General features: G+C 31.4%; 26 protein-coding genes and 1 pseudogene. 6 read left to right on the top strand and 21 right to left on the bottom strand.

Annotated elements, in window-relative coordinates; genetic code table 4:
• From T384_RS0103980 to T384_RS0103945, 8 genes are all read right to left on the bottom strand, one after another.
• The coding region (locus tag T384_RS0103980) for a type I restriction-modification system subunit M (protein ID WP_027119939.1) at positions 1 to 978 on the bottom strand (978 nt) is incomplete at its 3' end.
• A 120-nt stretch (positions 979 to 1098) separates the two neighbouring features.
• Positions 1099 to 1521, bottom strand: coding sequence for a hypothetical protein (locus tag T384_RS0103975; RefSeq protein WP_027119938.1), 423 nt, complete (start codon positions 1519 to 1521; stop codon positions 1099 to 1101).
• 5 nt (positions 1522 to 1526) lie between these two features.
• Positions 1527 to 1823 (bottom strand): hypothetical protein, encoded by a 297-nt coding sequence (locus tag T384_RS0103970; RefSeq protein WP_027119937.1) that lies wholly within the window; start codon positions 1821 to 1823, stop codon positions 1527 to 1529.
• A complete protein-coding gene (locus T384_RS0103965) occupies positions 1823 to 2671 on the bottom strand; it encodes a hypothetical protein (RefSeq protein WP_027119936.1) in 849 nt (282 codons plus the stop codon). The genes T384_RS0103970 and T384_RS0103965 overlap by 1 nt, the downstream gene beginning before the upstream one ends.
• Positions 2671 to 3363: a phosphate signaling complex protein PhoU gene (phoU, locus tag T384_RS0103960; protein ID WP_027119935.1), complete on the bottom strand. Its 693-nt coding sequence runs from the start codon at positions 3361 to 3363 to the stop codon at positions 2671 to 2673. Before phoU ends, T384_RS0103965 begins: the two co-directional genes overlap by 1 nt.
• 2 nt (positions 3364 to 3365) lie before the next feature.
• A complete protein-coding gene (gene pstB / locus T384_RS07610; RefSeq protein WP_027119934.1) occupies positions 3366 to 4379 on the bottom strand; it encodes a phosphate ABC transporter ATP-binding protein PstB in 1014 nt (337 codons plus the stop codon).
• Positions 4380 to 4668: 289 nt separating this feature from the next.
• Positions 4669 to 6687: a phosphate ABC transporter permease PstA gene (pstA, locus tag T384_RS06480; protein ID WP_052663522.1), complete on the bottom strand. Its 2019-nt coding sequence runs from the start codon at positions 6685 to 6687 to the stop codon at positions 4669 to 4671.
• A gap of 5 nt (positions 6688 to 6692) precedes the next feature.
• Entirely contained in the window at positions 6693 to 7847 is a 1155-nt protein-coding gene (locus T384_RS0103945) for a PstS family phosphate ABC transporter substrate-binding protein (protein WP_027119933.1), read from the bottom strand.
• A 629-nt stretch (positions 7848 to 8476) separates the two neighbouring features.
• On the opposite strand from T384_RS0103945, the gene T384_RS06475 reads away from it, so the two are divergent.
• From T384_RS06475 to T384_RS0103920, 3 genes are all read left to right on the top strand, one after another.
• Positions 8477 to 8944 carry an AAA family ATPase gene (locus T384_RS06475; RefSeq protein ID WP_027119932.1) on the top strand — a complete coding sequence of 156 codons (468 nt, stop codon included), beginning with the start codon at positions 8477 to 8479 and terminating at the stop codon, positions 8942 to 8944.
• A 184-nt stretch (positions 8945 to 9128) separates the two neighbouring features.
• Positions 9129 to 9350 carry a DUF4143 domain-containing protein gene (locus T384_RS07650; RefSeq protein WP_027119931.1) on the top strand — a complete coding sequence of 74 codons (222 nt, stop codon included), beginning with the start codon at positions 9129 to 9131 and terminating at the stop codon, positions 9348 to 9350.
• Between the two features lie 614 nt (positions 9351 to 9964).
• Positions 9965 to 12241, top strand: a complete 2277-nt coding sequence (locus tag T384_RS0103920) for a hypothetical protein (protein ID WP_156933131.1) — start codon at positions 9965 to 9967, stop codon at positions 12239 to 12241.
• Positions 12242 to 12375: 134 nt separating this feature from the next.
• On the opposite strand, the gene T384_RS06470 is transcribed toward T384_RS0103920, so the two are convergent.
• From T384_RS06470 to T384_RS0103875, 7 genes are all read right to left on the bottom strand, one after another.
• Positions 12376 to 16194, bottom strand: a complete 3819-nt coding sequence (locus T384_RS06470; protein WP_052663520.1) for an Ig-like domain-containing protein — start codon at positions 16192 to 16194, stop codon at positions 12376 to 12378.
• A 1261-nt stretch (positions 16195 to 17455) separates the two neighbouring features.
• Positions 17456 to 21283: a LamG-like jellyroll fold domain-containing protein gene (locus tag T384_RS06465; protein ID WP_052663518.1), complete on the bottom strand. Its 3828-nt coding sequence runs from the start codon at positions 21281 to 21283 to the stop codon at positions 17456 to 17458.
• 359 nt (positions 21284 to 21642) lie between these two features.
• Positions 21643 to 22389, bottom strand: a complete 747-nt coding sequence (locus tag T384_RS0103900) for a hypothetical protein (RefSeq protein WP_027119928.1) — start codon at positions 22387 to 22389, stop codon at positions 21643 to 21645.
• A 632-nt stretch (positions 22390 to 23021) separates the two neighbouring features.
• Positions 23022 to 24299, bottom strand: a complete 1278-nt coding sequence (locus T384_RS0103890) for an ATP-binding protein (protein ID WP_027119926.1) — start codon at positions 24297 to 24299, stop codon at positions 23022 to 23024.
• A gap of 587 nt (positions 24300 to 24886) precedes the next feature.
• Positions 24887 to 28249 carry an AAA domain-containing protein gene (locus T384_RS0103885; protein WP_027119925.1) on the bottom strand — a complete coding sequence of 1121 codons (3363 nt, stop codon included), beginning with the start codon at positions 28247 to 28249 and terminating at the stop codon, positions 24887 to 24889.
• Between the two features lie 599 nt (positions 28250 to 28848).
• A complete protein-coding gene (locus tag T384_RS07280; protein WP_156933130.1) occupies positions 28849 to 28998 on the bottom strand; it encodes a hypothetical protein in 150 nt (49 codons plus the stop codon).
• Positions 28999 to 29437: 439 nt separating this feature from the next.
• The gene (locus tag T384_RS0103875) at positions 29438 to 31195 is read right to left on the bottom strand and encodes a hypothetical protein (RefSeq protein ID WP_027119924.1); all 1758 of its coding nucleotides are present in this window, start codon (positions 31193 to 31195) and stop codon (positions 29438 to 29440) included.
• Between the two features lie 291 nt (positions 31196 to 31486).
• Here T384_RS0103875 and T384_RS07645 point away from each other — a divergent pair, with 291 nt between their 5' ends.
• Together T384_RS07645 and T384_RS07640 are read left to right on the top strand one after the other, a co-directional pair.
• Complete coding sequence (locus T384_RS07645) at positions 31487 to 31711, top strand: AAA family ATPase (RefSeq protein WP_084266133.1); 225 nt, start codon at positions 31487 to 31489, stop codon at positions 31709 to 31711.
• Positions 31674 to 31886: pseudogene (locus T384_RS07640) on the top strand (AAA family ATPase); the annotation flags it as partial. The gene T384_RS07645 and the pseudogene T384_RS07640, both read left to right, overlap by 38 nt.
• 80 nt (positions 31887 to 31966) lie before the next feature.
• Here T384_RS07640 and T384_RS07560 read toward each other — a convergent pair.
• The 6 genes from T384_RS07560 to pepF form a co-directional block, all read right to left on the bottom strand.
• On the bottom strand, positions 31967 to 32776 hold the full coding sequence (locus T384_RS07560; RefSeq protein WP_027119923.1) for a ParA family protein: 810 nt from the start codon (positions 32774 to 32776) through the stop codon (positions 31967 to 31969).
• Complete coding sequence (gene rsmG, locus T384_RS0103865; protein WP_027119922.1) at positions 32769 to 33437, bottom strand: 16S rRNA (guanine(527)-N(7))-methyltransferase RsmG; 669 nt, start codon at positions 33435 to 33437, stop codon at positions 32769 to 32771. Before rsmG ends, T384_RS07560 begins: the two co-directional genes overlap by 8 nt.
• Complete coding sequence (gene mnmG / locus T384_RS0103860; RefSeq protein WP_027119921.1) at positions 33427 to 35280, bottom strand: tRNA uridine-5-carboxymethylaminomethyl(34) synthesis enzyme MnmG; 1854 nt, start codon at positions 35278 to 35280, stop codon at positions 33427 to 33429. The genes rsmG and mnmG overlap by 11 nt, the downstream gene beginning before the upstream one ends.
• Positions 35281 to 35346: 66 nt before the next feature.
• Entirely contained in the window at positions 35347 to 36306 is a 960-nt protein-coding gene (guaA, locus tag T384_RS06460) for a glutamine-hydrolyzing GMP synthase (RefSeq protein WP_052663516.1), read from the bottom strand.
• A 148-nt stretch (positions 36307 to 36454) separates the two neighbouring features.
• On the bottom strand, positions 36455 to 37552 hold the full coding sequence (gene guaB, locus T384_RS0103850) for an IMP dehydrogenase (RefSeq protein WP_036499133.1): 1098 nt from the start codon (positions 37550 to 37552) through the stop codon (positions 36455 to 36457).
• A 149-nt stretch (positions 37553 to 37701) separates the two neighbouring features.
• Positions 37702 to 39576, bottom strand: coding sequence for an oligoendopeptidase F (gene pepF / locus T384_RS0103845; protein ID WP_052663514.1), 1875 nt, complete (start codon positions 39574 to 39576; stop codon positions 37702 to 37704).
• A gap of 331 nt (positions 39577 to 39907) precedes the next feature.
• Here pepF and T384_RS06455 point away from each other — a divergent pair, with 331 nt between their 5' ends.
• Positions 39908 to 40471: an IS30 family transposase gene (locus tag T384_RS06455; RefSeq protein ID WP_169734582.1), complete on the top strand. Its 564-nt coding sequence runs from the start codon at positions 39908 to 39910 to the stop codon at positions 40469 to 40471.
• Positions 40472 to 40602 lie beyond the last annotated feature (131 nt).

The raw sequence follows: 40602 nt of genomic DNA, 5'->3' as shown, positions 1-40602 counted from the left end.
ACCTTCTCAATGAACTGAATAAGGTGGATTAGATACTATTGCGTCAAATTTATCTATATCTCTAAGATTTCAGCGTGCATTTTTGATTAATGTATCACCATGGTGAATATGAAATTTTTTATAGCCAACATCATGTAAGAACATATTAATTCTGGCCAGATTGTATGTTGTTGGGTTTATTTCTTGTCCATAAAAACCATCACGCACGTTTTCTTTTCCAATTAATTTTACAAACTTTAATAACAATGAACCAGATCCACAAGCGGGGTCATAAACCCTTTGAATTTCTTTTTTATCTGGTTTGCCACTACGCATAAAATTAATTAAAGTAATTCTGGCTAATAGTTCACTAACTTCTTGGGGGGTAAAATACTCACCACCAGATTTTCCAGCATTTGCAGCATACATGGACATTAAGTATTCATATGCATCACCAAACGCATCAATCGAATTAGTTTGGTATTCACCTAATGGTAAATCACCAATTGCATTTAATAACTTTACTAGTTTTTTATTGATGTCAGCAACTGTTGAACCTAAACGATTGCTATTAAGATCAACATCACTAAATAAACCTTTTAAATTGTCTTGGCTATTAGTACCATTTGCAGATAATTCAATGTTCTTAAAAATCTTTTGTAAATCTATATTTAAATTTGGATTGTTACTAGCATTCTTGCGAACATTAACAAAGAGTTCACTTGGTTTCATAAAAAAACCTTTATAGGTAATTAAATTAGATTTTCCTTTGACTGCTTTTTCATCATCAAAACTTGCATAATCGAAATCTTTCTTACCAGAACCTTTTTGGTATTTTTTTACTGCATTGGCAATATTCTCTGAAATATAGCGATAAAACAAAAAACCTAAAACATAAGTTTTGAATTCTCAACCATCGACACTGCCTCTTAATTCGTTCGCTATTCTTCAAATAATCTTATGTAATTCAGCACGTTCATTATCTTTGTTATCAGCCATGATGTTTTATCCTTCTCCAAATACTTATGAATATCATTTTAGATAAAAAAATACAAATTTTTTAAAGCAAAGTATTTATTTAAACTAATCCACTAAAAAATGAATTTAAAGCTGAAATAATTATTTGTTCTCAATTGCTTTTTCTAAAGCAATCCCTGATTTTAAAGAAAGTATTATTTGTTTAAGTTTTTTGGCTTCTTTAATTAATTTAAATGGGTTTTTAAATAAAACGTCGTTGTCAGCATACAGTTTCATACAAGTTAATGATTTATTGATATTGCGATTAATAAATCAGCCTAAAAAGAAATAAATAATAAAAAAAACGAAAATCAAAATAATAAATGCCGTAATCCCGTATGTCAAACTCATTGGAATTTGATTAGTGGTTTCATTTTGCCGTAAAAGAGAAGCAAAAATAATAATTAAAATAATTCCAAGAACAATGCAAAATAAGATAAAAATCAAATAATAAAAAAAACCTAAAAATAAAATTTTTAGTCTTTTTAAATCTTTAATTGCTAAATTGTGGAATTGTTGATTCATTTTAATTATATGCTTTTGTTAATGTTGCTTCCGATTCATCAATATGCAATCGGTAAAACAATAATTAAAGTGGTTTTTAATTTATATCGAGTTAATGTTCCAATCTGTCTTCTGAATACTAAAAGTAAGACTGTTAATAAACTAAGTCCAATTAACAAAAAGATTAAGAACATAATCCCTAACTCAATCCGAAAACGGGTTGCTACAACAAGGGCAACAATAAAAGCAATCCAAAAAGCATAAAAAGCGGTTAATCAAGCCGAAACTTTTTTTCCAATCGAATAAGGATTTTTAAAACGCACTACGCACTAAACCTTTCAAATAAATCGTGAATTGAAGTAAATGTCTTCAAATAACGCTGTAATTGTAAATTAACTAAAATCTTTTTTTGACCAACAAGAATAACTTGTAATCCCATTTCTTCAATTTCACGATCTACATCAGTGCAAATAATTAAAGTTAATTTATTAATTGTTACATAATCACTAATCGCATCAATTAAATATTTCCGATGTTGTGATGGTAACCGAAATCACACTTCATCTAAGACACAAATTTTTTTCGAACTTAGAAGTTTTAAAAGAATCTTTAATTTTAATAAATCATAAGAATCAAGTCTTTTTGGGTCACTTAATAAACTGTTTTGAAAACCGAAAGTAGTAGTTAAAATTGCAAGATGTGATTTTGGAATGGGGTTATTAGTAAAACTAATGACGTGATTAATTCAATCTCCTACTGTTTTAAATCCAGTTAATTTTGCTTTATAAGTAAACTTCTTTTTTAATTTAATTAAATCAATGGTCAAATCATCCCGGATGATTTGACCACCTCCCGGATTTAAAGTAAAGTCAATCATTCGGGCTAATTCAAAGGTTCGCAAAGGATTCAAACTAACCAGTACTGTATGACGATTTTGATAAATACTAAAATTAAGCTTATAAAACAACCGTGATAATCGATAGTGGGTTTTTTTAATTCAATGTAATTTACCAGAAACATTTTTTAAAGAAACTATAGTAGGCGCATTTTCTTTAATAGCTTGAGTTCCAAACGGCTGAATTGTCGGATTGATTTGAGCATCTGTATATACTGGTTGAGCAATAGAATGTAATTTTATTGGACCTTGAGTTACAAAATTTCTTTTAGCCATTAGATAACTCGTTTATCAAAGAAAAAATTACATTCTTTAATGTAGATAAAGTATTCAATAATATTCATAACGTGATCCATAATCCGTTCAACATTTTTGAAAGCAAGAATAATGGCAACTGCTATTTCAGCATCGTTGTTAGTTCCGTTTTCACCAAAGTATGTTCCTTTAAAAGTTTTCAGGTGACAACGAAACTCCTGTGTAAATTCATTTAACAACTGTTCAGCATACTTATAACAAGAAGTTGCATCATGTGTTTTAAAGTATTCAAATATTTTTAGATAGTTGTTTACTGCCAATTCTTCCATGCTTTTTAATGGATAAATATCTTCAGGACGAATGTTTATATTATTTTCTAAAAACTTTGCCAAATTATTAGCATAATCGCAGATTCGTTCTAAATCATTAATTGAATTAATAATAGCGATTACAAAACGCAAATGACTGGCTTGGGGTTGTTCTTTAGAAATAATTCAAGTACATTCATCCAATAAATCTGCTTGGGTGATATTGGAGATTTTTTCTAATTCAAAAACCTGAGCTGTTTTTTTATGAAACTCATCTTTATTTGAATATAGTTCAAAAGCTTTAACAACGACTAAATGCATTTTATAAGTATGACTTAAATACTCATAAAATTTTTTAATCAAATTATCTTCTGATTGTTTTAATGATCCGTAATTTATTGCCATAATTATCCAATCCTTCCGCTGACATAGTCTTTTGTTCGTTTTTGTTTAGGCTGAGTGAAAATTGCTTTTGTTGGTCCTGATTCAATAATCTCCCCCTCATAAAAAAAGACAGTATTATCACTAATTCTTTGTGCTTGAGCCATCGAGTGAGTAACAATCACAATTGAGAATTTCTTTCGCAATTCATTAATCAAAATTTCAACCTTGTTTGTTGCAATTGGATCTAGTGCTGAAGTTGGTTCATCCATCAACAAAACATCTGGATGTAAAGCAATTGCCCGGGCAATACACAAACGTTGCTGTTGCCCTCCAGAAAGTCCTAAAGCACTTTCGTTTAAGATATCTTTAACTTCATCTCACAGGGCTGCACCCATTAATGATTCCTTAACAATTTTATCAATTATGGCGCGATCTTTAATTCCGTGGGACTTTAAAGCATACGCTATATTTTCATAAATGGATAAATTAAATGGGGTTGGTTTTTGAAAAACCATTCCGACTCGAGTTCTTAATTCTAGTTCAGACAAAATCTTTGAACTTATATTCTTTCCTGAAAATCAAACATTACCTGTAATCTTTACACCTTCAATAACGTCATTCATTCGGTTAAGGGTTCTTAAAAAAGTTGATTTTCCACAGCCTGATGGTCCGATAAAAGCTGTTACTTTATTTTTCAATAAATTGATATTGATATTTTTTAAAGCGTGCTTGTGTCCATTGTTGTATCATAAGTTTAAATTACTTACTTCAAAAATATGGTTGCTATCGAAATCATGTTTAAATGCTTGTAACTCCGGGTTTTTGTCTTTGATCAATTTTCTGTTTAGGTTTATCTGATCTTTTAAATCACTTATTTTTTCTTTTAAGGTTTTAACTTCGGGTAACTGTTTGATAAAAATCTTAGGATGACGTAACAATCTTTTTAATCTAATAAGTTCTTGTTCTAATTCTTTTTTTGGGGAAGAATGGTTAACAGAATTAATTGTTGTCATTAAATTATCAAGTTTTGTTTGCAATAATGGTAGTTGACTATTTTTTAAACTTACACAAAGATTTTTGTATTCCAGAACTAAATTTGATTTAGTTTTTTTTAATTCATTAATTTTGTTTTTACAAATATTTCTGCGTTCAGCAAGCTGTTTTTTTATTTGGGCTTTTTGTTCAGGAGTTAATTTTTGCTTTGGTTCATACTTAATTTCATCAACGCTTTTTTCATCATTAGTTTCTAAATTGGCATTTTCAACCTTTTCGGTATCCTTGGCTGGTTCTAAAGAAACATCAAAAGAAAAATCGGGTGTTAATTCTTTAGTGTCTGCCATAATTCGTCCTTTGCTTTTTCATTTTAGAAAATAATATTCTTATATATTTAACCATTTGTTTTTTAAATGTTGGATAATGCACAATAATTCAAGGAACAACTAATTGACCTATAAGGACTAAAATTAAAATCAAAACAATTGACATAAAGGCTGATTCAAACATAATATCTTGAGCATTAGATGCTGGTGAAAACAATTGGGCATAAATTCTTGTCGTTAAGGTTTGACCCCATAATCCTAAATCAATGTGGTTAGCAGAACTTAACCCCGCAGTTAAATATAAAGGAGTAGTTTCGGCCATAATCCGGCCCACAGAAAGAATTAATGCCGTAATGATTCCTTCAACTGCCATTGGTAAAACAATCTTTCTAATTGTCTCATATTTACTAACACCTAGCGCATAAGAATTCATTCTCACAACCATCGGAACATTTTCTAAAGCTTGTTGAATGATTCTAATAAAGGCGGGAATAATTACAATGCTAATGGTTAAAATTCCAGCAATCATGGAAACACTAGTTGTACCACCTGACGCCCATCCCAAAGTTTGTAAGAAAAAAGCTAAACCAAAGATGGCAAATAAAATTGAGGGGGTTGATCCTAATGAATCCACAAAAAATAGAATGGTTTTTTTCACGCGATAATTTTTGGAATACTCATTCAAAAAAATAGCCGCAAACATCGCAATTGGGAAAGCAATTAACACTGTCATTAAAATAATAATAATCGTATTAACTATTGCTCTTCCGGTGCTATCTGCATTTACGATATCTCCCACTGTACTGTTGGGTGAAACCAAAGCATTCCCGCCTTGGATTAAAACGAACAATAAAATTCATAAAATAAAAATTAAAGTCAAAATGGCACAAAAGTATTCCCAGAAAATCTTTCATCCAGAATACAGATTCAAAAATTTATTATTTCTTAATCTTTCTTTAATAAACGTCGAACGATAATCCAAATTTTCCAAATTTAAATCAACTGAACTACGGGTTGCTAACTTTTCAAAAGTGGCAATAATTTTATCGGGAACAAATAAAACAATTTTAGAAACTACTTTATGAAGTTTAATAACTCATGGATATTTTGCAGTTGTTCTTTTTTTTGTAGCAAATAAAACAATCCCGTTCAAGATCATAATGATCACGAATAAAACAATCCCATAAACATATAAAACTCCTTGTAAAGTTTCACCCCCGTTTTCACTAAAGAAATTATATGAAATTACAGCACCAAGCGATTTTAAGTTGGATAGTCAAACATCACCAAATCCAGAAGCAAAAATTTGGTTAAAATTTTGCGACGTTAAAATAAAGTTTAAAGCAGCCGTTTCACCTATAGCTCTACCCATAGCCACAATCAGAGCGACCACAATCATTCCCTTAGCCTGTTTTTTAACAACTTTATAAATAGCTCTAGTTCTTTGGGTACCTAATGCTAATGGTGCTAAAATCATATCTTGCTCAACACCATCTAAAGCATTATACGTTAAAGCAACAACATTTGGTAAAACCATGAATGCAAGCATAATAAAAGCCGTAATTAAATTTCAAGCGGTCGAAAAACCAACAATATCTTGTAAAAAAACACCAAGCGCAGTTGCCGCAAATAACCCGAAAACTACCGAAGGAATCCCGGCTAATAAATCAATTACAATTCTTAAAATTCGTGAATATTTTTTAGGCATTCGATAACGCAAGAAAATTGCTGTTTTTATTCCAATTGGACCAGCAATAATCATTGCTCCAGCGGTTGTTAAAAAAGTAATAACCAAAGGAAGTCAAAACCCGCCTGCACCATCATTTAAATTAAAAGTTCCTTGAAAAATAGAAGCCCCATAATGTTGTCATCCCGGGACTGATTTAATAATGATGAAAACAATTACTGCTACAAAAATAATGGCAATAAATCAGGCAAATATTGAACTTAGGGTACTAAAAATACTATTCTTGATAATCTTCCCAAAGATGGAACTATATTTCCGTTTGTTTTGACTTTGACTCATAAGTATTAAAACGCTCCAAATCTAAGGCCGTTTGAAAAATCATAATCAGCAGTTCAAAACTGGTCCAAATGATTTTTGACTAAATCGTTAAGACTCATTTGTTCTTGGTCTGTAGTTAGATTAAACATATTTTTGATTTCATTTTCATTTAACGGAATCAATCCTTGCTGTTGATAAATACTTTGTACAGTCTGTTGATCGTTTAAAGAATCTAAATACTTGCTAAATAAAATTCATGAAACAAAATTTTTAATATCATCGACTTTGGGATTTAATAAAGAAGTCATTATATTGAATGGGCGAACCCAACGGTATAAACCTTTTTCCACATTATCAATTGTGGGTGTGACAGTAGTCAGTTTTTGGTTATCACCATCTGCTATTTGATAATTCATTAAATCAAAACCATCTAATAAAATTCGTTGAAAATTGTTTTGAATAAAACCTAAACCTAAATAAATAATAGCTCCAGGAATATTCTTTGCTTCAGTTTGAAAAAAACGATAAGCATCAGCATTAGCTTCAGCGGTTTCAGTGGTTGCAGGAGAAGTCACTCCTGAATTTAAGGCATTTCTTACTTTTGAATCTAGCTTAGTAGTATCAAACCCAGAATCAGTTAAAAAAGCTTCAGCCGTTCCTGAAGCATTCGAACCCCCACTACGAGCATAGGCTTTTAAAAAGATGTTATTTGCAGGGGGATTACCAGATCCGATATAAAAGCGACTTAATGGGACTCGTTCAAACCCTGCAAATCCGTTATACAAATCTAGAATATTATTTTGATTCACAGCAAAATCACTTGCTTTAAAGCCACTTGGAGGAACAAAAAGCAAAGCTACTGCATCCTTTGCTAAAGTAATGGTTTTAATTTTTTTTATTTTTCAATCATTTTCAAGATCTGTACCAACAACAGAACCTCTTGGTGATTTTGAAGATGTACCAATTAAAGTGGTGCCCCGTGCCGTATTTTGAATTCCGGTACTAGAACCACCACTCTGAACATTAATTTCAATATTCCGATCACGGCTGTAAGCCGTTGCCAGGGCATTTAAAAAAGGCTGCACCGAACTAGATCCTCGGGCATCCAAAACAGTAAAATTACCACAGGCTGATACTAGTGAAGTAGCACCTATGATAGCCACAAACCCAATACTGTACATCCCAACTTTAAATCGCCTTTTAAAGCAACGTTTTGTACCAAGCCTTTTCATATTAGGCAAATTATAAATAATTTTTTTAAATTTAAAAAAGATACCGAATTAAATGTAGTAGCAATCAATTCCAAAGAATTAATACAAAAAGTGGATAATTCGTTTCACAATGATTAATTTAGACCAAAAATCTTACAAGACTTAAAAAAGCATATGGATTTATACTAGCATCAAATAAATCAAATTGAGATGCACTCTAATAATACTTAATAGGATAAAAAAGCACTTATATTTTATGAAGTAGATAAACAAGAAAGAATCTAATAAACTTAAATGACAAAAAAAGAATTACCGAAAAACGGCTATTAAGACGCTTTTTTCTATACAAAAGAAGTGAAATACACTCATAAAAAACAATACATCAAAATTAGCCAAAAAGATAAAAATAACTATCCGAAATGCATAATTTAGTATGCCAAAACTTAAACACAACTATCTGGACACCATTATAACAGACAATTAATAATCACAAAAGAGCTTTGATATGGCGAATAAATACTTAAAAAGATTAATTGATCAAAAAATTTTAGAAAGCCTTATTTTGGTTGGGGCGGCCCAAATTTAAGGACCAAAATTTAGTGGTAAAACAACCACTTGTATGAACGTCCAAAAAAAGTTACATAAATCTTTCTATAAAAGCGAATCAAGATTTAGCTAAAGCTAATCCTGAATTTATTTTAAAAGGACATAAACCACGATTAATAGATGAATGACAAATCGTTCCTGAATTATGAGATACTATCAGAAATCAAATTGATATGGATTCAGCAAAAGGACATTATTTATTAACTGGCAGTTCAACACCTGTGGACTCATCTAAAATTTACCACTCAGGTGCAGGGCGTTTTATAAATTTGAAAATGCATCCAATGTCACTATTCGAATCACTTGAATCAAAAGGAATTGTTTCACTAAATAATCTTTTTGAAAAAGCGGGTCAATTTAAGTTTTTTGATGAAAATAAAGAACATCAGTTAGAAAATATATTATTTTATATGTGCCGAGGTGGATGGCCAGATTTTGTACTTGAAAAAACCGGAATATAGCTTTGCAAAAATTCGACGCATATTTGTCTTTGGTTTTCGATTTTGCTTTCCATGGAAAACAAAAAAGAACTAATAGTAAAAGTTTAATGCAGCGTATTTTGCATTCATTAGCAAGAAATATCTCACACCGATAGTGGCCCCTTAAGTTGGTTAGATTAGTCCAACTTTTTGGGGCCACTATCTTTTGTTCGAAGACTTTGTAATTCGAGATTTAAGAATTTATATAGAGTCATTAAATGGTTATATAAATCATTATCGCGAAAAAAACGGATTGGAATGTGATGCTATTTTGAAATTAAGAGATCAACGGTACGCCTTAATTGAAATAAAAGTTGGGGGATCAGAAGCGATTGAAAAAGCAGCAAAAATTTACTGAAAATCAAAAATAAAATGTCTAAAGATTTAAAAAAGAACCAACATTTATGATGATTGTTACTGCTGTGGGACCAGGATATAAAAGAAATGACGGAATTTTAGTAGTTCCGGTTAACTTGTTAAGAAATTAATTTTAGTCATTTAAAAATCTAAATTGTTTATAAATTTATTTTCATGAAAATCAAGGAAAACTTTTCATTTCTTTTAAAGGTAGATTCTAATAATAAACGCAGCACTAAATCTATAGTATTACTTTTCTAAAATGTTTCTTTTTGTTTTGGTTCTATTATAAAGTCAAATCAACTTTATATAGAGTCATACCGCTTAGATTTCTTACGTATGAATGAGTTTGATGATATTAAAATATACTAAATCTAAAATTTTGGATAAACAAAAACGATTAATTAACTCGAAAAAACATCTAATTCAACTTTGACTATTTCGTTATTTTTTGCAGTTATACATTTGACAAATAAAAATCAACATATTAGCATTTAAGACATATCAACTGAAAAAGAATAGTGAGAAAGATCTTCAGAAACAATCTGAAAATTTTTAATCTACAAAAAATATTAAGGAATATTTATAAAATCAGTAAAAAGAAAATGATGATGAAAATCAACCCTAGGATTAGCTTTGCCAATTGTGATAGCAACAGCTGCGGCATGTTCGTCTGCTCAGAACGTTGATCAAGGACCATTGAACAGCAAACAACCAACATCAGATAAAACAAACGAAAATCAACAGCAAACCAACGATGTCATCTCTTTTTATTCTCAAATAACACAAAATGATGCTACTAAAGCAACCGTAAATCAAGATCAAAAATTACCTAGCGAAGTTGGTAAAACCTTAACAAGTTTGGATGCCATAAACGCATTATTAAATAAAGATTCACAAATTACTAAACTAAAACAAGCAGAAAACAGTTTTGAAATTAAGATTGCAGATGTTAATAATGACGATGATAACGGAATTATAAATATTCGCATAACAGTAGTAAGTGGGACAAACTTTTACTTGCCAGATGGAAAAACGACAACAAAAGAATCTGATGCAGGTGTAACTTTAAAACTTACTGGGTTTAAAAAGAATAATGTTACACCAACACCTCAAGAACAACAAGAAAAAATAATAAGTGATTATTATGCAAGTTTACCTTCAGGGCAAATAAACATTCAAACTAATGCAAACAAAGATGCCGCACTTGCAGTTGACCAAATAAATGCCACAGCTAACACGACTGAACTAATCAATGTTTTACAAAAATACTTACCCGCTGATAATCAAATTAATTCCTTACCTAACAATCTAAACGACAATAACTACCAATTGGTTGTTAATTCTATTCAAGATAGTCCAGCCGGGCATGTTATTGTCGTATTATGATTAAAAAATAGTTCTAATCAAATTGTTGATAATACAGGAAAGAATAATTCTGACTATATTGGAAAACAATTTACTTTAGCTGGATTTGATCAAGCCCCTGCAAATGTTAGTAGTGAAGTTCACACAATCACTCCTCCAGCTAGTGCAGAACAATCTGTTGCTAAAGCAACTTTGATTCCGTTAGTGAACGGTCAATATCAAGGTCTATCAATCAATAGTTCAAATCTTTCCGAAATTTTGAAAAACTCAACATTTAGTGCTCAAACTTTTGGAAAATCTTTTGATGGTACATCAGCTGAAAATCCAATCGCTTATGACAGTTCATTAATTAAATTCTATGCTCAAGGCGAAGATGGATTAAGTTCAAATAAGATTTATGCGTTTGTTTTAAATGGAGATTATTGAAAGGGAGTAGGACTAACTGTAACTGTTGATGATAATGGTGTATACGTTGAACTAGATGAAGCATTCTATATCAATCAAAACGCCGCAACTAAAGAACAGATAGCAACTAAAACTTATCCGACAACAAGTGACGTTTTACATTCAGGATTTAGCGATCCTGGATATGCGACAAGTATGGATACGTTTGGTTATGGAATTCAAAACCTTACATGGAATTATGAAATTAAAAACCAAACACCAGCAATTGCTCCAACTCAACCTACAACTAATGAACAACAAGAAGCAAATGCAATTAAACTTTATTACTCTAATTTCCAAAATACGACAACAATAAAGGTTCCACAAACTGTAACTGATAATGTAAATGTAGTAGAATCTACAATCAAAAACGCTACTGATGTTAGTACTATTAATCAGTATTTACCACAGGATCACCAACTGTCTGCCTTACCTAAAAATCTAACTGCTTCAGGTTATAAACTTAGTTTTGAAAAGATTCATGCAGACAAAGAAAATGGAACAATCACTTTCAATTTTGTTATTAGCAATAAAGATAATGTTCATGTGGATCAAACAGGATCAGTGAACAGTACTTATAATGGAAAAACCATTAAGTTAACGGGATTGGGTTCAACTGTGTTTACTTCCCAAACAAATGGACCAATTGCTTTTGATCTACCAACCAAATTAATAAGTTTAACTGATGGTAAAACAGCTAATGGTTTAGAAATCAATAATTCCAATCTCGTATCTATTTTTGAAAAATCTGCATTCAGCGCAACAACCGTTGGTCAATTTATGAATAACGGAGTATCAAAATCTTATGACGATGGTCTTGTTAACTTTTTTGCGGCTAATGGAGGCCAAACAGATAATAAAATCTATGCCTGAATTTTAGATGACGGTTCATATAAAGGTGTTGGTTTAACAGTTACAGTCCAAGCGGATGGCGTATATGTAACATACAATGAAGCATTTTATATGAGTGCATCAGATACTAATCACGACGCTATTAAAAACAAAACTTACGACCCTAATTTAATTCAATCTCAATCAGACCATGCAGATAATCCGGATGATCCAGGTTATGGAATTGTTAACTTGCACTGAATCTATTCACTTTCGTAAACTACAAAGATAAACAATAAAAGCAGAAAAAATCCTTAGCCGAACAAACTAAGGATTTTTATTATGCTTGTATATTGATTCAGTTGTCTTAATCGCCTTTAAAATGCTTGCTAACTAATTAGAATTAAACAAGATTAAGCGTTTTGCGGTGTAAGACGTGAGACTATTTGAGCGTTATAATCTGTTGATGATTTTACTGGAACTCCGTTTACATTTAAAGTTACAATGTGGTTTGTGGTACCCGGAGATCCACCATTTGGAAGTGATTTAACTCCGTACATATAAACACGAACGTATCTTGCACGAACTGCCTTGTCGCCTGGTGCATTTCAAGTCATTCCGCTCGATGTTTCAGCGTATTCAGGGTTTGTTCCTGGGTTAAATCCATGAACGTTATTGGTATCTGAATTATAGAAGATTGTAGGGCTACTAAAATCAGCACTGTCAGATGTTGCAACTACAGTGGCATCATAAGTGCGACCATCTTTGTAATAACGAACCATATGAATATTTGAAACATCAGTTTCTTGGCCTAAGTCAATTTGAACATATTCCGATTGTCTTGTTCCATCAGTACCAAATTCACCATATGAATTATCAGTATCATTGTTTCCGTCAGTGATTAAATTCAACGGGCGGTCTGGGTTAACGTGTGCAGCAGCACCTGTTGATCTAACTACTGCTGTTGGAGTCAATCCTGCAGCTAAATCACGAGTTCCGGTTAAACTCATAGCCGCAACTTGATCAAATGGAATACTGTGGTTAACAATTGTTAATCCACCAACTTTACCTGAGAATGTACTAGACCCTAAAGTAATTGACCCAGGTGTTAAGTTAACAATTCCGGATGCTTGATCAAATCCGGATGCATCAATTGTTCCATTGACATAAATTCGAACTAAGCCGTTATTTTCCCGAACTAAAACAAACTTTCGTTGAGTATTATCGTTTACTACAGTACTTGATGTTATTGTTTGGTTGCCAACAGTAAATACTAATTTTCCAGCGTCATCAATTTTTACATTGTATTGATTATCTTGGTTTAACAATGTTGTATTTTTACTTGTGGTTTCCAAGTCAAAGTAAATTGAGAATGCTCTAGAACCAGAAACACTGTGGGAATCTTTAGCTGTGGTAGCTACATTTGCTAATTGCAAACCACTACTTCCATCAGTCATTGTAGTATCAGTTATTCCTGAAACCGCATTAACTGTTTGAGTTGATCCTAAAGCATTAATTACATCATTAAAATAACTTGTTACAGGTAGCTGTAAATCTCCAATAACATTCCCTTGCGAATCAGAAACACCTTTAATTCCTAAATTAATAGATTGGCCATCACTTAAAGAAGAACCCAAAGTTAATTCGACAGTTCTTAAGTCATCTAGCAAGTTTGCACTTGTAACACTGTTCCCAGCGATTGTAAAGTCTGATGGATTAAGCGATCCAGCAACTAGTAGAACAGTTGAACTAGAATTATCAATTTTAATTCTTTCACTGAATTGGACCCGAATTTTAGTTCCGTTATTATTTGTTTTAGCACTCGTCACTGTTGGAGCTGTTTTATCTTGGGTTTTGGAGAATTGTCAGATTAATGATTCACCTGGATTTAAAGTGACTTTTTCATCTGCACCATAAGAAACTGGATTTTGGCTTACATGACTATCACTACCTAAAATAACAGTTCTATATAATCCTGTAGTCCCTGGAGTTAAACCTAAAACATCGTCAAATTTTAAATCATATGTTTGTTGAACATTATTTGGATTAATTAATGATATAACCCCATTATCACCACTTCAAGCCGAATATCCATAAACATCACCATTAATAGGTTGACCACCAATTCGGTGTGAATTACTTAAAATTGAATAATTATCCTCGATTCAATTTACTGCTTCTGCATTTACCATTCAGTGTCCTTCAGTAAACAGAGATGGACTATAATAGAATTCTCAGAAAGCATTACCTCTTGTTCCTAACATGTACAAGTAAGTACGCAATTCAGCTGGCGAATAATTTGGTTGAACGTTTTGATACTTCCCTTTAGACGCAAACATTGTTTTGGCATATACTGGATCATGGTTATAGAAGTTTTGTAATGGAAGTTGCCATTGTCGTTGTTCCACAAAATTGAAGTAGGACTGATCACGGTAATTTAATTCCATTTCCATTTGGTTAGCAGTAGTTGATCCATTATTTTGGGCTACCACTGAACTTGGATAAGCATGATCAGTTAAATCACTATCTCCAGAATTTTGAATTCAAACCGAATCCACCCAACGTAATAACCAAGGGCTAGGATTAGCATAAGAAGTTAAATTAATTCAAACCTTAGGATTGTCTTGTCGCATTTTTTCAAAAATATCAGTTCATCTTTCATAGGTTTCAGAAATAGTATAGAAACCACTAGCAGTTCCTTCAATGTTTGAACCACCAACAACATGATGGTGGTCTGTAGCCGTTGAAGGATTTAAAAGCATCCCATCAAGTTTTCAGTAATTAATTCCATAATCTTTTTGATATTTTAAGAAGATGTCAGACTCAAGTTTATTTAAATATCGACCATCAGAAACGTCTATATCATTACCTGACTGACCGTTAACTGAACCTTCACCTAGATTAGCAATAGCTCTTGCTATTTGGCTTTCTGTACCATATCCACCACGAGGGCCCAACCACAATCCAAAGTTAGAACCTAGAGCTTTTACTTGAGTTGAAGAAGGTTCAAAAGTGTGATTAAACTTATCGTTGATACCTCAGAATGTATTGTAATCAGTTCATCCATCATCAATAACATAAGAGTCTAATGGCCTAACACCATAGTTACTAAAACCGTGTTCAACTTCATTGAATGATTCTTTAATGTTTGCAGGTGTAATATTCTTCATATTGTCATATCAAGAATTAAACTGAGCACGGAAATCAACTTTAGTTGAAATACTACGAATGTATTTATAAAAATCTTGCTGGATAACTTTGTAATTATCTGCAGTAGCTGCTCCCATTACAGTAGCTCACGTCTTACGCGTCCCTGTTTGGTTGTTATCGTTATAGTTAAAATCAGGATCTGCCGCTAATGATTTACCATAGAAGTAGCGATTAACCCCAATGGAATCACCATTGTTGTTAAGAATCTTATTTTCAGTCATCGGAAATTCAGATCCAAAATACATCGCTTTAGCATAGAAAGGCTGACCCAACTCTAGGTATTGGCCTTTCATATTTGCCATATCAGGATTATCGTTTTGTTTTGGAATTGACCAATGGTCTCCGCCTTGGCCAGTAATAATATTATAAGTATTTCCTAATTTACCAAAATCATATATATCTAAATCAATATAATCAATTTTAGCGTTGGCGGCCATTTCTGTAGGAACAGTAATGGTCAAATCTTTGCGAATAAAACTGTCACCATCATCAATTCAAACATTTTCTTGAATGGTATATGGAACACCTAAAGCATTAACTGGATTAAAACTAAAAGTAATCTTCACTCCGTTATCTGTTTGAGTTATTTCAGGTTCCTTACTTAAAGTTAAACTATTGGAGTCAATAAAACTTAAGGAAGAATTAAAACCACCCATCAAATGAATTGAAAATTCTTGTGTCTGATTTCCAAATTCGAATGTGGTGGGTGTTGATGTTAAGTGGTTAGTTACAGATTTAGTTACAACTTTATTATTTATCAGTGAGAAAACTCGCTGTAGTTGATTGTTTCCAAGGGTCAGGGTTGATTTATCTTCAGAAAATGTCGCTTTAACTTTTGTTGCTTGATCTATTGGTGTATTTCCAGGTGGGGTATTTCCAGGTTGGGTAGGTTCTTGCATAGAGTTGTTTCCATTCGGATTAACTGCGGCTTGCGAACACGCAATAGCAATTGCAGAAATTGGTGGAACAATAACTCCCGCCAGAATTCCTAACAACAACTTAGGGCGTTTGAATTTTTTCATTTATTTATATTCCTTATTTAATTTATATAAATTCGTAAGTCATACTCAGTTGGTTTTTATAATTTTGTCTAAACTTATTTCTAGACAATCAATATCCAAAAAGGTATAAAGAAAAACAACGCACGATAAATCTTGTTAATAATTTTCTAAACTATTTTGAATATAACCTAATTATATGGAAAACAAAAACAGATATACAAAACTATGCTTTATCTAAGGGCAAATATCTGTTAACAAATAAAGTACTTAAAGTAAACGTTTTCACGATTAAAACGAATTTAAAAAATAAGGAAAGTAATAACGAAAATTACTAAAATTCCAAATCTTAATTTTTTCAATCAATAAAATTAAATGCTAAAAAATATATTTTATGGCAATAAGATCATCCATCTAATGGTAAAGACAAATGGTCATCAATTTATAACGTTTTTTGACTTACATCGAATTTAATATTATTAATTTCCTTAACTAAAAGAAAAGGTACTATCACTGATAAAGCGAAAATAGATAAAACACCTATTAAAGTAAGTAAAGGCCATCAGCCAGCTTTTGGAAAATAGCAAATATAATCACGTCATTTTGCATAGCCAACAAATAATAAAATTGCTAGAGTCAGAAAAAAGATCAAAAATAAAATCAAGAAAACTGCAATTAAAATCGTATTAATTATTGTGTCTAAAATTTCAAAGTTAGGAATTACAAAAAGCACAATCAAAAAAAAGAACAAAAAGCAAAAGGGTAATAAAATAAATCACGATGCTATTTATTGCATTCTTTTTGAAGATCAAAATTTTAGATAAAACTTGATTATTCAATGGGCGCATACTAGCTTTATGCTCTAAAGCAATTTTAATACAACGAACAAAAGCATAAATGATGATAGCAATGACTACGATTGAAGCTAGGACTAGTCCAGCAATAAACAATCCACCAGCCTCATTTTCTTTTATTTCTACTAAATCGCCCTTTTTGTTAATCCCGTAATTTTTTCCATCTTTATCAGTGATTGTTCCGTCAAGATTTACAATTCCTCCAGAATTAACAATACTATTTATTTTTTTTCATACTCGCTTTTTTGGTCACTATTTTTATCTCCTTACATATGTCTGATAGCAAAATAAAAATGTCATAACAATGACAATCATTTTTAACACTTTATAGAGCCTAATAATACTTAAAAAAAAAATAGCCGCCATTATTAAAATGGCGAACTATTTTGAACTATCCTATTATTTAATTTTTTTGAAACTAAATATTTCAATTAGTTAGCAGTTTGCAATCGTGTAACAATTTGTTGATTATAATCAGGAGATATTACCGATCCGTTAACATTCAATGTTACGATGTGGTTGGTATTACCGGCCCCATCAGTGCGGCCATACATATAAACTCGAACATATCGGGCTTTAACACTTTTAGCACCGTTTTCTGGGTTAAATGTTCTGCCATCTGGAGTTTCAGCGTATTTATCATCAGTTCCTTTACCTAAACCATGAACGTTGTTAGTATCTGAGTTGTAGAAGATTGTAGGATTACTAAAGTCAGCATTGTCAGATGTAGCAACAACAGTTGCATCATAAGTACGATTATCTTTATAGTATCGAACCATATGAATGTTTGAAATATCGGTTTCATGACCTAAATCAATTTGTACGTATTCAGATTGATGAATGTTGTCAGAACCAAATTCTCCATAAGAATTATCTGTATCATCGTTTCCATCAGTCATGAGAGATAAAGGTCGTGCTTCATTAACAGGAGCAGGTTGATTGTTGGATGTAAATGCAGCAATAGGAGTTAATCCCGCTGCTAAATCATGAACTGTAGCGTTATTTAATTCAGCTGCTTCATTATATGGAATGCTGTGATCAACTACGGTTAACCTACCAACTTTTCCATTAAATGTACTTGATCCTAGTGTTATTGGCATTGATTGAATATTAGCAATTCCACCATCTTTGTTGTAACCCGTAGCATCTACTTGACCATTAACATAAATTCTTACAGCTCCATTATTTTCACGGACTAAAACGATGTTATGTAAATTATCATCATTAACCACAGATTCAGAAGTAACGGTTTGATTTCCAACAGTGAATGCTAATTGACCAGCACTGTTGATTTTCACACTATATTGATCTCCTTGGTTTAACAATAAAGCGTTTGAACTTTTGGTTTGTAAACTAAAGTATATTGAGAATGCTTTATTTCCGGTGACACCATGAGAATCTTTAGAATCAACACCAGTGTTAGTTAGTTGCAACGCTTTTGAACCATCAGACATTGTTGTAGCACTAACTTTGGAAGCATCTGCAACTGTTGATGTATCGCCCATTGCATTAATAACATCATTGTTGTAACTTGTAACAGATGTTGATGCATCACTAATTTTATTACCTTCAGGATCACTGATATTTTTAACACTCAAGTTCGCCACTTGACCATCTTTTAGCGGAGTTTGCAAGGTCAATTCTACAGTTCTTAAATCATCTAAAACATTAGCACTTGTAACTTTGTTATTTGCTATTGTGAAATTATTTGGATCAACAGTACCAGCAATTTGTTCATTTGGAGTAGCCAACGGAGTACTTGTTATTCGTTCATTAAATTGAACCCGGATTTTAGTTCCATTATTATTTACTTTAGTAGTTGCAATTGTTGGAGGTGTAATATCTTGAGTTTTCGAGAACTGTCAAATCAAAGCTTCGTTAGGTTGTAATGTTACTGTTTCTTTATGACCATAATTAATTGGTGTATTTGTACCATGGCTATCATTTCCTAAAATGACTTTACGGTATAAACCAGTAGTGCCAGGAGTCACTCCTAAAGCATTATCAAATGTTAAATCATAAGTTTGTACTTTGTTATTTGGATTAATTAATGAAACAATGCCATTATCGCCATTTCAAGCTGAGTATCCATAAACGTCACCATTAATTGGTTGACCCCCAATGCGGTGGGAATTTTGTAAGATACTGTAATTATTTTGAATTCAGTTAACAGCTTCCGAATTCACCATTCAGTGCCCTTCAGTAAATAAATTAGGGCTGTAATAGAATTCTCAGAATGCGTTACCACGAGTTCCTAACATGTATAAATAAGTTCTTAATTCAGCTGGTGTAAAGTGTGGGGTGACACCTTCATAGTTTCCTTTACCACTAAACATTGTGTTTGCATAAACAGGATCATGCACATACATATTTTTGAATGGGAATTGTCATTGGCGAACATCTGCTAATTTGTACAAAGCTTCGTCACGATAATTTAATTCATTTTCCATTTGATGATCTGTTGAATTTCCATAAATCTTACCAACTACAGATCCTGGGTCTGCATGATTAGTTAAATCACTATCAGCTGACGTTTGAATCCAAACTGAATCAACTCATTGTAACAATCAAGGGCTTGGATTAACATAAGAAGTTAAATTAATCCAGAAATCCTTACCTTGAAGTGATCTTTCTTGACGCATAACTTTGAAAATATCAGTTCATCTTTCATAAGTTTCAGAAACGGTATACATTCCGTTGGCTGTTCCTTCGATATTTGAACCACCAATAACATGATTATGGTTCGCGTTGTTAGAAGGTTTTAGTAACATTCCATCGAGTTTTCAATACCCGATGTCATATTCTTTTTGATATTTTAAGAAAATATCATTTTCTAATTTATTTAAATAGTTACCGTCAGAGACATCAATACCAGAACCATCGTTTTCATTAACGCTTCCTTGACCAGTAGATTGTAAGTGACTGCTGATTTGAGCTTCAGTTCCATATCCACCACGAGGTCCTAATCATAACCCAAATTCAGATCCAAGTTTTTCGACTTGACTAACAGATGGTTCGAAGGTTCCATTAAACTTATTATTAATTTGTCAGAATGAATTGTAGTCTGGTCAACCGTCGTCAATAACGTATGATTTTAAAGGAGCCACACCATAATTAGAGAAACCATGTTCTACTTGGTTAAAGGAAGACTTAATGTTTTCAGCGGTAATATTCTTCATATGGTCATATCAAGAGTTGTATTGCGGTCGGAATTGAACCTTCGTTGAAATACTTTCAATATATTTAAAGAAATCTTGTTGAATAACATTGTAATTATCCTCATGAGCTGCACCCATGACTGTTGCTCAAGTAGTTCTTGAGCCATTTAAGTTGTTGTCATTACCTTGACTGTAATTAAATTGTGTATCAGGCGCCAAAGACTTACCATAGAAATATCTAGACAATCCCATGGAAGTTCCATTTTCTTGGACAATTTTGTTTTCAGTCATTGGGAATTCTGAACCGAAGTACATGGCTTTAGTATAGAATGGTTGCCCTAGTTCTAAATATGCGCCAGGCATGTTACTCATATCAGGATTATCTGCTTGTTTTGGAACAGACCAATGATCCCCACCATTCAAGTATGTATTTGTTGATAATTTTCCAAAATCAAAAACGTCAAGATCAATGTAATCAATTTTTGCATTTGCAGCTTGATCTTGAGGAACAGATATATTCATGTCCTTACGAATGAAACTATCACCGTTAGTCATTCAAACATTTTCAGTAATTGTATACGGAATTCCAGCAACGCTTATTGGATTAAAGCTAAAGACAATTTTCAGTCCACTATCGATTGAAACAATTTCTGGAGTTTTACTTAATGTTAAATCATTAGCATTAATAAAACCATTAGATCCCATAAGATGGATTTGAAATTCTTGGGTTTTGTCTCCAAATTCAATTGTTGTAGGTTTAGCGGTTAAATCGTTAGTAACAGATTTAGTTACAACTTTATTATTAGCTAATGAAAAGACTCTTTGAAGTTGATTATTACCAATTGTTAAAGTTGATTTATCACTAGAAAAATTTGCTTTTACTACAGATGCTTGATCTACTGGAGTAACTGGTCCAGTACCTGTGGGCTGTTGTTTTGCAGGTTGCTCCGTACCTGGGGATTGTGGTCTCCCTGGCTGTTGTTCTTGTTGTGTACCACCGATTTGTGCTTGTGAACATGCGATAGCAACAGCAGATATTGGCGGTAAAATAACTCCCGCCAAAATTCCAAGTAATAATTTGGGTCGTTTAAATTTTTTCATATCTTTTTCCTTATTATTAATTAAATATCTTTACATGTTTTTGTCATGATTGCTTGATATGCAACAGATATCAAAAAAACGATTGAGAGCAAATGCATTCTAAAAATTTAAGATAGTATCAATGATTTCTTGAATTCGATATTTATTGTAGGCCTAAAAAAAATTAATAAAAGTACATAGCAAGCAATATCCAAAAAATCCGGTATACATTAAAATAAAGATGTGTAAACATTTTCATATTTTAAAGTTATAAATTTTTTAACGAAATTTTGAAAAAATGCCAAATAAAATCAAAACAAAAAAAGTTGGTCTTTGCAAAATGCAGGCCAACTTTTTTAAATACTTTAAAGAAGAGAAAACTAACTATTTGGATTGGGTGCTGGTTTAGTAAAACCTGATATCTCAATAGTGATTCCACCATTAACTGTTGGAAGATCACTTTGATCAAATTTAGGGTTTTCGCCTTCTTTAAAAGTAGCTACAGTTTTTGCTGTGTGCTCATTTCCATTTTTGTCATACCATACAAAAGAAGACGTTTGGGTTCCATTTACAGGAGTCCCGTTTTTAGCATCCCCTACAGTAGAAACAGTTAATGAATTTAAATTTACCAAAAAGAAATTAAAACTAACCTTTGTTAAATCTGACATAGATGAAGGCCTTGCTGATGGAGAAGAGCCAAACATAGACGGATCTAAAAGTGCTGTATTTGCTGGTAATGCAGGTAAATGTATTTTTGATAAATCATTAAAGGTTGCGAAATAAAAATCAGATTGTTGTTTAAAAGAATCCTTTCCGCGAGCTGCTTGTTCAGCGTCTGTTAACACAGTTTGTTGGCTGCTTGAAGGATCACTTTGGGGTGGTTTAGGAGAAAACTCTTGTGATGATTTTCTCTGTGCGCTAGCAGCATCTTGATCTTTATATTTATCGCTAGCGGTGTAGCTTTGAGATTGCGCGCTGGTATATCAGTTTGTGGAATCTTGCTTTTCATTATTGTTAGATGCTCCACAAGCTCCAGCGATGATTCCAATCGTTGGAGCTGCTAAAGCAAGACCAGAGAATCAAATTTTCTTAGAAATTTTAAATTTCTTGAAATTAATTTTTTTCATATTTTTCCTTTAGATACTTTATATTTCTAAAAGAATTTTATATATATATATATATTGACTTTTTAAAAGCTAAAAGAGATAAGAAAATGGGCAACAATTATTGATATTAAAAATAAAGTCAAATCTGTAATTTTTAAATTTTATTGTACTGATTTTATTACCTTTTTGAAAATTAAAGAAAAAATAACTATAAAAGCAATTTTGTATTGTCTCATGCTCCAACACACGAATTATTAAAGCAGTAACTTTTACTTTCATTCCATCTTCTTTTTTTCTCACATGATGAAATAAATTTAATTTTTTCAGTTTTTTTAGAAATAAATTTTTGCTCGAGAACATGTTGATTCCCATTTTTAGTATAGGTATGTACCAGTTCTAAATTCACTACTATCTAAACAGAATAGTAGCCCTCTTTAGTTGGATTTTTTTAATCCAACTTTTGGGGCTGCTATCTAGCTCTTTAATAAATGTCTTTTTTAGTTTAACGGCTCATTATGTGTTTTACATAACTTACCCAACGCATCAAGCGTTATCATGTTCTTATGTTATTAAACATATTAACATCAATAGATAAATATGCGCACACAAATTATGAAATAAGATTTAGATTTAACGTATGTTAAAAATCACTTCTAATCACGAAGAAAATTGATCGGTACAACATATACTCCTTCACTAGTTTTATATGCTGGACCTTTTGCAGTAATAACCATTAAAAATTGCGGTTTGTGCCGATTTTCTCCAGAAAATCTTTTTTCAATTTTTAAAAGTGATGCGATTCCTTCAGACACACCTTTAAGACTCCCCAATTTTATTTCTATAAGACAAAATCGTCCGTCGTTTAAATTAATGACCGCATCACATTCAAGACCTCGTCTTTCGTGGTAATGAAAAACATTTCCACCGATACTTTCAGTATATATTTTTAAATCTCTTAAAACAAAATCCTCAAATAAAAATCCGAATGTTTCTAAATCCTGCAAAAGGCCATTAGGAGATAATTCCAAAGCACAACACGCAATTGAGGGATCAGTAAAATGATGAACTGGAACAGTTCTCATTGCAACTTTGGAACGATAATTTGGGTTCCAAGCAGGCAAATCTTCAACTACAAAAGTTTCTGTCAAAACATCGGCATATTTTTTTAAAGTTCTCAAGTTAATATCGTATCCTAGAGATTGTGTGACGTCTTCTAAAATCGTTGTCAGTGGGGTTGAAGTCGAAATATTCCTGGCGTAACTTTTGACCAAACGATCTAGTAAACTCTTATTAACTTTACGAAATTTTTGCCACTCAAAATTTCCAAAATCTAAGATTTTATCGTAATAAGTTCGGGTTAAATCTAAACTTAATTCACAATTTTTTTGAAGTACTGATTCTGGCCAACCACCTCGGCATATATAAAAAGCAATTTGTTGCAAATTAAAATTTTTGTTCTCTTGAGAATATTCAGGCTTTCATCCTTCATCAAAAAGTTTTTTCAAAGAAATCACTCCAGACGATTCAAAAGATTCAAATAAAGACATTGTTCGCATTTTTAAAGGTGCTATTCGTCCAGCACCTGAATGATATATTTGTTTAACATTAACAGGGGTTGAACTTCCAGTCAAAATAAAAGAACCTTTCGATGAATCCTTGTCTATTAAATTTCTAATATCATCTCATAAAGACGGAACTATTTGCCATTCATCAATCACTCGAGGTTTTTCGCCATTCAATATAAAAAATGAATCTTCTTCAGCAAGGCGAGCGTTATTTCCTTCAGATAAATTAATAAAACTATTGCTATATTGGATTGCAGTAGTAGTTTTACCACAAAATTTAGGCCCAATAATCTGAACCGCTCCCACAATTTGAAGTTTTTTTTCTATTTGTTTTTCAATTGTTCGTTTTAGATATTGAGGTTTCATAAAATGTTTTATTGGTGCTCCCTAATTATTTAATGCAGTTGATGTGTAAATATAGGCCTATCATGTCTCTAATAAAAATCATTCAAACCATCAGAGTAATTGTTATTCAGTAGCTAATTACATTAATTTACATTTTCTAATTACATCATTATACATTTTCTAATTACATCATTATACATTTTCTAATTACATAAATTTACATTTTCTAATTGAAAAATTTACTACTAATATAGTATGAAACTGACTTTTTTTAAAGTCCTGTGACTTGCAAATCTTTATAATTCGATCCAAAAAATTTTATAAATATCTTATGTCTACAGAAAAATAAAATCTAAAAAAGCCTTGTTTTATCTAGCTTGTTGCAGATAAAAAACATAAATCCTTTATGTATGTTACACTCGTTACCTATTCAAAATAATATTACAAAATTAACACAGACTGAAAAAAAATCTACTTAGTGGCTTTACCGTATCTCAAATGATTTTTATTATTTAGCGATTTATTATTTTTTTTAAAATTTAGATTAGAAAAAACTACAATACTCCATTAAACAATGAAATTCACAAGGCAATAAAAATTTAAAATGCTTAGATTTTATTTTCAAGAATTTCTTTAATTTTTAACAAAACTTTCTTTCGTGATAATCGTCAAGAAGAAGTTCAGATTCGGAAATATTTCCAACCTCGTTTTTCCAAAAAGATGTTCTTATAAATCATTTTTTCGTAGAACTCACCTAACCCATTGATTTCAGGTAAATCAATATCTATAGCTAAAACTGGCACACCATCTTTATAAAAGACGACATCAAAGAAATATGTCCCTTCAATCACATTTTTACGTAATTCAAAGTACTGCCCAAAAATAGTTTTCAGTTGTTCTCAAACTTCTTGTGAAATTCTTGAACTAGCTGTGGGATTAAGGTTTCCATTAGGGTGACTATTTTCGGTTACTGCTTTAATTTTTGGTGCAAGCGGGCTAGCTTGTTGTTCACAATAATCAAGATATTCTACTAACAATCTGGCCCCTGGAGAATTACTTGATCATCCATTGTATTCTCTTGCTTGATTAGTTTTAAATAACTCAATTCGGTGCTTAGCCCTAGTAATTGCAACGTTCAAACGGTTGGCGCCTTCTTCTTTGCTTATCGGCCCATAATTATTTACAGTTTTATCATAACCTAATGAAAAGATGATGATATCTCTTTCGTCTCCTTGAACGTTTTCTACATTTTTAACAAATAGCCCAATATACTCACCGTTTTCAGACATCCGTTCGCGTCATTCATTAATTAAAGGGTCATTAACTTTATCTAATAATGTTTCAATAAAATCGGCCTGGGTTTTATTGAAGGTGATAATTCCAATTGTTTTTTGATAATCATCAGTCAATACTAGTTTTTGCAATCGTTTAACAACTTCTTGAGCCTCTTCTGCATTTCTGTTGTTTTGTCATTTTCCGTTAAGGACTTCATGAACCATAAAAGTTTGGGAAGGTTTAATGGCTTTATTCATAAAAATTAATTCGTTTTCATAAATATGGCTATTTGTAAAAGCAATCAAACTACTAAAATCCGAACGATAATGGTACTTTAACATACTGCTTAATCGAGCCCGTTCTTTTAAGAAATGAATTAAACTAGTAGCATTAACTGCTTCATCAGTTTCGATTGCACTATCATTATTAATTTCCACAAAAGCATCATCATCATAATTGGCTCGTGATTGGAAAAAACTTGAAGGATGAAGTTGTTTGGTATCACCGGCAATAATGTATTTATTACCTCGGTAAAGTGCAGGTAAAGCCCGCTCTAAAAAAACTTGACTTGCTTCATCAATTACGACATAATCATATAAATCTCGTTTGTTTTCCAACAAAATGGATGCACTTTCAAAAGACATAATATGAATAGGATATAGCCGATTGATAATATCTCGATTCATATTAAACCATCACGGAATTTCTTTAGGATTTGGATTGCGTCCCTGACGACAAATTTCTAATAATTGTTTTTTATCTGTTTCATATACTGATAAAAAGTTTTTAATAATTTTGGATTTCAAATTTCGTTTGGAAGCTTCTATATATTCATTTACACTTTGAACAAACAAGTCTTTAAAAGTTTTAAATTTATTTTGCAATTCATTAATACGGGCCACAATTGGAGCACTTTGTTCTTGCATAAATCAAGAATAAAAAATGTCACGTTTGTGATCTAAAACATTATTATCAAGATTGCGTTTAATAACTTCATATTTAGATTTACTAGAATATTTTTGTAAATTCTCATATCTTTTAAATTGCAATTGTAAAAGATCATATGTTCTTTCTTCTTTTGAAGTAACTTTCGCAAAGGGATTCGCAAGTTTTGGAACACCAATGATTTTTCTTTTGTAATAATTGCGGATGATTGAAAGGAAGCGTCGTTTATTGTCAGGCTCTTTCTTCCACAATTCATAAAAAGCTTCAAAAGTTTCTGTTCCTCAAGAATTTGCAAGTTGATTTTTCAATTCACTAAAGGCTTGGTGTTGTTCCAATCAACTTTGATTAGTAAACACTACAAGTCATTCGTCAAATCGTGAAACATCATCTAATTTAATATAACTAACATCAATCAATTTGAAATTTAATAAGATATCTCTAAAAATATATGAATCAGTACCTGTATTAATTTCTTGAGTATAGATTCCGTCAATTTCTTTAGCAAGTGAATAAAAACTTGGAACTAAATTATTTTTAAAATTAGCAGGAGCAGTATTTACTAATTGACTACTGTAGTTATCGCTAAAGTATTGTTCAAAATCAGCAAACTGTCGATAAAAACGTTTTTTGTCCTCAGTTAAACCTGGAACATACATTGCCATATGACGTAAATTACCCATTCGGTTATAAACTACTTCCATAGCAGTAGCCTTTTCACTTACAAATAAGGCAGTTTTACCATTTAAAACGATATTCGCTAGAATATTTAAAATGGTTTCAGATTTCCCAGTGCCTGGAGGTCCTTCAACAACAATATCTCCAATTAAAGCGTGTTTAACTGCTAGTTGTTGATAAATATCTAATTGACTAAACAAATAAATTTGACTCAAATCAAAATTGTCAAAGAATTCCTTATGATTAAAAATTAAATCTTTCTTACTAGATAGAATATCATCAATTGCTTCCGGATCGTTACTCATCATGGTAGTAAAGTCTTGGAATAAACGATCGCCTTTAACTTCAAACAACCCTAGTAAAACGTTATTTGTTAAAAGATTAATATTTAAACCCTTAGCGCTTTCAGTAAAATCGCTTTTCATTTTTTTAACAAAGGGAACCACTTCATTTGTTAGTGGAGCCTTAAAATAAATGTCAAGTTCTTTAAAAGCATTTAAAGCTTCAATCAAATCCAGTTTTTTAGAATCATATTGGTTTTTAAACAAAACACCTTTTTTATTAACTTCAACTCCTAAGATGGTCGGATTTAAGATATATTCTGTTCGATTAATATGCAAAATTATTTTTTGATATCTATTAATTGGTTCAAGTTCCACTTGCACATATAATAATGGCGCTCGGAAATAATCACCAAATTCATTCCGACCTTCAATTATAGGCAGACCAATAAAAACACCCGCATCTCCCAATTCCCGAGCTTGTCTTTTGATTTGTTTATGTAATTTAGCAAAATCGTTTTGAAAAATCTTATAAAGATCATCGGTTGTTCCAAACCTTCTTAAACTTTCAGGTTCAGGAATATCTCTTAAACGCTTCAAATCTATTTCTACGTATTCGTTATTACCTAAAAAGTCCATGATACCATTTAAAGAGTGGTCACGAATGTTAGAAGCAATTTTAAGTAATTCTCCAATATCTAAAACTGTTGAAGATAAACTAGGTAGCCAAAAGCTATTCGATTTAGTTTTAGCTGATACTAAACGGTTTTTTAATCATAGTCAATCTGCTGCCATTGTTTTGCCTCTTCAGTCCGTATATTTAGAAAATGTTGTTATATATTTTAACTTAATCAAAAGTTATAAAAATTAAAACACCAATATATTTTTATGGTTTAAACAACAATAGCCTTTAGTTAAGATATTGAACGTTAAAAAAATCTTGAATCAACTAAATTAAATATGTCTTTAAAAAATTTGAAAATTATGATACTAATACAGCAAAAAAACAAATAACAACAAAAAATCCTTCACAGCTTTCACAAGCAGAAGGATTTTTATTTAAATTCATTTGGGAAAATTTCTAGATTCTTACTGTTACAGATTTATAAAATTTATGAACGCTTTTTTCTCATTAAATACATAATGTGATTAAAACATGAAGATCTTTGAAATCCAACGCAAATTACTTTCTATATCAAACAACAACCATAACTTATAACTCAACAGATTTCCTTTAGAAAAATGTTAACAACAATAAGCTAGGCATTTTAGCTTAGTCAGTCTTTGCAACTGAGAAATGCCTTTCTCAAGAAGTGCAAAAATCTACTAAAACAGATACTGCTAACTTTTGCTAAATTGTTAACTTCGTAAAGTAATTTTTAATAATCATTACTTTAGCGTTTTTTTTCTAGTGTAGACACTAAGAAACTAGTTACGGAAATATAGCTTGGAACAGAAACATAATTTGGAGCTAATGAAACACTAGATAACCCCAAAAACTCGCTTTTGGACTTTTTTTGTTCGACTACTTTATATTTTTCCATGGTCTTTTTCCTTTAAATGATTAATTTAAATAAATAAAATTAAGAACTATCATGAAGAAGGTTCGCACCACTTATAAAAAACTAATATAAAGAGAATAAGAATTAAAGCGGGTTGAATCTTCTTCAACTCCGCTTATAGTAAGAAAGAGTTTAGAAGTTATTGTTGTAGAACGGCCGTGCCATATACTCAATGGCAATCGCGTTTACAGATGAAATCATATGTCAATTTGATTTGACATTAATTGATTTTTCCGTTTTGCTACAAAATAAATTTCTAAGTTTCATAATTTTATGGTGTAAGTATATTATATTTTTTAAAAAAAGCAAATAATTTTTTGAGATTGAAAAAGAATTTAACTCATTCAAATCAAAAATTTTTCAAATTTACTATCCTAAAACAAACTTAAGTGAAAATCGAAAATAAAAGATAAATAACGAATTATTTTTTTCCAATTTTTTTTGGTTCTTTTAGATTGTTGTTTAAAATCTGATCGTGTAATTTAGAAAGAATATTTTGTGCTACAACAATCTTAAACTCATATTGTTGAATTGCTTGACATCCTAAATCAAAATCAATATTCTGCAAATTCAGGTCAAATTCAATGTCGCTTATTTTTGTTCGAAGGTTTCCAATATAAACACTTAATTTACCTAATTGGTGACGTAAAGAATCCAATACAGGATCAATATTTGTATCCTTGAGAACTTCTTGTATCAATTTTTGCTTTCGATTTTGATCTTTAAGTAAAACTTTTATTAAATAAGAATTCTTGGCATTATATTCTGAATGAGAATTAACAATCTCTCTAATTTGAATAGTTGAATTATATTTTCTGCGAATTAATTCAAGTTGCTCGTGTTCAATATTCTTCAAACTATTTAAGTTACTTTTTTCATAAGACTTTAAATCAATTTCCAAAGGTTCTAGGTTAGCAACTGAATATTGTGGATAAACTTGCTTAGTAATCGGCAAAACTACGTCATCAGAAGGCGCAGACAATTCATTAAGAACCGGTTTTTGAAGGTCTTCATTATCCTGAGTAATTAAGTTTTGTGGTTCACTATTTGAAAGCATTGCAAAACTTAATTCTTTAGTTTCAATTAGATCATCAACCAGTATTTCTTTTGAATCTTTAATCAAACTTTGAGTTATCGGCTTAGTAACTTCAAATTTAGTATTTTTATGAATTTGTCCCGGAGGTCGAAATTTAACTGAAATTTCTTTTGGTTCTTTAATATTTTTGGGAGCTTTTAATTTCAATTCGCCTTCAGATGAAGCTTCTTCACGAAGTTCTTGAATTTTTTGAGATTGCTTTTCAGCATCTACTAAAATAGTTATCTTATCGATTGCAACTGAACTTTGTGATTCTAATTCTTTAGTAAGGACATGAGCCCCAATAATAACTTCGTTTTGCTTTACTTCATGATTAAGCTCTTTTTTTGCTTTAGTTAAATCACCTGAACCGGGTAAAGGTGAATTGTCTTCTTGATGTTTTGTTTCATCAGAAACTTTTACTTTTTGTGTTTTTAAACTCTTTTTAGATTTTTTAATTTCTTTGTTTATTTTTTTCTTGTTTTTTACTTTAGTTGTTTTAATTTTAGAAGTAATAATTTGATCATTAGAATCATTTATAGTTTGATCTAAAATAATATTATTATCTAAATTATCATTATTATTTGAATCATTCAATGAAGGCTCAAAAGGATCTATTTTTACTGTCGTGCTATTTGACACTTCTGTACCAATCTGACTTAAATCCAAATTTTTAAGCGAGTCTATAGATAAGTCATGTTGATTATGGTCCCGCTTGTCTTCATTAGAAGAATCATATGACTCAGTTTTATTTTCGTCACTAACAACTGATTGACTTTCAACTCTGTTTATTGAGTTTTGTTCTTCTTCATCTTGAGTCCCAAATTTTTCTTCTAACTCTTGAGTTGTAAATTCTTCTCCCGCATGAGAAGCGTTATCTGTTGCTGGATCGATACTATAAGTTTCGTTTCACCCTTTTCCAGGACGAAATACGAAGCGCGAATTATGCGTTACTTTATCTACTTGTGAAACTGTTTTATTAACTACAAGTTTTTTAACTTTTTTAGTTATTTTAGCTGAATCTTTTTTTTCTGGATCATCATCTAATACGAATTTAGTGACATCAGATAAAGATCGAGGCTTCTTATTTTCTTGGTTTTCCATTATTTACCTGCTAGTCTCAGACTAGAATCTATTTGTAATCAGTTTATTAATTTTATCAATATATAAATATAAACGTTTAAAAACAATCATCTGATTTTCATAAAAGAAATAAGTAACAGAGTCAAATTTTGACAAATAGAATCCTTACGCGATTTTTGTAAAATCAAGATTGAATTAATAATCTGGAGTTTGTTAAGTGCTGAAATATGTAAGACCTCTTTTACTTTTTAATAGATCCTTTTAAAAAGACAAATTTACAAAGAAAATTAATAGTTATTCCGAAAATCTTAATTGTATGAGTTAATCTCATACCAACTTACTCCAGATATTAAAATTATTACAGGAATCAGACGCAGTGGTAAATCATTTTTGCTACGTGAATATATAAAATATCTGCAAACTCAGATAAAAAAAGCAAACGTTATTTATATCGATTTTTTTCCAATATTGAAAACGACACCTAAAAAATTATCAATCTTTGAACGCATATATATGTTCTATCTATATAGAACATAAAAACAATTATGTTTTTATAGACGAAATTCAAATGTGTGAGAAGTTTGAAATTGCTATCAACGATTTACACTCGTCACAAAAATTTGATATCTATCTTACTGACTCTAATGCTTTTCTTTTGAATAGTGATTTTACAGGTAGACATATGAGTATCCAAGTTTATCCTTTTTCATTTAAAGAGTTTTTAGCATACTTTAATAAAGAAAAAAGACATTGAAAAAGCCTTTGACTTATTCACAAAAACTATGAAAATAGTTATTCAATTTGCTTAGTCTTTATAACCGGTGGGGGAGAAGCTTCCCGTTTAATTGGCTTAATCACCTTTTTTAATTCTAAAGCTATATTGTTAAATATTGGACGAAGTTCTTTTATGATAGAAAACAAATTGCTTTTACGTTTATTTTCGATAATTTCTAAAGTTCTTTCATGAAAAATAGGAATATGCTTAGTTAATAAAACTTCTTTAAACCCAATTTGAATTTGTGACAACATTTTATTTTGAGAAATAGATTTGGGATCATACATTGTAGTCAATAAACGGAACCGTTTGTCTACTAATGTAGGAACCGCTTCAATCGCTTTACAATAACGGCTTAAAGCTGTTGCAACCTTTAAATCATATGAAGCTACATGAATTGGAATAATTAAAAAATCAATCATTTTAAACAAAGCTTCATTAATGGATACGGCTTTTGGGTTTAAATCCAAAACACAATAATCATATTTTTTATTTTTTTCTAATTCGTTTAACAAACTGCCAAATATTGTTTCAATCCCTTTAAATTGAACTTTTTTAAATCATTCGTGATCAGATTCATAAAAACTTATTAAATCAAAATTTAAAGCGTGAATTTTCTCGATGATTTTGGAAAGTGAAACTTTCTTATTAATATATTGTGTAAAAGAAGGTGCATCTATCAAAGGAGATAATTCAGTTTCATTTTCCACATCAAAATTTAAAAACAACACATTTTGCCCAAAACCAACTCAAGCATCGGCTAAACCGATACCACAAGTGGTTTTTCCTATTTTAGATTGAGGCGATATAATCCCAACTTTAAGCATCGTAATTTACCTTGCTAATTATTTGTTTTCATGGGCGTGGATACCGCGTGGGAGTGTGCTGTATCTTTTGATAAATTATATTATTAAAAGTTTTAGTTTGATTCATAGTTTTTTTTGTTTCCAGATATTTCAGACCTAAGCTCTTTAATTCATTTTTGGCTTCATTGACTTCGACTAAATAATTTAATGATTTTAAATGAATAATTTTTCCGTTTACTTTAATTCATTGACATATCAATTCATTCATAATTTTTATTGAAGCCACAGCACGACTCAATCCATAATCAAATTTCTCACGGTATAAAATCGAATTCAAAGACTCGGCTCTTTCAGACTTAACAAAAACGTTTTTTAATTGTAATTCGGTAACCAAAATTTGCAAAAACGTTGCTTTTTTTTGGTTTGGTTCAATTAAAAAAAAGTTTGCCAGTGGGAAATGTATTGCCAAAACAATACCTGGAGATCCAGAACCTGAACCAACATCAATTAAAGAGAATTTTTCAGCGTTAGGCAAACTAAGAAATGGAATTAATTGAACAACTTCATCTACTAAACCAGATTTGATGTCAATTTCATTTTTAAATCCAGTTAAATTAAAACGTTGATTGAATTCATGAACGCAACTGACATATTTATTTAATAAGTATTCTTTATTGTTCATAAGGCTTTCTCTTATTTCTAAAATAATTTTTGACAGCTACTAAATCAGGAAAATTAATTCCACTGATACGACTTGCCTGAGCTAAATTCAAAGGTTTAATCAAATTTAATTTATCTTGCGCTTCATTAGACAAATTCGGAATTAAGTGATAATCACAATCAGAAGGTAAATCAAAATTACTTAAGTCGCCAATCTTTTTTAAGTTCTTCAAATAGTTTTTGATGTATCCTTCATATTTTACTTGAATCTCAATTTGTAATAATTGTGAATCTCTTAAACCTTTAAAATGCACACCAATCAATTTTAACAAATCAACTAGCTTAACTTCGGGACGGCTCAAATAATGATGCAAAGTTAGGTTAGTATTGTTTGTTAATTTGCGCAAAGGCAAGTATTGACCAATTTTCTTATCTTTTAAAAATTTAATAACCTTTTTGATCAAAATTTCAGATTTCAAAAAATCATCATAAACTTTCTTTGAAATCATGCCAATTCTTTTGGCGTGTTTAATTAACCTTTGCTGTGCATTATCATTGCGTAACAAAAGACGGTGCTCAGCACGGGAAGTCAATAGACGATAAGGATCACTTACTCCCTTTGTAACAATATCATCAATCATCACCCCAATATAAGCTTCGTCACGTTTTAAAATTAACGGTTTTTTCTTATTTAATTTTAAAACTGCATTGATTCCTGCCATCAACCCCTGACCTGCAGCTTCTTCGTAACCGCTAGTACCATTAATTTGACCGGCCGAATACAAATTCTTTACAAGTTTGGTTTCAAGGGTGGGAAACAGCTGAATAGGATCGATTGCATCATACTGAATGGCATAACCGTACTTAACTACTTTACAATTTTTAAGCCCGGGTAAAGTCCGAATAATTTTATCTTGAATTGCTACTTCAAAAGAGGTGGAAAATCCCCCTAAATAAATAGTATTGAGATCTAATGATTCAGGTTCTAAAAAAATCTGGTGTCTAGGTTTGTCACTAAAACGCATTACTTTATCTTCAATACTTGGACAATAACGAGGTCCAACCCCTTTAATCTGACCCCCATAAACAGCTGATGCAGAAATATTTTCCAAAATAATATCGTGGGTTTTTTTATTTGTATGAATTAAATAACAAGGTAATTGTTTTTTTAAAGGAATGAATTTCTTTGTACTAAAACTAAAAGCAAAATCGCCAGGAGTTCCTGGCTCTAATGCTGTTTGTGAGTAATCAATTGAATCCTTAGCAATCCGTGGTGGTGTGCCTGTTTTTAAACGCAATAATTTAAAACCTAATTTTTTTAAATTGTGGGATAAACCTTGGCTATTGATGTAACCATCTGGACCTTCGTTATGGACACTTTTACCTTGATGCGTCGACGATTCTAAATAAGTGCCAGTTGTTAAAATAACTGCATCAGCCAATAAGTCTTGTTGTTTTTTTAAAACAACTCCTTTGATTATCTTATTTTTAACAATTAAATCAATTACTTCATCCTCAATCAGGGTGATATTTTTAGTTTCTTTTAATTTTTTTAAAAACCATGAATGATATTGTTTTTTATCAATTTGCGCACGTAAAGCTTGGACGCCTGGACCTTTAGAACTGTTTAGCAATTTCATTTGCAAGCGACACGCATCAGCAGCTTTTGCTTGCATTCCACCCAAAGCATCAATTTCACGAGTAACAATCCCTTTGGCAGGACCGCCTACAGACGGGTTGCAAGGACAATTTCCGACAGAATTCGCATTTAAGACAATAAGAAATACTTTGCACTTTAATCGTGCACAACTAAAAGCAGCTTCGAGCCCTGCATGACCTGCTCCAACAACAATTATCTTTTTCATTTTTAAAGTTTATTAATCTAATGCACTATGAAAGTGCGACATCAACAATTTAATTAAAGTAACTTACTATTCTCATTCAATAGTGCCTGCAGGCTTATCAGTAATGTCATAAACAACCCGATTAACTTCTGGAATTTGTAAACAAATTTGTTCACTAACATTTTTCAAAAATTTATGTGGTAAAGGAATATATTCAGCTGTTACTGCATCTTTAGAATGAATTGCCCGTAACGCAATTGTATGGCCGTATAAACGTTCTCCTTCACGAACTCCAGTAGTGAATGTTTCTGGCAAAATTGCAAAATATTGGAAAGCTCCAGCAGCAAGCCCTGTTTGCTCCATTGCAGATCTAAAAATATAATCAGCTTTTCTTAAAATTTCTAATTTCTTTTCAGTAACTTCACCAATCACCCGTACTCCTAATCCTGGGCCCGGGAATGGTTGACGTTGGATAAAGTGTTGTGGTAATCCTAATGCTTTAGCTAGTTCACGAACATCTTCTTTATACAAATCACGTAGTGGTTCAATTAAAACTGCATCAAAGTTTTCCGGTAATCCGCCAACGTTGTGATGTGATTTAACTGTCTTTTCATTATTTTTAGATTCAAGAATATCTGGATAGATTGTTCCTTGAACTAAATAAGGGAAGTCGATATTTAAATCTTTAGCAGCTTGAACAAAAACGTCAATAAAAGTTTTGCCAATTACGTGACGTTTTTCTTCAGGATCCACAATTCCTTTTAAACGATCTAAAAACAAGTTCTTCGCATCAACGTGTCAAATGTTTAAACCTAATTTATTACGTAGACTGTCTAAAACTTCAAACACTTCGTTGTGTCTTAATAAACCGTGGTCAACAAAAACGCAATGTAGTTGGTTACCAATTGCTCTTTGAACTAATGTAGCTGAGACCGTTGAATCAACCCCACCACTAATTGCACAAATAACATGTTTATCTTTTACTTCAGCACGAATTAATTCGACAACTTGGTCAATAAATTTTTGCGGATTAATATTGTTTTTCATCTTTGGATTCCTATTTCTTTTAGTACTGCAAATCACTGAAATCATCAGCAACTTACATTTTAGATTAATCTATTTTAATTTTCTAATTATTATTTGGGTTTAAATTTTTTTAAAATTTCAAAACAAAGTTATAAAAATTAATTCAATTTTACTTTGCAGGAATAACATCATGCGGTAAAGATTCATATAAACCAGCGGCGGATTGTTCAATGAATTCACTATTATGATGTAGTTCACTAATTGTTCTAGCTCCACAATAAGCCATTCCGCTACGTAATCCGCCAACTAATTTAAATAACACTTCAGACAAAGGGCCGATAGCTTCTTTAAACCCTTCAATCCCTTCGGGAACATATTTCATTGCATCTTTTTGAAAATAGCGATCGCTCGAACCAGCGGCCATAGCAGCTGCACTTCCCATTCCACGATATGTTTTATACAATCGATTTTCGAATTCGACCAATTCGCCTGGAGCTTCATCTGTTCCTGCTAGTAATGATCCAAGCATTACTGCCTGAGCCCCTGCAGCTAAAGCTTTAGTAATATCTCCTGATTGTTTTATTCCCCCATCTGCAATAACAGGAATATTATGCTTAGCAGCTACATTTGTTACATCCATAATTGCAGTCAATTGAGGAACCCCCACACCACTAACTATTCGAGTCGTGCAAATTGAACCTGGACCAATTCCAACTTTTAAACAGTCAGCTCCTTGAGCTATTAAATCAGCAGCTGCTTTTGCTGTAGCAATATTTCCGGCTATAACGGGCAATTTAAAGTTCTTTTTAATTTTTCTTAAAACTTCAATAACGTATTTGCTGTGCCCGTGTGCGGTGTCTAAGCAAATAACATCAACTCCATATTTAACCAAAGTAGCGACACGGCTTAAAGTATCGTTAGCAATTCCAACAGCTGCACCTACTAATAATTTGTTTTTTGAATCTAGTGCTGCTAGTGGGTTGAGAGATAAATCCACAGCAGTTTGTTTTACCAAAACAACTTCCTGGGCCTGTTCAACTAAACTCAGGTTTTTATGGATGATGCCAAGACCACCCAAGTCTGCCATTGCAATTGCCATCTTGTGATCGGTTACCGTATCCATCGCAGCTGACATAACTGGAATATTTAAATTAATTGAGTCAGCTATCTTAGTTTTCAAAACAACATCTTTCGGTAAAATATTTGATGCTTGAGGAACAAGCAATAAATCATCAAACGTGTACCCTTTACGAATTACTGTTGGCACGATAAACTCCTTTTTTAAAATTACAGAAATTATAAATTGAAATAAATCAAGACAAAATAAAATCCTAACTAATCCGTTGGCAGATAAAAATTTGGAATTAAAAAATATTCAAGGACACCTCCCTGAACATTCTTCTAATATATTTAAATTTAAAATTTTATCTTGTTTAATTCTTGTTTTAATTGATCGACTCATTCAGACACTATTGCAAGTGCTTCGTGTCAAGCTTGAGGTTTTGTCAAATCGATGCCTAGCAATTTAATTGTTTCTAACGGAGACAATGAATTACCAGATCGTAAAAATTTGTAAAAATTTTCTAAAGCCTGTGGCTGTTTTTCAATAATTCGCTTACATGCAATAATTGATGCCACCTGACCAACCGCATATTTGTAAACATAAAAAATACCTGAGTAAAAATGCGGAACTGCAAGAATTACTGCTAAACTTTTTTTGCCATAGGTAGAAGTTTTAAGCCTCTTAACCGCGCTTTTAGAAAAGCCAAGATATTTTTCGTGCATTGTTGCATAGATATCATAAGCTACTTCACTGCTAAATTGTTGACCACTATTAATTTTTTCATTAGCAATATATTCGAAATTACTAAACATAATTTGGCGGGTAGTTGTGGCAAAGAAATTATTAATCATTTCCATGAGAATTGAAATTTTCATTTTAGAATCATTTTTAAACTCTTTTAATAAATGATAATTTAACAGCATTTCATTAGCAATTGAAGCTACTTCTGCATAGAAAATAGAAACATCTGTATAAATTTTTTGATAATTTAATAATGATCACGTATGCATTGAATGACCTAATTCATGAATGATTGTATAAACCGACCTTAATGTGGTATCAAAGTTCATCGAAATATAATATTTTTGTAAACCTTCAGCATTACCGATAGAGTAAGCTCCAGTTTGTTTTCCTGGTTTAGATAACCAAGAAACTCATCTTTCACCAAAAGCTTGTTTAACAACTTTTTGATATTCTTCACCCATAGGCTTCAAAGCGGCTAGCGCTATTTTTTTAGCTTCTTCAATTGAATATTTAGTATTCTGATTAAAAAGAGGTATTTGTAAATCTCAGGGGTATATATTCTTAGTGTTTAGTTTTTTGCGTAGCACTGCATTCCTTAATGAATTATATTTTTTAACAATCGGTGCAAAAGCTGCTACTTGCTCATAAATAAAACTAATAAATTCTTCATTTATTTCATCATCAAAAGCTGTTTGAGAAACATAATTTTTATAATTTCTTACTTTTGCTAAAGTGTTGTATTTTAAATAAGCATAATACAAAGTTTTTGAAAGAGTGTTTCTAAAATTATAGAAAGCACCGAATTCAGATAATCAAGCAGATTTTCTTAACTTCCGATCTTTAGACTTCAACAATGGTGCAACATCAGACATTGTTTTAATTGGGTATTTTTTCCCAGTTGAACTAATTGCATCTTGAAATTTGATTTCTGAGCGTGTTAAAGTATTAAAAATATCTTCTGATGTTTCGTTAGTTAAAGATAACTTAGCCATCAATTGTTCTTCATCTTCTTTTAATATGTGTGGTTCAGTTCTAAAAACCAAATCAAATTCACGTTGATAGTTTTTATATTTAGGTAGAGCTAAATATTTTTTAATGTTATCTTTATTTTTCACAATCACTTTGCTTAATTGAGACATAGCTTGTTGTAATTGATTAACTTCAAACATAAATTTTTGCTGTCATCCTGCCCATACCGGATTTGTAATATCTTCATTTAAATTATTGAAAATATAGTTAATCAAGCGGTTAGTCAATAATTTTAAAGTTTTATCTGCTTTCAAATATGCTGCAAAAGAATCTTCTTTGAAAGCGAAAGCGCCATTATTATAAACATTCAATAAAGAGTCTTTTGCTTTTAACCATTTTTGATATAAATCTTCTAAAGTCCCGCCTTCTAAAATAGCATCAAGATCTCAGGAATATTTATTATTTTTGTTTTCTGTTAAATTTGTCGAATTCAAATTTTTGTTTTGTTTTTTCATATTGAACCTATAGTTTATGTAAATTGAATAAATTATAAAATAAAACGCTTATCTAATATATTTATGTCACCAGATTTCTAAACTAAAAAGTCCGAAGAAAAATATACCCAAGCAAACAATGCCGCAAATATCAAAGAAGTAAAATAATTTTTACTCCATTTTCTTTAATCGAAATTATTCGCAGATAATTTTGGAATATACATTTATAAAAAATAAAAAAAATTAAGGTATGGTAGATTGTAATAATAAATGCAACACTAAAAATTAGAAAACCCATAAGAGTTTCTGTAAAATGTTATTGATAAATGTAAACAATAACAGAGGTACTCTTATGGGTTTTAATAATCTTAACATATCCACACGAAGTCAGATTTCAATTCTTCTTAAGGTCAAAATATCTGCACGACAAATTGCAAAAAAAATCAACGTTGCTGCTTCTACAATAACACGAGAAATAAAACGTTGTGGTGGTAAAGAAAATTACGACCATGATCTAGCGCAGCAAACATCCGAAGAACTTTTGAAAAAACGTGGCAGGAAAACCAAATTGACGGAAGACATAAAAGCTGAAATTGAAAAGCACATCAAGTTAAAATGGTCTCCAGAAATTATTATTGGCAGGAATTATCAAGGAAAATTATCATTTAAGACTATCTACAACTGAATCGACAACGAATTGATCGATGTAATGACTAAAGATTTGATTTGTAAGAGGAAACGTAAAAAAGGAGAAGAAAGGCGCGGAAAAACAAACATAGGGATAAGTATTCATCTAAGGCCTAAAATCATCGATAATCGCGGTAGAAATGGCGATTTAGAAGGGGATACGGTCGTTGCGCCCCGCAAGGCTTACCAAAAATTGTGTTGCAACCTTCATCTGTCGCCGGTCACGTAAATATTTTTTAATCCCGATTATAGACCGAACAGCTGCATCAATGAATGGCACAATCAAGGAATTAATTAGTGACCATCCACTTGGAACGTTTAAATCATTGACAGTAGACAATGGGAAAGAATTTACAAACC

This window comes from Mycoplasma testudinis ATCC 43263 (genome assembly GCF_000687795.1).
GTDB lineage: Bacteria > Bacillota_I > Bacilli_A > Mycoplasmatales > Mycoplasmoidaceae > Mycoplasmoides > Mycoplasmoides testudinis.
The sequence above is the reverse complement of the archived record's forward strand: the minus strand, read 5'-3'. Positions and strand labels throughout refer to the sequence as shown.